Raw genomic sequence first — 57,671 nt, forward strand, 5'->3', positions numbered from 1 at the left:
GCTGTCACCCGCTTGAGTTGTTGCCATAATCGCGAGACTTAAAGCCTCCATCGTGCCATGAGTCAGCACAATATCATCTGCTGAAAGAAACATACCTAACTGTAAGCTTCGTCTAGCAATTTGAGTACGTAAACGTATAGAACCGGGCGGCAAGGTATAGCTTTTAAAAATATCTGATTGAGAGCGCAACACCTGAGCAGTTAAGCGTTTTAAGCGTTCAATTGGATAGAAATTTTCCCCAGAAGGGCAAGCTAGGGCCAAATTGACATAGTCAGGGTCCATCTGCTTTTTAACAATTTGTGCTAGAAAACAGCTAATTCCTGAAAGAGATACTTTTTCTTCACTGACATAACGCTCTTCGAGTTCTAATAAGTTTGAAGGCGCATGACAAACATAGTAGCCAGACTGTGGGCGAACTGAAATTAAACCTTGATCTTCAAGCTGGCGATAAGCTTCTTTTACGGTATTAATACTGACCTGATAATGCTGGGCACAATCTCGAATTGATGGCAACCGAGAACCAATAGGCTGCCTGCCATTTTGAATTTGCAGGGTGAGGTCATCACTCACTTTTTTATATTTGTACATATCCATTCATTAAAAAGCCAAAGCAATGGATACACTTTATAGCGATCCCTGATTTATCTCAAATATTGTTATGCATTTAGATTAATCCATTTAATAGGGATATAGTTTTAATAACTGTGTCTATTATTTTTCATATTAACTGATACTGTGACCATTAAAAATAAATCAGTAAGATCAAGAAATGGTGAGGACTTAAAAACCATATTTTAAATTACAAAATCAGTAGGAGAGGTCTATGTCTGTTGTTGCATTTAAACAAGTTGATGTTTTTACTTCACAAGCATTTAAAGGAAATCCTGTTGCGGTCATTATGGACGCCAGCACCTTAACGTCTGAGCAGATGCAAGCCATTGCGAACTGGACCAATCTTTCTGAAACCACATTTGTACTCCCTGCGACCGATTCACAAGCTGACTATCAGGTTCGAATCTTTACTCCGCAAAGTGAGTTGCCATTTGCAGGCCATCCTACAATTGGTACTGCCTATGCTTTACTTGAGGCGGGTCTAATTAAAGCGAAAGAAGGTAAGCTGGTACAGCAGTGCGGTGCTGGTTTGGTGACTCTGACCGTGAGTGAATCAAGTCATATTTCATTTGAACTACCTAAGCCTAAAATTACTCCACTAGATGCTATGCATACTGAGAAATTAGCAGAAATTTTAAAATGTGAAATTAATACTCGATGGAATGCTGCATTGGTTGATGTAGGGGCGCGCTGGATTGTATTGCAAGCTGTTAATGCTGAGGCTGTTCTAGATAGCCAACCAGACTTTGCCGCTTTAAAAGAACATGATTTAGAAATGAAAGTTACGGGTGCGACAGTTTTTGGTTTTCATGAAAATAATGATGAACAAAAACACATAGAAGTTCGTTCATTTGCCCCTTCATGTGGAATAAATGAAGATCCTGTTTGTGGTAGTGGTAATGGTAGTGTAGCTTCATTTATTCGTTATTATGGGATTCTTCCTGCACAAAATGATGTCGTACTTTCTTCACAAGGTGGGGCGGTAGGTCGAGATGGACAACTTCAACTTGAATTGTATCAAGATAAAATTTTAGTGGGTGGAACCGCTGTCATCTGTATCGATGGCACAATTAAATTGTAAAACAAACATAAAAAAACCGAGGACTTTGCCTCGGTTTTTTTATGTCTAGAAAAAATTATTTTTCTACGAACGCACGTTCAATGACGTAGTCGCCCATTTCACCCATACGAGGTGATTCAACTAAACCGTGTTGGTCAAGTAATGCAGCCACGTCTTTTAGGAATGCAGGGCTACCGCAAAGCATTGCACGGTCAGTTTCACGGTTGAAGCGTGGTAAACCGATTTTTTCGAATAAAGCGCCAGTTTCAATTGCAGTTGTTACACGGCCTTGAGTGTGGAAAGGTTCACGAGTAACAGTAGGGTAGTAAACAAGCTTGTCTTTAATACCTAACTCTTCAAAGAATTCGTGGTTTGGTAATTCGTTCAAGATAAGGTCTTGATAAGCTAATTCAGAAATATAGCGTGTACCATGAACAACGATGACTTTTTCAAAGCGTTCGTAAGTTTCTGGATCACGAATAATTGATAAGAATGGAGCAAGACCAGTACCAGAAGATAAAAGGTATAAGTTTTTACCTGGTAAAAGGTCATCATGAACCAAAGTACCTGTTGGTTTTTTAGAAACTAAGATTTCATCACCAACTTGTACTTTTTGCAAAATCGAAGTTAAAGGACCGTCTTGTACTTTAATTGAGAAGAATTCTAACTCTTCTTCGTAGTTTGCACTTGCAATCGAATACGCACGCATTAACGGTTTGCCATTCACTTCAAGTCCGATCATTACGAACTGACCATTTTTAAAACGTAAGCTGGTATCGCGTGTAGTTTTAAAACTGAAAAGAGTGTCATTCCAGTGGTGAACATGAGTAATGCGTTCAACGTTAAAAGCAGCCATTAAAGGTCTCGATCACGATTAAAAGAAAACAGATTGCTATTCTAATCTAATTTCATTCCCGATAAACTGAATATATTTAATTGTGTTTATAAGAAAAAGTGATGATCAATTCTGTCACCTTCCCCATCATTGGCTACATGTGCTCTCCCTATCGTGAAAAATTTGGTATTCCACGCCAGCCCAATTTGGTCAATATCGAGTCTTATATTGATATGGTAGAACCATATAACGACTTGTTAGCATTTGAGGGAATTGAGCAATTTAGTCATCTCTGGTTAGTTTGGCAGTTTCATGACAATAAAAATCAAGGCAGTGCAGATAAGTTCCGTCCGCAGGTTCGTCCACCACGTTTAGGTGGTAATGAAAAAATTGGAGTATTTGCTACACGAAGTATGTATAGACCTTCTCCAATCGGGCTTTCAGTCGTGAAACTTAATAAAGTGGAAAAAGTGGGGAAGTCTGTCCGTGTCTATGTCACAGGAAGTGATTTATTAAATGGCACCCCAATTTTAGATATCAAACCCTATATTCAATATTCTGATGCAATTGAGGAGGCTCAAAGTGGTTATGCACATGCAGAACCTGAACGAAAGGCAGTTATCTGGAATGAAACTGCGTTAACAGCTCAAAAATATTTTCTTCAAAATAAAGAAATAGATTCGCAATACATTGATGAGCTTGAGCAAGTATTAGCTTTAGATCCTCGGCCTGCCTATCAAGAAGACCCTGAAAGAATCTATAAAATGAAATTTTCAGACTTTGATATTCATTTTAAGGTCGATCAATTTGTAGTTACCGTCATTGATGTGGTGAAGACTTCTGCGCTTGCATAATAGATATTTTAAAACCAATGGATGTTGAGCCAAAGTAAAGTAATAAAAATAGCCATATGAATGAGCTGGGCGGGAACGAAAGCAAGGGCATAGCGTAGTCCGCCCGAAATTGCAGAGTTCACACTTTTAGCAAGAGCGTGAACTGCAAAACCTCCTAAAAAGGCAATTAATAAAGGTGTCATATGTGCGCTATCAGGTTCACCTTGCACAATGACCGCCGCTATAGCTGCATGTATTTCAAATAAAGAAGCAAGTAAGGTCCCCGCGATTAATCCCGCATCGCCTAAAGATATACTTAAACCATAAACACCTGCCTGAATAAGGGTAAGTGTACCCGCAATAATAATGGCTTCTTTTAAGCTGAACATTCTTGAGTCAAGCTCGGGCGAAGCCGTACTAGGTTCGGATTTACGTAATAAAATAAAGGCCCATACTGCTAAAACTAGTAAGGCAATAAGTGTAGGAAATATAATCAGCTTGAACCAAGCAAAGCTAATACCGATCACAATAATTAAGGTTTGAATCAGTGTTGAAACGCAAGACATCAATGCAGAACCTGCATTTGTTGTTGCGTTGGCTTTGCCAGAGCGTACTTCTAAACCTAAACTGGCAATAGTTGCTGTACTAGAAACAAATCCGGAAGCTAAAGAAGAAAGCAATAAAGCATTTTTAGATGACAAAAGTCGCTTTGCTATATGGGCAAGGGCTTGTACAAATAAAATTAAAGTCAGTAATTTTAAAATCACATGTGGATTTAAAACTGGTCCCCAAAAAGGTTTATTGGGGACTAAAGGCAGAGCAATTAACAGTAAGGCAAGTAGAAAAATACCATCACGTAATTCCGATTCAGTAATCCACTGACTGGCAATACCATGCATAGACTGCTTAGCTATTAAGATAGTTGTCATGATCACAGCTAGGCCGGCAGCGAGCGAAATATTCCAAATGCAAAGTGCCCCGATGAAGTAAGTCATAATAAAGGCGAGTTCGGTGGTCACGCCCGGGTCATTGGGTTGATTTTTGAGCGAAACAATACTAATAGCACCAATGAGTAAGGCACCCACAATTCCAATTTCAATGCCAAATAAAAAACAGATTGCTCCTAATAATGCACTAATGGCAAAAGATCGAAATCCCGCAAAGGTTTTATATTCATGTTTAAGCTTACTTCGTTCTCGTTCTAAGCCAATTAATAAGCCACAACCAAGCGCCGCAGCAATGACTGTAATGAATTCTTCAAATGATGCTGTTTGTAATGACATTGTCATTGGAAGTTCCATATTACTTCCTCTTTGCTTATTGTTATATGTAGATTTGAATCATTTTAAAATCATGTATTCATGTTCAGTTTATTCTTTTTATTATAGTGAGCATAGTGTCTTTTTTAGACAAAACTATGTAGAAAATATTTCTATAAATATGACCTGTGACACAAAAAAATATTAAGATGAGAATTGGTTTAATTAACTGATGTTAAAGGATATTTAAATATAAAACATCTCTGCTATATTATAAAAATATATTGGGGATAACGCATGAATGCACATGTAGAAATAGATACGTATTGGTGTCTAGAACAACTATTACAAGAAGGCCGTATAACAGAACGAGATAAATTACTGGTACAGACAAGTCACCGCCAAAAAGACCAGTTAAAGTGGCATCCATTACAGTGGATAGCACATTTTAATTTAAAAGATCAGCAACACACACATGCGCATTTGAGTTTAAACCGCTTATGTTTATGGTTTGCAGATCGGGTTCAGCTACCTCTATTTGTGATCGATCCTTTAAAGGCAGATGTCAGCGCTTTAACGCAGGTCATGTCACAAGAGTTTGCCATTCGTAACCATATTTTAGCTGTTGAAATTCATGCTGACCGAATCGTGATTGGAACAGATCAACCATTTCAAACAGATTGGCTTAATAACCTTGAACGTAGTCTAGCGCCTAAAAAAATTGAACGGGTACTGCTTAATCCCGAACAGTTACAACGCTATTTGCGCGAATATTATCAGGTGAGTCGCGCGGTAAACTCTGCTCAAAAAGATGCAGCTCATGACCGTGACAGTAAAAATGTTGAAGCACTTTTGCAGCTTGGCGATAGTCAAAACCCAGATGCTAATGATCAGCATATTGTGAAATTAGTCGACTGGATTTTACAGTTTGCATTTGAGCAGAGTGCCAGTGACATTCACATGGAACCGCGTAAAGATAATGGTAAAGTCAGGTTTAGGATTGATGGCGTTTTACACACTATTTATAACATGCCTTCAAATACACTGACCGCCGTGATTTCTCGGATTAAAATTTTAGGACGTTTGAATGTAGCGGAAAAACGTAAACCACAAGATGGCCGGTTAAAAACACGGACACCTAAAGGGCAAGAAACCGAATTACGTTTATCAACCTTACCAACAGCATTTGGTGAGAAACTGGTCATGCGAATTTTTGATCCTGATGTGCTGGTGCGTTCTTTTCAGCAATTGGGTTTTGAAGAGCGTTTATTACAACAGTGGCAACAATTAACAAAAAATAGCCACGGTATTATTTTAGTCACGGGTCCTACAGGCTCCGGTAAAACAACTACGCTATATTCATCTTTAAAGCAGCTTGCAACCGAGCAGGTCAATGTCTGTACCATTGAAGATCCGATTGAAATGCTAGAGCCTAGTTTTAATCAAATGCAGGTCAATAATGCAATTGAATTAGGCTTTGCAGACGGTGTACGTGCACTGATGCGTCAAGACCCTGACATTATTATGATTGGGGAAATTCGTGATCAAGATACAGCGAATATGGCTATTCAGGCAGCATTAACAGGTCATTTGGTTTTATCAACTTTACATACCAATGATGCACCGTCTAGTTTGACTCGTTTACATGATTTAGGTGTACAACCATTTTTAACTGCCGCGACTATTTTAGGTGTATTGGCACAGCGCTTAGTGCGTAAGCTTTGCCCAAACTGCAAACAACAAACTCATATTAATGAAGATGAATGGCAGCACCTAACATTTGACTACATTATGGAAATGCCAGAAAAAGTTTATCGGGCAGTAGGTTGTGAAGAGTGCCGGCATACGGGTTATAAAGGTCGAATCGGCATTTATGAGTTTATGCCAGTTAGTCTTGAGCTTAAGCATCTTATTAGCAGTCATGCGACATTAAATGAATTAAGAAGCCAAACTAAAAAAGAAAGTGTAGAGCCTTTAAGAATTGCAGGAGCTCGCAAAGTTATTGAAGGTTTGACCACCTTGGAAGAGGTGCTGCGGGTTGTTCCATTAAATTAAATTTTTCTTAAGATTCACCTCATCTATCGATGGTGTAATTGTTTTATTCCAAGGGTAAACCAAATAACAGAGGGTAATTTTATGAAAATGCTTAAAGTAATTTTGATGACTGCGGGTATGGCAACTGCGGGTGTGGTTGTAGCAAATACACCTGTGAATCAGGCAGCTATTGCTCCAGCGACAGTTACTACAGTGAAACAAGCTTTAGCATCAAAAGATAATACACCTGTAAAATTACATGGTCAGGTCGTGAAATCTTTAGGCGATGAAAAATATCAATTCCGCGATAAGAGCGGTAGCATTACAATTGATGTAGATGATGAGCTTTGGCAAGGACGTCCTGTTTCAGCCAATACAAATGTGACTTTAATTGGTGAAGTAGACATAGATTATAAGCCTTTAAAACGTGTAGAAATTGATGTAGATCAGGTCCAGTTCTAATAAATTAATTTCTACATTTATTCCTTTTAGCCGCATTTAAATCATGCGGCTTTGCTTTTTTTATAAAGACTTGGCAACATCCAATCAGGATATAACAGGAAAAACAGATGAGAATTTTGCTTGCAGAAGATGATCGCTCTCAAGCTGAAAGTATTCAATCATGGTTAGAATTAGACGGTTATCAAGTAGACTGGGTAGAACGTGGTGATTATGCCCTTACAGCAATTGAGCAGCATGATTATGACTGCATTTTGCTTGATCGGGGCTTGCCCCAACTGGCTGGTGAAAAAGTTTTAACAACCATCCGCCACAAACAAAAAAACGTTCCCGTGATTTTTATTACTGCACGTGACAGTATTCATGACCGCGTAGAAGGGCTTGATTTAGGTGCAAATGATTATTTGGTTAAACCATTTAGCCTAGAAGAATTATCTGCCCGAATTCGTGCCCAATTACGTAAACAAACTCTGAGTCAGCAATCGATTTTAACGTGGGGTGATTTGCAACTTGATACACAAGCGAAAGTTGTATTATCTGCTGGTAAGACTATCGATTTAACAGCAAAAGAATTTCAAATATTACGTAAACTTATGGTTCATCCTGAGCATATTATTACCCGTGATCAATTAGAAGAAGCACTTTATGCATGGGGCGAGGAAATCGAGAGTAACGCAATCGAAGTTTTTATTTATCAGCTTCGAAAGAAAATCGGAAGCAGCAGTATTAAAACCATACGGGGGCTCGGCTACCGTATGGGAGATTTAAAATGAAATCGAATCGATCATCCTTGCAGTCACAACTGGTTAAAACCACCATGTGGAGCAGTATTGTGGTGGGGCTACTGGCATTAAGTTTACTCACCATATTTTCGATTTATCACAACATGTCAGTACAAGATGAAATCATGGATGAAATTTCAGATACCTTACTGGTTTCTGACCTTTCTAAACACTCGATGAAGCAGTTTGACGAGCTGAGTGATGAATTTGATATTCAATATGAGTTATTAGATACAGGTCAGGTGCTTACCCATTCTCATACCTATCAGCATGAACTTTTTGAAAAAGGTAACTTATCAGAAGGTTTTTCATATTTTTGGTTTGATGGTCAGTTATGGCGTAGTCTGGCAGCACAACAAGAAGATTCTCAGCTACAAGTTGAAGTTTTTCAGCCCATTAGTACACGTATTGAAGAAGTATTAAAAGCACTTGCTGGATATAGTGGCCTTATGGTGCTGTTCTGGTTACTACAGTGGGTTATTGTAAGTTGGCGTACCGAGCAACAATTGGCTGCACTGAATTTACTTTCTAAACGTATTGCCCAAAAAACTGCCTCAAACTTAGAGCCAATTCAAGAACCAGATATTATTACAGAGATTCAGCCTGTGATTGATGCTTTAAATCAGCTACTTGCAAGGCTACAAAGGGCACTGGTTGCTGAACAGCGTTTTACTGCAGATGCTTCACATGAATTACGTTCACCTTTATCTGCCATACAAATGCGTCTTCAAGTTTTACAGCGTAAATACCAACATCTTCCAGAACTTCATCAAGATTTTGAACGCATACAAGAAGACGTTTCTAGAAGTACAAAAATACTTGAGAATTTACTTCTTCTGGCCCGCTTAGAACCTAATGAAGCTGAACAGCCTGAACTTCCTAAGACAGTTATCGATTTAAATTACTTACTGGCTAGAGTGATTGAAACTGTAGATTTAGACGCGAAAGCTAAACAGATGTTGATAGAGACCAATACTTTATCGACAGAAACTAAAACATATGCGAATGAAGAATTACTGTTTATTGCTTTTAGAAATTTATTTGATAACGCTATTCGTTATAGCCCGACACTAGGCTCTATTCATGTTGAGATTAGTCAATATGAACAGCAAATTAAGGTGTCTATTGAAGACACGGGAAATGGAGTAGATGATGAAGTGCTATTACGGTTAGGGCAGCGTTTTTTTCGGGTACTTGGTACTCAGCAGCAAGGTTCTGGCTTAGGAATTTCAATTACTCGAAAAATTATTGAATTGCATAATGGCAAGTTACGTTTTATGCATGCTGAACAAGGTGGGCTGAGAGCAGAGATTATTCTTCCTTCATAAAAAATAGCATGGTTACCCATGCTATCCATTTTTTGTTTTCCCACGAATATTATTGAAACGCGAGTATGTTTTTTATTTAGTTAAAATTAGGCGATTGTTGCGAGTGAGGCGTAAACGATATTCCTCGCCAGCATGCATAATGCGAATTTCACGGCCTAATGCAAAGAGGTTATTAGAATGTAACATTGGTAAGGCGTGAGCTGTGTCATTGTTACGGGTAAATAAGCTAAAAGGTGCGTTCATTTGTTGTGCTCCGTGGTATGTTCTTGAACGATTTAAATGATAATCATTATCGAATAGATCTGTCAATGAGATTTTTAAGATTTTATAAAATGATAAAATTTGCTTACACTTGAGAAAAGTTTTAGAGAGTAAAAAGATGCCCAAACCAATAGTCGATGTCGCTATAGCAATCTTGATCCATCGTGGAAAAATATTAGTTGGATGGCGCGAAGAGCAGCAACATCAAGGTGGAAAGCATGAGTTCCCTGGAGGGAAGGTTGAGCAGGGTGAAACACCAGAAGAAGCCTGCCGCCGTGAAATCTATGAAGAAGTGGGTATTGGTTTAAAAGATTGGCATCAGTTTGATTATATTCACCATGAATATGATGACATTATCGTCAACCTTCATTTGTTCCATAGTTATGTACCTGATGAGTTATTAAATCTTATTCACCAGCCATGGGCATGGTACACACGTGATCAGCTACTTCATTTAAACTTTCCAAAAGCCAATAAAAACATCATAAAACGACTCTATTGGCCTCATCTCATCAAAATTAGCAATACGCTTTCAACGGTAGAAAGTAGTGATGCTTTATTGTACTGGCGTATCGAAGAATTTGAGCCGCAGTATATAGAGCAATTAACTGCTTTAGATGAAGGGCAACGATCAAGTTTAATTATAAATGTCGATATTTGGCGGCAATTAAGCCCTGAATTACAAAAACAAATAAAGACCGTTCATTTAAAACAATCTCAACTCATGAATTTGCATAAAGGCGATTTAAGAGTGGGCGTACGTTATATTGCTGCTTGTCATGATGCTGTTTCTTTAAAGCAAGCTCAGCAGATTGGTTGCGATGCCATTTTTATTAGTCCTGTAAAACCAACAATGACTCATCCAGAAGCTGTGGCATTAGGTTGGGAACGTTTTAGTGATCTCGCTCAAAATAGCCAGATTCCAGTTTTTGCATTAGGAGGAGTACATCCGGATGATTTAGCCACTGCACAGCAGCATGGTGCATATGGCTTAGCGGGTATTCGTAATTTCTAATAAGAAAATAAAAAAGCATTAAAAGCTAGAGGGCTTTTAATGCTTGTTGTGCTTCTTGAACAGTTTTTTGATTGTTGCGTTGTTGCCCAGCTTTTAAGATGACTAACCATAGCTGCTTTTTCATTGGCTGACTTTGGGCAAAACTCAAACCACGTCTTGCTAAAGACTCAGCATTAGAATATTGCTGTTTATGATTTGCCGTAAGCGCAAGAAATAAATAAGTCTCAGCCGCTTGTGGCGCTAAACGCTGTGCTTGAAGCGCATAGCGCTCAGCCTCTGACCACTGCTGATTTTTATAAGCCTGCTGTGTTTTTTGCATTAAAACTTTAAATGCAGGTAACTGGCTACCATCATCACTAAAATGTTGAGGCTTTTTTTGCTGAGGAACAATCACCTGTAAATTTTTACGTTGAATTTCTGGGTGATCATAAGGTGTAATTTTTACACCTGATGGAGTTTCCGTCTTTTTGACTGGAGGAGTAGGTGTTTTCTCTTTGGAGTCAGAATGATCGGGCAGAGTTGTACAGCCGACCATAAGAACAGCACCAATATAAAAAACACCTTTCTTTAACATATCCTAATTTCCTGTTAACGCTTAGTTGTTATAACTACCACTTGAAATTACACGTGAGTTGTTTGACAGATCTTGTTCCATCTGGTTTTCACTTTCACGAATATAACTGTCGGTATTATCATCCTGAGAGTCAGGAATTGTGTTATCACTTTGTGGCGTATATGTTGGATCAACTTGATAATAAGGTGCTCCACATGGCGTAGCACGGTGCGGAACCGTATGCGTTAGCATCGGAATATACATTGCGCCATCACATGCCTGAGCAGATAAATCACCCGTTGCACGGTCAATCCACTGCCACTGTACTGTGTCTGGTTGACGTAGATTTACAGGCGTTTGACGTAATTGTTTCATCACATTAATCCATACTGGCAATGCACCCGATGAACCTGTTAATCCTGTTACTTTGTTGTCATCTAAACCTAACCAAACTACAGCAACGTGGTTACCTGAGTAGCCCGCAAACCATGAGTCACGTGTATCGTTAGTCGTACCTGATTTACCTGCCAATTTTAAAGCAGGAGACAAGCTATTATAAGCTGCGCGACCAGTACCCGAAGACATGACCTGTTGTAGACCATAATTCATGATATAACCAACAGATGGATCAATGGTTTGTTGAACATTCAGGCCATAACGGTCAAGCAGGCGACCATTTGCATCTACGACAGATCGAATCGCACGAGTCGGATATTTAAAGCCACCTGTAGCAAAGTTCTCATAAATTCCCAGAACCTCCATTGGTGACATATTGACTGCCCCAAGGAAAATAGATGGGTAGGCAGGAATGGTCGACTCAACACCAAACTTTCTTAAGTTGTTTGTAAATGTAGATAAACCAAACTCTTGACCCAAGCGCACAGCAGATAGGTTATATGAATTTGCCAAAGCTTCACTCAAGCTGACTACACCATGTCCGCCACCACTGTAGTTTTTAGGTGTCCAACTTTTGCCACCATCTACAGGGACACTAATCGGCGCATCTTCAATTTGGGTTGCCCAGTTGTAACGCCCAGATTCAATAGCACTTAAATAAATCACAGGTTTTAATAAAGAACCGACTTGACGTTTTGCATCTACAGCACGGTTAAAACCAGTAAAGTCTTGTGTAGAACCAACAGCAGCAACAAGCTCGCCGTTTTCTGGATGTGCAATCAGTACAGCACCCTGTAAGTTTTTCAAACGTGATGGATTGCTGTTTGCTAAGCGTTCTACTGAAGCTTTAAACGCATTTTGAACTTGAGTTTGAGTAATTGGGTCTAAAGTCGTAAAAATACGTAAGCCCTGATTAGTTAAATCACTTTCTTGATATTCTGTGCGTAATTGACGACGCACAATATCTAAAAAGTCCGGGAATTTTGCAGGGCCTAAACTTGGTTTATTTAACACATTTAAAGGACGTGCAATTTCATCTTCATATTCTGCTTGAGTTAAATAACCCATTACACGCATGTTATTTAACACCGTATCGCGGCGTTTTTTTGCACCTTCAGGATTTTTCCAAGGGTTATACAAAGAAGGGCCTTGCACTAAACCAACTAAATAAGCTTGCTGTGCGACACTTAGCTCACGTAACGGTAAACCAAAATAAAATTGAGAAGCCAAACCATAGCCATTAATTGAGTAGCTACCATTTTGGCCTAGATTTACTTCATTTAAGTAAGCTTCTAAAATTTCATCTTTGCTGTAATGCAGCTCAATGAGTAAAGCCATTAATGCTTCATTAACTTTACGTTTTAAGGTGCGTTCAGGTGTAAGGTAGAAGTTTTTAACTAATTGTTGAGTTAGGGTTGAACCACCTTGACGCTTTCCGCCTGTAATATTACTCACCAATGCACGAGCAGTACCACGAATTGAAACCCCGTGATGATGATAGAAATTACGGTCTTCTGTTGAAATTAAAGCTTCAATAAGAGGTTTAGGGACATTATTCAGTTTAATGAGAACACGGTCTTCATTATGTTGAGGGTAAATCCCTCCAATCAGAAGTGGCTCTAGTCGCGCAACACCCGTTGAAGAAGGTTTTGTACTTCGAACTTCAGCAACTTGATCATTTGCAAAACTTAACTCTAATACTTGTTCGGGTTCAACACTGTCGCCGTAATCAAAACCACGTGTATGGATATACATATTGCTACCCTGAGCAACATAGGTTCCAGACTTGTCATAATTACTTGAAGTTTTGTAACCCAAGAGTTTTAATTCTTGAGTGAAATTTGCTTGGGTAATAGGTGCGTTATTATAAATTTCCAAAGGTCGTGCGAACACTTTGGCGGGAATATCCCACCGTTGTCCTTCAAATTTTTCACGGATAATATTATCTAAACGAATCAGATAGATACTAAGAGCAATAAAAGCACCAATGACCAAAATGGAAAAGATTAGTGCAAAGAAACCGATACCACGTTCAAACTTCATAAAAATGAGATAAAACCCTAACAATGCCTGTAATGATGCGATAGCTTGTCATCAATTTGCAATGATAAAACTGTGAATAATTGGAAAACTTAGATTGAATTTTACAGCATCTTGTTGTTATGTTTTTTTAAATTAATCAGGTTAATGTTATTATAGGCAAGTATCGCAGCGGAGCTTACTCATTCGTGCAAATTTCACATAAGTCCTTCAGAAACGTCGGGTTAATCGGTCGACCAGATAAATCATCAGTAGTAGAAACACTATGTTTAATTCATGATCATTTGTTGAACCTAGGCTTAAACCCCATTTTTGATCAGGAAACTGCTGAATTAGTGCCTTATGACCATGCACAGGTAGTGAGTCGTCATTTATTGGGTGAAGTTGCTGATTTAGTCATAGTCGTTGGAGGTGATGGTTCTTTACTCCATGCTGCTAGAGCTTTAGTACGCTACAATACGCCTGTTATTGGTATCAACCGCGGGCGTTTAGGTTTTTTAACTGATATCAAACCTTCAGAAGCCATTTTCAAACTTGACCAAGTACTTCAAGGTCATTTCCAGCTTGACCGTCGTTTCTTACTTGAAATGGAAGTACGAACAAATGGTGAAGTCATTTATGACGCCATTGCTTTAAATGATGTGGTTTTGCACTCGGGTAAATCGGTACACATGATTGACTTCGAACTTAATATTGATGGTCAATATGTTTACCGCCAACATAGTGATGGTTTAATTGTTTCGACGCCAACCGGATCAACGGCTTATGCATTGTCAGGTGGTGGCCCAATTTTACATCCAAGTATGGATGCTATTGCATTAGTTCCAATGCATCCCCATACATTGTCATCACGTCCCATCGTAGTCGGTGGTCAAAGCGAAATTAAAATCGTTATTCGCGAAAATCGGGTGTTACCAATGGTGAGTGCAGATGGACAACATAGTGTCTCGCTCAATGTTGGAGACAGTTTACACATCCGTAAACACCCATTTAAACTAAGTTTATTGCATCCACCAGGTTATGATTTCTATATGGCCTGCCGTACCAAACTTGGTTGGAACCAAGATTTTGAATCTTTTCAAAGAGATGAATCATGAATATTGAACAAATGCTATCTGTTTTAAACCCTGAAATTGTAGAGCGTTTAAAAACAGCAGTAGAAATTGGTAAATGGCCAAACGGCGTTGTTTTAACTAAAGAGCAGCGTGAAACTTGTATGCAAGCTGTAATCGCTTGGGAGTTAAAGAACTTACCAGAAGATCAGCGTAGCGGTTATATTGACCGTGGTACAAAAGAAGAAGGCGAAGAGTGTGATGATGATCATCACAAGCATGAGCCAGAGTTTAAACCTATTCGTTTTGTTTAAAACTTAATAAGACAGAAAATTATTTCTGGTTATTCCATACAGCCTTATATAGCATGTTTTTCATAAGTTATAGCATATAGGCTTTTATTACTTTTGAAGGATCAAAAGTAACCAAAAATCCTTTGTATCACTGACGATACTTCCTGTATCGCAGTGATACGGTCGACATCCATGTCGACCTTCACGATAGCATTTGTTAACTACGAATTAAGATTGCTTAAATTTCGTGTATCCCATAACACTTTTGCTTTTTGCATCGCTTCTTCAAAACTAGCAACAACGCCCATCGTATATAGCGCGATTCCGATGGTTTCTGTTATGGCTATTTCTCCATATTCATGGTGCTGTTGACCAAGCCATACTGCTTTAAACGTTGCTAAATCTAATTCCTCTTCAATTGGGCTTCGTTCAGGTGTGAGCTTTGGCAACTCATGTTCATAGAGCTCACCATTTTTAATACCGCAAATGAGCGTTTTAGCATCTGGGTTTCGTTCAAATTCACCACCTTCGCCTTTAATAACGGCACTATTTTGATAGCCTAAGCGTAATGCGCTATGTTGGTGAGAAGTTCTGTAAGCAGGGTGGAATATTGCTTGTAAGGTAGCCTTAGCGTTAAAAGGATTAATTAAACGGGCCAAAGTATGAATGGGTGAACGCAATCCCATGACATTTCTTAGAGATATCAATTCGCTTAAAACTGGTGAAATCACATCTAACGGTAAGTAAGCAAAATTTTGCTCTGCTAATTGTGTACGAACTTCTTGTTCAGAATGACAAATTTGATAACCAAGATATTCTAAGACTTGCTCAGTATAAACACGATTAAGCGTGTGACCTGACGCACCATGCATAACAATTTTATGGCCATGCTGGGCAAGTGTAAGAGCGGCTAACAAAAACCATGGATAGTGTTTTCGCTTACCTGCATAAGATGACCAATCTAAATCAACATCTAAATGTTCAAAATGAAGCTGATCTTTGGTCGCTTGCACAAACCCTGCAAGTTCATCAATCGATTCTTCTTTAACCCGAAGTAGCATTAAAAATGCACCTAGCTGCACATCTAACACTTCACCTTTTAAAATCATGGTAAATGCTTGATAGGCTTCTTCATAGCTTAAAGAGCGAGATCCGGTTTTCCCCTTACCTAAAATACGGACATATTGAGCAAAGGGATGTTCAGCATCTTTATAGATATTGCGTTTAGTATTCATCGTAGTTCAAAACAATAAAAATGATGGGATGTAGGCAGCTCAAAATGAAATGTCCACAGGTATTTAATCAATATGACATAAAAAGCTGCTGAAAAAATATCAAAAGTGTTTCTTATACTAAAGTCTTAAGGCTACCTGAGTGTTTTTTATGCGTATTAGCTAAAAAATTAATCGAATCGTTATTTAATTCGAGTACACTTTCCCGTGCTTTTTTGAGCACTCATATCATAATTTTATGTGATTCTCCTATATCTTCAGCTTTTTATTGAAAAAGTAAGAGGTTATTTCGAGCTACTCAAAGTGGTTAGAAACTTCAGGTATTCTCCTGTTTTAGAAAACATTGATTTTGTTTTCATTGAGGTAGTAGGAAGGTTTTTTGTTCACAAAAAACCATTTCCCTTTTGCGGTGTTAATGTGAAAGGTTAGGGCTGTGTATTCGTAAAGAATAGACGTTTCATTTTGGTATTTCCAACGGACTTGGAAATATAGATTGAAGTAAAGTTATGGCTAAAAAACCGATTTATAAATCACTTTATTTTCAGGTGATTATTGCGATTATTGCGGGTATCTTGGTAGGGCATTTTTCCCCAAGCTCAACGCAAATTGTCAATGGTGTCGAACAGCATATTCCGGGGTTAGGTGAAAAACTCAAGCCATTAGGTGATGCCTTTATTCGTTTGATCAAGATGATCATTGCTCCAGTTATTTTCTGTACCGTGGTAAGCGGTATTGCTGGCATGGAAAGCATGAAGTCAGTCGGAAAAACTGGCGGCGTTGCGTTGTTATACTTTGAAATCGTTTCAACAATTGCACTTCTAATTGGCCTTGTTGTAATTAACATTGCTAAACCGGGTGTAGGGATGAATGTTGACCCTACCACTCTCGATACTTCGGGCATTCAAAAATACGTCAGTTCTGGTGAGTCACAATCTACCATTGATTTCTTAATGCACATCATCCCTGATACGGTGGTTGGTGCATTTGCAAATGGTGAAATCTTACAAGTCCTTCTTTTTGCAATCCTCTTTGGTTTTGCTTTACATAAGTTAGGTGATGCAGGACGTCCAGTTTTAAAATTTATTGATCAAGTTGCACATGTGTTCTTTAACATTGTGAATATGGTCATGAAATTGGCTCCGATTGGTGCATTCGGTGCAATGGCATTCACTATCGGTAAATATGGCGTTGGTTCACTCGTACAATTAGGGCAGCTCATTATCTGCTTCTATATTACGTGCTTACTCTTTATCTTCTTAATTTTGGGTACAATCAGCCGTATTAGTGGATTCAGTATTCTTAAGATGATTCGCCTGATTCGTGAAGAGTTATTAATTGTACTTGGTACATCTTCTTCTGAATCTGTTTTGCCTCGCATGTTACGTAAACTTGAAATTGCAGGTTGTGAAAAATCTGTAGTTGGTTTGGTTATCCCAACAGGTTATTCATTTAACCTTGATGGTACGTCAATTTATTTGACTATGGCTGCAATCTTTATTGCTCAGGCAACAAATACACAGCTTGATATTCAACATCAGATTACTTTGCTATTAGTACTCTTAATCTCATCTAAGGGTGCGGCGGGTGTAACAGGCTCTGGCTTTATTGTTATGGCTGCAACTTTGTCTGCTGTTGGACATATTCCAGTAGCAGGTTTGGCATTGATTTTAGGTATTGACCGTTTCATGTCAGAAGCACGTGCTTTAACTAACCTCGTTGGTAACTCATTAGCAACGATTGTTGTTGCAAAATGGGTCGGTGCTTTAGATAAAGATAAGCTAAATGATGCTTTAAACAATCCAGATGAAGTCGACAGAAAAATGATGGAGCAAAAAACTCCTCAAGTCGCTGAAGGTTTAGATTAATTCAAATAAACCTATATAAAAAAGGAAGCTTTGGCTTCCTTTTTTATTGGCTGACTGAAAAGTACAGTTTTAATGAGCAGCTATGTCATGACAGTAGCTTAAAAAATGATTAGCATGCACAACAATCAGATTAGATAAAACAATAAAGCCGAAGGAAAATATTATGTTGGCATACGATGCAGATTTAGAATTATTCCGTGATAATTTTAAACGTTTTATGAATGAGCATATTGCACCGCAATACGATCAATGGGAACGCGAAGGAATCATGCCACGTGCTGTCTGGAATCAACTGGGCGAAAATGGCTTTTTGTGTGTGGATGTTCCAGAAGAATACGGTGGTTACGGCGTACCAACCTATTATTCATTAATGTTGGTTGAAGAATCGGCACGTGCTGGATTCTGTGCATTATCAACAGCGATTTCTTGCCACTCTGAAATTGCTGCACCATATATTTTACACATCGGGACAGAAGAGCAAAAACAATATTGGTTGCCGAAAATGGTGACAGGTGAAGTGGTTGGTGCAATTGGTATGACTGAACCTGGAGCAGGCTCGGATTTACAATCAATGCGTACCAGTGCCATTTTGCAAGATGACCATTATTTATTAAATGGCTCAAAAACATTTATTTCAAATGGACAACATGCTGACCTTGTGGTGCTTGCAGTAAAAACTGATCCTCAAGCGCGTGCGAAAGGGGTGTCGTTATTATTGGCAGATACTCATCTGGAAGGCTTTAAGAAAGGTACCAACCTCGACAAAATCGGTCTACATTCTCAAGACACATCTGAGCTATTTTTTGACAATGTTAAAGTTCCTAAAAACCAGTTACTCGGTCAAGCTGGACAAGGCTTTGCTTATTTAATGCAAGAGTTACCACGTGAACGTACCGCTATTGCATCTACCGCAATTGGCGCTATTCGTGGTGCAATTGATTTGGCAACTGCTTATGTAAAAGAGCGTCATGCATTTGGTCAACCTATTTCACAGTTCCAAAATACGCGTTTTGTTTTAGCACAAGCAAAAATTGATGAGCTTGCTACAGCTGCTTTTTACGAGAGAAACGTTGCTCTATATCAAGAAGGTAAACTTGATGTTGAAACAGCAGCAGCGCTTAAAAGTTTCAGCACTGACATGCAAATGAAAGTCGCAGATAACTTGCTGCAACTCTTTGGTGGGTATGGCTATATGAGTGAATATCCAATTTCACGTTTCTTTGTAGATGCTCGTATTCAACGTATTTACGGTGGTACAAATGAAATTATGAAAGAAATCGTGGCGCGTGGATTAATCGGTAAAGCTTAATAATAGCTTCAAAAAAGCCTACCTTTGAGTAGGCTTTTTTATTATTTAGCTGTTTTCTGCGATGGTTCATCGAATAAAGATTTACAGCTTTCTAAATTTTGACATGAAGCAAACATAAGTGCTTTAGGCAAGCTCGCATACAAATTTGTAATGTGTTGTTCAGCAGGGTTATAAAAATGCCAATAACTAAATTGGTTTGAACGTTTATTTTCTAAAGCTTTAAAGAAATTTGCTTCATTTAATTTATTGTTAAGTTGAGTGCGAGGGCCACCTTGCTCATGTGTACCGACTGTGGTCATGAGTAAAGGGGAATGATTTGGTTTCTGACTTTGCCAATGATTTAACTGCTGAAATAACATGCCTTGGTCAAACCAGAGAGAAGGGCTTGCAGCAAAGTAACGCTGAAATGCATTTGGCTTTTGAAAAAAATGATAAAGCACAAATAAACCTCCAAAAGAATGTCCATAAAGACTTTGCTGTTGGCTATTAATCGGAAATTGTTTTGCAATTGTAGGCTTGAGTTCGCTATTTAAAAAAGCAATAAACTGATCAGCACCCCCATATTTATATTTACCTTGTGCTTGAAATTGGGCAGAAGGTTTTGGAGTGTAATCATAAGCACGCTTTTGCACATCAAAGGTTTTTTGCTGAGGGTAACCAACCGCTACTATCATGAGTGGATCTAGTCCTAATTTGGTAGAACCAGCGCCAATCGACTGAGCAATATTGGCAGCACTTGGAAATGTAGCATTTCCATCTAATATATAAAGTACTGGATACCCATGTTGGGGCGGGGCGACAGGTGGTTTATAAATTTGAATAAGATAATCATGGCCTGTATTTTTAGATTTAATTTGAAATTGTGCCTGATTATTTTGAAAAAAGATTTTTGGTTGATTTTGTATAGGCGTTTGGGCGAGGGCAGAACAGCTTATTAAAGTATTTAATAAAAAACTAGTAGATAAAAGGAAAAATGATCTTTGCATAATGGGCGATAATAAAATTTATTATACAAATAATAAATGAAAATCATTATCAAATAAAGTAATCAAGAAATGGAAGTAAAAAGGTTAATGAAAAAAGCCCTTACAGCTATATTGCCTAACAAATCAAAGCAGACTATTGTTATACTCTCGTTTAAAAGATGATTTTACTGAGGCTGCATTCTAATGATCAACGATGATCAAAACAAAACGACTTCTCTTAGTTTAGAACAAATTCGTGAAGATATTGATAGTGTAGATCAACAGATTCAAGAATTATTAAATCGCCGCGCAAGCCTTGCTGAAGCTGTTGCTAAAGCTAAATTTGCTTCCGAAGAGAATCCTTTGTTTTATCGTCCTGAACGTGAAGCGCAGGTCTTACGTAAAGTTATGGAGCGTAACCAAGGTCCTTTGTCTGATGTCACCATGGCGCGTTTGTTCCGTGAAATTATGTCTGCTTGCCTTGCTTTAGAAGCGCCACAAAGTATTGCATTTTTAGGACCAGAAGGTACTTTTACTCAATCTGCTGTGCTTAAGCATTTTGGTAAAGATGCAGTTGTTCGTCCACTACCAACAATTGATGAAGTGTTCCGTGAAGTGGAAGCGGGTAGCGCACATTACGGTGTAGTTCCGGTTGAAAATTCATCTGAAGGTATTGTGAACCATACTTTAGACTGCTTTAAAACATCGAATTTAAATGTAATTGGTGAAGTTGAATTGCGTATTCATCATCAATTCCTAGTATCTGAAAATACACGTAAAGACAGTATTAAACAGATTTATGCTCATCAGCAAACTTTGGCTCAATGCCGTCAGTGGTTAGACGCACATTATCCGGGTGTTGAACGTGTTGCTTTAAACTCAAATGCGGAAGCTGCACGCCGTATTCGCAACGAATGGCACTCAGCAGCAATTGCATCTGATATTGCAGCAGGTATGTATAACCTTGAAATTTTACATAGCAATATTGAAGATAATCCGGAAAATACCACTCGTTTCTTAGTCATTGGCCGTGAAAAAATTCCACAAAGTGGCAATGACAAAACATCGTTATTAATTTCAGCACATGACCGTGCTGGTGCTTTATTAGAAATTTTAGCGCCGTTTGCAAAACATAATATTAGCTTAACGAGTATTGAGACCCGTCCAGCATTACCTGAAAAATGGGCATATGTATTCTTTATCGATTTAGAAGGCCATATCGATCAAGAAAATGTTGCTGCTGCAATCAATGATATTCGTCCAATGGTGAAAGAGCTTCGTATTTTAGGTTCATATCCTGCTGCCGTTCTCTAATTACTCATGTTGGAATAATGACATGCATCAAGATGGTCATGTCATTATGCTTAAAAACAAATTGCTCAAAGGTTTAAATCACTTTGAGCAAAAGCAAAGTTGAAGTTATGTCACAACCCCTATTTAAAAAAGTTGCATTTATTGGTTTAGGACTCATCGGGTCGAGTTTGGCACGGGTTATTGTTGCCGAAAAGTTGGCGACAACTATTGTGGCATCTACACGCTCACAAAAAACTTTAGAAGATGCAAAATCACTTGGCTTAATACAAGAAGGATTTTCTGATCCTGTTGAAGCCGTGAAAGGGGCAGATTTAGTTGTTTTAGCCTTGCCAGTACGTGCAACACAAAAAGTGCTTGAGCAAATTAAACCTTATTTGTCAGAAACCACAATTGTAACTGATGTGGGAAGTACAAAGGGTAATGTCGTAGATGCAGCAAAAGCTGTATTTGGTGAAGATTTACCAGCAGGTTTTGTTCCCGGGCATCCTATTGCGGGAAGTGAACACACGGGTGTTCACGCAGGTAAGGTCGATCTCTTTGCAAATCACAAAGTGATTTTGACTCCATTACCAACAAGTGCAGAATGGGCAGTTGAGAAACTGATTCAACTTTGGTCAGCTGCTAAAGCTGAAGTGATATGTATGGCTGTTGCCAAGCATGATGAAGTTTTGGCGCATACCAGTCATTTACCGCACTTGATGGCATTTAATTTGGTTGAGCAACTTGCAAACCGTGAAGATAATCTTGATATTTTCCGTTATGCAGCAGGTGGTTTCCGTGATTTCTCACGGATTGCGGCTAGTGATCCCCAAATGTGGCATGACATTTTCTTTGCCAATAAAACAGCCATATTAAATGCTGTAGATGGCTTCGAAAAGCAACTTACCGTACTTAGAAAATTGATTGAAAACGAAGACTCTCATGCATTAATGGGTTTACTCGGCCATGCTCAGGCAGCCCGTCAGCATTTCAATCATATGTTAGCCAAAAAACCTTTAATGGAGAAAAATAAGGTGACACAGCAATTCAGTATCTTACCGGGAAATAAGGCATTTAAAGGTAAATTTACCGTACCGGGTGACAAATCTGTGTCACATCGCTCTATTATGTTTGGTGCTATTGCCGAAGGCACGACTCATGTCACTGGTTTCCTTGAAGGTGAAGATGCTTTGGCAACTTTGCAAGCTTTCCGTGATATGGGTGTAAGCATTGAAGGCCCTAAGAATGGGGAAGTGACCATTCATGGCGTGGGCATGCATGGTTTAAAAGCACCAGCGAGTGCCTTGTATATGGGTAACTCTGGAACCAGCATGCGTTTGCTTTCAGGCATGTTATCAGCACAAAAATTTGATTCAGTGATGACAGGTGATGCATCACTTTCTAAACGTCCAATGGAGCGTATTGCTAAGCCATTACGTTTAATGGGTGCGCAAATCCAGACAACAGGTGAGAAAGGTACACCACCTGTAAGCATTACGGGTAGCCAGCAATTAAAAGGCATTCAATACGACTTGCCAATGGCATCTGCTCAGGTGAAGTCGGGTATTTTACTTGCGGGTCTATGGGCTGAAGGTGAAACTTCGGTAACTGAGCCAGAACCAACTCGTGACCACACAGAGCGCATGCTTCGTGCATTTGGTTATGATGTTAAAACTGAAGGCAATAAGATCTCTCTTGTTGGTGGCGGAAAATTAGTAGGTACTGATATTCAGGTTCCATCTGATATTTCATCTGCTGCTTTCTTTATGGTGGGTGCTGCAATTACTGAAGGTTCCGATGTTGTTCTGGAAGCTGTAGGTATTAATCCAACACGTACTGGCGTAATTGAAATTTTAAAACAGATGGGTGCTGACCTGACTGTTGAAAATGAACGTATTGCCGGTGGCGAGCCTATTGCTGATATTCATATTAAAGGTTCACGCACACTTAAAGGCATTCATATGCCGGAAGACCAAGTTCCTTTAGCAATTGATGAATTCCCAGCTTTATTTATTGCAGCAGCTTGTGCCGAAGGCCAAACAGTATTAACTGGTGCGGCAGAACTTCGTGTGAAAGAGTCTGACCGTATTCAGGTTATGGCTGATGGCTTAAAAATCATGGGTATTGACTGTACGCCAACTGATGATGGCATCATTATCGAAGGTAAAGGCAAGTCTGGCGATTGGTCACCAATCTTTGCTGGCGGTGAAATCGAGTCACATCATGACCACCGTATTGCTATGAGTTTTAGTATGGCAGGTCTTCGTAATTCTGGTCCGATTACAATTCATGGTACTGAAACTGTGGCGACAAGCTTCCCGACTTTCACTGAGTTGGCGAATCGTGCAGGCTTAACAATCGAAGTTAGCCAATAACTTTTGACCTGACACATTTTATAATTGCTAACACAATAGCAACGGCAGCAGCGGGCTAAAGGCTTGGCTGCTGTTTGTTTATTGCTTATGCTAAGCGCAGATAATGATAAAAGTGTTAGGACAAAGGATGAAAAAATTACAATTTATTGCCAGTTGCCCACAGCATGGGGTGCTTGATCATCCGCCAAATGAATGCCATATCACTCAAGAATATGTAGCGGCTTTACTGTTTAAACAATTGGGGCATTATGGCTTTGATGCACAGCATATTGTGCATGAGCATGAAAAGGTAGAAGTGAGTATTGATAATCATCTTTTACCTTTGTCTATTACTTGCCAGAAAACAGACCATGAAGGGCATTTGATGTGTGAAATCTCTGCCAATCCTGATGAAGAACAAGATTGGTTTGAGAAAATCGAAACACAAAGCATTATTCGTCAGCTTGCGCAGGCCGTTGAAAATAGTTTGAAAGCTGATCATAGCTTTTCAGCATTTGAATGGAAAAACTAAGCGCACGGCTGTTAAGAGTTATTCATGAAGTACGGCTTTTAGAAAAGTCGTACAATCTCTTTAGATTAAATATAAAAATACAAAATCTTTCCCGAAATCCCTACCTATCTTTAATGCATTGTGTATATTGAAATTATTAAGATATTTACATAATTAGAGTGTGGTTTTCATGACACAAGTTGATATTGCAGCGTTATCTCCTCAAGTGGTTTGGCAGCATTTTCAAACACTTTGCACTATTCCTCGCCCATCGAAGCATGAACAGCAACTTCGTGAGTTTTTAAGAAACTGGGCCGAAAGTCGAAATTTAGAAACTTACGTAGATGAAGTTGGTAATTTAATTATCCGTAAGATTGCGACTGCAGGTAAAGAACATGTGTCTGGCGTTATTCTGCAAGGTCATCTAGATATGGTCACGCAGGCTAACACAGGCACAGTACATGACTTCTTTAAAGACCCGATCCGCCCAGTTCTTGAGGATGGCTGGTTAATTGCCAAAGACACTACTTTAGGTGCTGATAATGGCATTGGGGTGGCTTTGGCTTTAGCTGTTTTAGATTCAAATGATATTGTTCATGGGCCAATTGAAGTTCTTTTAACAGTTGATGAAGAAGCAGGTATGAGTGGTGCACGGCTTTTACAGGCAGGTGTACTGAAAGGGAAGTGGCTATTTAATATTGATACAGAAGAGTGGGGCGAGTTGTATCTCGGATGTGCTGGTAGTATTGATGTTGAAGTTGAGCAACCGCTTAATTATGAACCAATTCCTAAAAATTTGAATATTGTTAATATTCAGGTGGCTGGTCTTAAAGGTGGCCACTCTGGCGTAGATATCCATTTAGGACGTGGTAATGCCAACGTTATTCTGGCCCGTTTTTTAAATCAGCATTTAGCGAAACTTGGTGGACGGCTTGTTGAGTTTATAGGTGGTACAGCTCGTAATGCCTTACCTCGCGAAGCTGTAGCAACCATTGCCATTTCATCTAGCCAATTGCCTGAATTAGAACAATTACTCGCTGAATATCAAACAGCATGGAAAAAACAGCTACAAGGTATTGATGACAATCTGCAATTAACTATTCAGCCTAATAGTGCTGAAGTGACCGAAGTGATTGCTCAACAACAGCAAAATGAATGGTTGCAAGCTTTAGCAACAAGTCCTTATGGTGTTGCAAGTATGAGTCAAGTTCTACCAGATGTAGTTGAAACCTCAAACAATATTGGGGTGGTAAAGCTAAATCGAGAAGGTGGAAAAGCTGTCTTAATGGTTCGTTCAATGGTGAACCAAGAAGCTCAAGACTTTGCAGAAAAAATTCAAACGCATTTTAGTCAATTTAATATTACTTCTTCACTCACACCCTTAGTATCGGGTTGGACACCAAACCCTGACTCGGCGGCTTTAAAGTGTTTACAACAAGCCTATCAAAATGCATTTAACATTGAGCCAAATCTAAAAGTGATTCATGCGGGTTTAGAGTGTGGGATTATTGCTGAACATTACCCACATTTACAAATGGTTTCTTTTGGACCTGATATTCAGGGAGCACATGCACCGGGTGAGCGAGTGAAAGTTGATACTGTAGAGAAATGCTGGAAGCTGTTGGTAACAGCTTTAGCATCTGTAGAGTAGTTTGTACAAATAAGAAGCTCAATTGTGAGCTTCTTAAACTTTAACTTTTACATGAAAATGATGTGGATTTAACTCGACAAATTCGATTTCACAATCAATAAATTTTTCAATCATGGCTGCTTGAGTACGAGTGTGTTCGCTAATATATTGTGCGGTGAATTCACCACCTTGACCTAGAGCTAAAGGTAGAAGCAATTGATCTGCCAAATACTCATCTACAACAGCCTGCGAAGATAAATATAGATTTACATCTTTTGCTAAATGATCAGCTATTTGCTCTGCACTTTTGCGCATCTCACCTAAAGCTGTAAACAGTTGAGTGTGATATTGATGAGTAACTTTCACATAGACTGTATTGCCTTGACTAATTCCATTTAAATGAAATTGTTGCTGAGAGCTTAAGTTTAGTTCTTTACTTAATGTAGTTAATTCACGTTGTGCTATCTGTGCTTCTTCTGAAAGATTTAATACTGCTGCAAAAGCTTCATTGCATTGCAAAGCACCACGATCTAATAACTTTAAGCTGTTTCGATGTTGCCATGGCTGAATGGTAACTTGAATTTCACCCGCACCAATTGGAAAAAAGCCAGCTTTATTTAATCTAAAATCGACGTTAATTCCAATCTTTGTTAGAGCAGGTAAAAAGCAGTGTTCAATAAAATCTGCTGTTGGTGCAAGTGGGTTATGTGTACCCCCTGAAATGGTGAGTTCGGTAGCTTCATTTTGTAATAACAAAACAGGTAGAAGCGTTTGTAAAACCAGTGTTGTACTACCCGCTGAACCGATTTGAAATTGATATTTACCACTTTGAACATGCTGAGGTGTGAAATATAAACGTTGGCTATGTAATTCAGCACCCTCTACATAAGCTTGGCTAATTTGTTGAGATGCTTGTACACAAACCAAATGTTGACGCATTAAACCTGGTTTTTTACGCCCAGCACGTATATTAATTAATTCAAACGGCTGGCCTGTAATCATTGAAAGGGCAAGGGCGGTTCTTAAAATCTGTCCACCACCTTCACCTTGTGAGCCATCAATTTGAATGGCTTTTGGCATATTTGCCAAAACTGTCTTCACTTATATTTTCCTTATTTTCTAATTTAATGAACATACTGTCAGTACATGGTAATGCGAAGTAACGCGTGACTTTGCTTTTGATAAAGGTTTACTAGGTGCATAGTGCTGAGCCTGATAAGTGAATATCGATGCACGGCTCACATGCTGCCATAGCCGCCTGAATTATTTTCAATCCCTCAGATCGGAGTAATGCAGGATCTTGTACTCGCCCAGTATGCCCAAACTTTGATTGTGAAAATGATTTCACAAAATCTATTGTTTAATTGATTAGATCAATTTGCCAATTAGCAGCCTGAATTTTTATGTTTAAGTCACGGAGTTCCGCACTGATATCATCCGCCTGTTTTTGTAAGCTAGAAACCGGAATGACTTTCTTCCACTTAATTTCACGTGAGCTATAACGATCAGGTTCTCGATGCGTATTGGCAATCGCATCGATTAAAATCTTATGCTGTTCAGCATAACTATCGCGCAAGCTTAATAGGGACAACAATACTTTGCCATCTTCCAGTTTTGCTTGTGCATTGGTCAAATGAATACGACAAATCAATTGATTGCTTTCCTGAGTTAAAGCAAATACTTGTTTGATGAGTTCATTTGGATCTTCACTAAGTTCATCACCTTCTTGTACCAATACATTGGCATTAATTCGTTGTTTTAACGAAGCAAGCTTTTTTTGTTGATCGCTTCGAAGTAAAAGTGCTTCTGCGAGTTTCATTTTTATTCCTTTAGTACCAGAAATACCCATGCATAATAGGTTTAAGCCAATCAAAGTAATCTGTATCTTTTATTGATTTAATTAAATGTTCATCTTGGCCGGGAAAACGCATATCCAAGTTCCCCTTTTCAAGTTCTACCTCTATAGAAATCCATCTTGGAAGAGTTTTATAAAGTTCAGTATTATCAACACTTTCACTTTCAACTATAAAAAACTCATAAATGGTCGGATAGTTTTTGATAAAAACACTAGTCGCAACTAGAAAAAGTTCAATTATATCTACATAATTTTCTGCTTCAGTATAGTTGGGTGCTTCATAATCATGTTCTAGTTTATTTCTGATGTAATTTAAACGCCTAATTATTTGAGGGGTGAAGAATCCACATTTCTCTAAGAAATCTAACTTACTAGGAAAATTATTTCTTTTAGCAATATAAGTTTCATATCCTGCTAATGAACATAAAATATCTACCCTTCTATGAAGGGCACGTTTAGCATTTGATACAGCATTATAAATAGCATGTAAGTTCTGTGAGGTGCTTAAGTCATTTCTTGCAAACTCTATAAAAGTTGCGCAATGCGGAGTATCTTCAAGTTTATGAGTCGTACAAGTAGTAACTCCTTCATAATATTTTAAATATTCAGGTTTAAGTATTTTGTGAAACATTTTTTTCTTACCCTTTAACACACACTACTTGTCTTAATGTATAAACCACTTCAACCAAATCACTTTGTGCTTTCATAACATCTTCAATTGGTTTATATGCCGATGGAATTTCATCAATAACAGCAGCATCTTTACGGCATTCCACACCTTCAGTTTGTGCAATCTGATCTTCAACAGTAAAACGTCTTTTTGCTTCAGTACGGCTCATAACACGACCTGCACCATGCGAACATGAACAGAAAGATTCCTGATTTCCAAGCCCACGGACAATAAACGACTTCGCTCCCATTGAGCCTGGAATAATTCCATATTCACCTAAACGCGCACGAACTGCACCTTTACGAGTGACCATCACTTCTTCACCGTAGTGTTCTTCCTTTTCCACATAGTTATGGTGACAGTTCACTGCTTCCAAACGTGCCTGAAAAGGCTTTGGTACAATAGTCGCCAAGGCTTTAATCGCAGATTGCATCATGATTTCTCGGTTCTTCATTGCAAAGCGTTGAGCCCAACCTACAGCAAACCAGTAATCATCAAAGTGTTCAGTTCCTTCTACTAGGTATGCTAAATCTTTATTTGGCAAATTAATGAAATGCTTCTCCATGTCTTTACGGGCAAGTTCGATAAAATGATTACCGATAGCATTTCCTACACCACGAGAACCTGAGTGCAACATAATCCAAACATGATCATGCTCATCTAAACAGATTTCGACAAAGTGGTTTCCCGTACCTAAAGTTCCCAAATGTTTGCGGTTGTTGGTGTTTTTTAAACGTGGATGTTTTGTACAAATGTATTCAAAATCTGCCACTAGATCGGACCAAGCTTGATCTACCATTTCTGGTGGAGTTTCCCATGAGCCACGATCACGTCCGCGCTTAGTCATTCCATGTGGGATTAAACGTTCAAGTTCAGTACGTAGTGCATGTAAGTTATCTGGTAAATCCGAAGCAGTTAAGCTTGTACGAGTTGCCATCATTCCACAACCAATATCTACACCCACAGCAGCAGGAATAATTGCCCCTTTAGTTGGAATCACGCTACCAATAGTTGCTCCTAAACCGAAGTGTACATCTGGCATAACAGCCATCCATTTATAAATAAAAGGCATTTGAGCTGTTTGTAATAATTGTTGTTTTGAGTTGTCATCAACAAGCACGCCTTTAGTCCACATTTTGACTGGCATACTTTTTTCATTTTGCAGAACTTCATAAGAACGTTGTTGCTGCTTTTGTTCAAACTGAGCTTGTTGGTTAATTTCTTCAATGACAGACATTTTCTTTTCCTTTCAAAGCCTGCCTGCCAAGCGTTTGCAGGCAGGTGTTATTCACAAGATCCCAATGATGTTGTGTGCTTTGTACTATTGCACTGAGTGTGCCAACTTTTTAAAAAAGCATTTAATTTAAGTATAAATTATTGAAAATAATAAATAAAAATAATTTTATCTTCTGTCGGATAAATTTTATTGGCGGTTTTTAATATTAAAAATATATCTAAAAATATATTTAAATATCTTTTTGGATATATGTGTTTAATTGGGCTTCCCGTTTTTATCGACTTTTAAAAGCTGTCCAGCTTCATTTAAAGTAAATTCATCAAAATCATTTGCTAAATAAAAATGACCTTTATAAAACTGGCGAACTTCTTCAGTAATAGCTTGCTGCCCAGCTTTATCCTGATGTCTAGGGCTAAAATGCGTCAGAATTAAATTACTTAAAGATTGCTGTTCTGCAAATTCAGCCACCATTTTTGCTGAGCTATGCATTGGACCTTTGCCGACTTTATCTAAAACCGTTTGCAAGTAAGTCGATTCGTGAATAAGGAGTTGAGCATCTTTGCAAGCATCAGCTAATAGTTCAGGTTGGTCATTATCACCACCTATAATTGCATGAACTTGTTGATTTTGAACTTTGATAAAGTCATGAGCTTTTAAAGTTTGCCCCTCAAATTCAACATTGTAGCCTCGTTTTAAATGGCCCCACATATCGCCTTGAGGTACGCCAAGCTGAGTTAGAGCTTGGGTATCTAACTTCTTCTGAATAGATTTGATATAAATGCTAAAAGCAAAACTTGGAACACGATGGCTTAGAGGGTGTGCTTGAACAATGAATTCGTCAGTGATCTGTTGTGGCTGTGTTGCTTCATTTACATCAATAAATTGAAGGGAATAGGGCAAATGTAAGTCTGTAAGCTGGGCAGTGATTTCAAACCATTGCTGAATTTCTTTCGGTGCAATCACGATTAAGGGCTTGCTACGGGCATTCATGCCTGCACTTGCCAATAAACCAACTAGACCATAACAATGATCGCCGTGAACATGTGTAATACAAATGGCAACTAGATTTTGTAGTGAAAGTTTAGCTTGTTGAATGCGGTGCTGTGTACCTTCGCCAGCATCAATTAAAATCCAGTCCTTATTTTTGCTGTTGCGAACTGCTAATCCTGAAACATTACGTGTTAGGGTTGGTACACCTGAAGATGTGCCTAAAAAAGTAAAATGAAGCATATTCTTGGAATTTTTTGGTCAAATGCGTATTGTATATTATAGACACTTATAAAATTTTATAGAAATTATGGCGGATGCAAAGAAAACAGTCGTTATTGGCTTTGTCGGTTCTACGCTTGATCAGGGGAGAAGGCCGGATCGATGGCAACGTTGGCGTCCTACGATTAGCCTGTTAATGCATGAAGATTTGCTTGTAGATGAATTGGTACTTTTACATGATCGACAACATCATAATTTAGTTAAATCTATAGCAGCAGATGCTAAAGAGATTTCTCCACAAACACAGGTTTCTGGACATAAGGTCAGTATAAAAGATCCTTGGGATTTTGCTGAAGTTTATGGGGCACTTTATGATTTTGTAAAAACCTATCCGTTTGATGTCGAAAAAAATAACTATTTATTGCATATCACAACGGGAACACATGTTGCCCAAATTTGTTGGTATTTATTGGTAGATGCACATTATTTACCTGCTCAGCTTATCCAAAGCTCACCTAATCAACCAAAGACCCCAAAAGGTGAATATAGAATTATTGATCTGGACCTGTCTCGATACGATGTTTTAAAACAGCGCTTCGATGATGAACAAAAACAAAATTGGCAACAACTTAAAGCAAATATTTCTACTCATAATAAAGCGTTTAATCAGCTTATTGAGGAAGTTGAATTAGTTGCAACCCGCTCTAGTGCACCTATTTTGATTATGGGGGCAACAGGGGTTGGTAAGTCTCATTTAGCAAAACAAATTTTTCAGTTAAAGAAAGATAAATTTCAATTAAGCGGTCGTTTTATTGATGTTAACTGTGCAACCTTGCGTGGTGATAGTGCCATGTCAACTTTATTTGGTCATATAAAAGGTGCATTTACAGGAGCAGCAGCTTCTCGTGCTGGTTTATTAAAAAGTGCTGACCAAGGCATTTTATTTTTAGATGAAATTGGTGAATTAGGACTTGATGAACAAGCTATGCTGCTAAAAGCGCTAGAAGACAAAAGTTTTTTTCCTGTTGGAAGTGATAAGGAAATTCAGGCCGATTTTCAGCTAATCGCAGGTACTAACCGTGATTTACGCAATGAGGTTCAAGCTGGTCGTTTTCGTGAAGATTTATGGGCTCGTTTGAATACGTGGACGTTCTTCTTACCAAATTTAAAAGACCGTGTAGAAGATATTGCACCCAATATTGATTTTGAGCTACAGCGTTTTGCTGCAATTCATCAAAGACAATTACGTTTTCAACGTGATGCTTTAGAAACATATTTAAAGTTTGCTAAATCATTAGATGCATCATGGCAAGGAAATTTTAGAGATTTAGCAGCGAGCGTAACTCGTTTGGCAACTTTATCGCAAGGTGAGTTAATTCGCCGTGAAGCTGTAGAAAAAGAAATTCAACGTCTAAAGCAGCTTTGGCTTATTCAGGATGAATCTTACAATGATAAAAATACAGATATTTTGTTGAACTATTTAAGTCCTGAGCAGCTAGAACAAATAGATGAATTTGATCAGATTCAATTACGAGGTGTGCTCAAAATCTGCGAAAATTCAAAATCCATGGCAGAGGCGGGAAGACAACTCTTTTCAGTATCTCGACAACAACGTAATACAACAAATGATAGTGACCGAGTGAAAAAATATTTAGCCCGTTTTGGGTTAAGTTGGAATAATTTTCAATAATGACACGGCTTATAAAATGATGGGCATACTCTCAAGTTATGCCCATCAAGTTACCGTTTATTTCATGATAATAAAACGTGTAATGATTTGGCGAAGCTGCTTTAAATAGCCTGTAAAGAAGTGGTTAGCACCCGGTAAAATTGTGATTGGATGTTTTTGTGGTTTTGCCCACTCAATTGCATCTGAAAGTAAAGTAATATCATCTTGCTCACCATGAATGAGTAGAATATCACCTTGAATTTCAGGAGTTTTATAGTGGCGTAAACCTACTACAGTAGCTGTTGGTAAACCACATAAAATTAACTGTACAGGTCGTAATTCAGGTTCAAGCTGTGCAAAGCATTTTGCTAAAACATGTGAGCCAAAGCTAAAACCGCCTGCATAAAAGGGTAGGCCTTCATGAAGCTTACGAACGTGCTCAATTACAGCTAAGATATCTTCAGTTTCACCATGGCCTTCATCATGAATGCCTTCACTGCCGCCTAAACCACGGAAACTAGGACGGTAAACAATACAACCATATTCATTAAAAATTTGGGTTAAAAGGGCAGGGACTTTATGCTGAGGGGTTCCACCTTGCAATGGGTGCGGATGGCAAACAACCGCAAAGCCTTTGATTTCACCTTCAGGGCGGTCAACGAAAAGTTCAATTTTACCTACTGGACCCTGGATGAAAGTTTGCTCAGACATATAAGAACCGCTAAATAACAATACGTAGTGCTATTTTACCGATAGTCGTCATTGAAAACACGAGTTAGCATTAAAAAATATCTACTGTTATAGTTGGTATTAAGAATAATTTTTTCAGGTTGTCTATGCTTGCTTTAATTTCTCCTGCAAAAACTTTAGATTATGAAACAGCGTTACCTACAGATGAGTTTACTCAGCCTCGCTTGTTAGAAAACTCAGCACAATTAATTGATGTTTGCCGCAAACTTTCTGCTTCGGAAATTGCGAGTTTAATGAGTGTAAGTGAAAAAATTGCCACACTAAATGCAGATCGATTTAGAGACTGGAATCCCGAATTTAATTTCTCAAATGCTCGCCAAGCAATTTATGCATTTAAAGGGGATGTGTATACCGGTTTAGATGCGTACCATTTAAAAGATAAAGATATTGACTTTGCACAGCAGCACTTGCGTATGCTCTCTGGTCTATATGGTTTATTGCGTCCTTTAGATTTAATGATGCCTTATCGTTTAGAGATGGGTACTAAATTAAAAAATACTCGCGGTCATAATTTGTATGAATTCTGGGGTGATATCATCACTAACCAAATTAATGAAGACTTGGCCGCAATTAAATCTGAATTGCTGGTAAATCTAGCTTCAGATGAATATTACAAGTCTGTCAATGAAAAGAAAATTAAGGCTGAAATTGTGAAGCCTGTTTTTCTTGACCAGAAAAATGGCAAATATAAAGTCATTAGTTTCTATGCGAAAAAAGCACGTGGTTTAATGGCTCGTTTTATTATTGAAAACCAATTAAATAAAGCTGAGGATATTAAAACGTTCGACACCGATGGGTACTACTTTGATGCTGAGAATTCATCAGCAAAAGAGTTGGTATTTAAACGTGATGAGCAACAGGCTTAATCTTACTCAACTTAAACTCTCATAAGCGATGATTCTCGTGAAGTGGCATGGATGCCACCGTTTCGCTGTATTACATGGATGTAATATCAGCGAAACAAAAGATTTTTGTTACTTTTTATCTTTGAAAAGTAAAATGCCTATACAAGTTGCATTAAAGTAAAATGGCAATTAAAGGCTGTGTTCTTGCAAGAAATAGATTATTTAAAGAAATAACCCGTTTCTGGCGAGCTTGCATTTGCCATACGCTTACGTGGCATACGACCTGCTAAAAATGCTTCACGTCCTGCTTCAATAGCTTTTTTCATTGCAGAAGCCATCAAAATAGGGTTTTGCGCAGCTGCAATCGCTGTATTCATCAATACACCATCACAACCGAGTTCCATCGCAATAGCAGCATCACTTGCTGTGCCAACACCTGCATCAACTAAAACTGGAACTTTCGCATTTTCTTTGATAATTGAAATGGTGTGTGGGTTTAAAATACCTAAACCTGAACCAATCAAACTACCTAAAGGCATAATCGCAACACAGCCCATACTTTCAAGTTCTTGTGCAATGATCGGATCATCAGAGGTATAGACCATAATTTCAAAACCATCATCAATCAAAGTACGGGCCGCTTTTAAGGTCTCGGTTACATTTGGATATAAGGTTTTTTCATCGCCCAAAACTTCAAGTTTTACTAGGTTGTGACCATCAAGTAACTCACGCGCTAACATGCAGGTACGTACTGCGCTATCAGCATCAAAACAACCTGCGGTATTTGGCAAAATTGTATATTTTTCTGGCGGAATGACAGACAGTAAATTCGGTTGATCTGGATTTTGTCCAATATTCACACGGCGGATTGCGACAGTTACGATTTCTGCACCACTGGCTTGAATAGCTAAATCCGTTTCATTTAAGTCTTTATATTTGCCAGTTCCGACCAATAAGCGAGATTGAAAAGAACGTGAACCAATAATGAGAGGGGTGTCTTGCATGGATAACTCCGACTTAGCCGCCGCCAACAGCGTGAATAATTTCGATACGGTCATGTTGAGCAATAGAAATTTGCTCTAATTTGCTTTTAGAAACGATTTGCTGATTGTGCTCGACAGCAAAACGTTTTCCTTCAAGTGCCAACTCCTGAATGAGTTGCAACAGGTTTTGGCTAGGCGTGTCCGTTAATTCGCCATTTAAATAAATTTGCATGATCACATTCCGATTATTTTGCGTATTTGAAAGCATTCCAAGCCAAGATTAGCCATCCCGCAATCATTAAGGCTCCACCAATTGGCGTAATTGCGCCTAATATTCGTGGTAAACCTAATGCCATGATATAAAGCGAACCACAAAAGAATAGAATACCAATCTGGATAAGCAAGAAAGATAACTTGATTGGAAAATGAGGAAGAACCTTACTTAAAATACCAAGAGCTAATAGGCCAAGCGCATGATAAAAAAAGTAGTCGGTTGCAGTCTGCCACCAAGCAAGTTGCTCAGGACCCGCGTGAGCTTTAAGACCATGTGCTCCAAAAGCACCCAACATGACTGCAAAAGCAAGATTAAGGGCTGAAATGGCGATCCACATAACAAAAAACGCAACTGAATAATGAAAGGCAACGTTAACATAGATTGGGTTGGCTAAACATAGCCAGATAAAACAAAAGGGCGATTCGCCCTTTTATTTTTAAATTTATTTTAGCTTGCTGACATGGCAGTTTTGATTTTTTCCATCGCATTCTTTTCAAGCTGACGAATACGTTCTGCTGAAACATTATATTCAGCTGCTAACTCGTGAAGAGTAGATTTATCATCATCTAACCAGCGGCGTTGTAAAATATTACGCGAACGGTCATCTAACTGGTCCATCGCATCATGCAAGGCTGAAGTACTTTGCTCTTCCCAGTCTTCGTTTTCGACTAAACGGGCAGGGTCGTAGCGGTTATCTTCAAGATATAACGCAGGTGCTGTGTGTGGAGTATCGTCGTCGTCATCGCCTTGTGCTTCAAAAGCAGCATCATAAGCAGTTAAACGACCTTCCATTTCCAGAACTTGTTCTGGAGTTACATTTAAGTCATTCGCAATCGATTGAGCTTCTTCGAGCGTCAGTTTTTTACTCGATTTTTTTAGACTACGTAAATTGAAAAATAATTTACGCTGAGCTTTTGTCGTTGCAATTTTGACGATACGCCAGTTGCGAATAACGTATTCATGAATTTCTGCCTTAATCCAGTGGACGGCAAAAGATACTAGACGCACGCCCATATTTGGGTCGAAACGTTTCACGGCTTTCATTAAGCCTAAATTACCTTCTTGAATAAGGTCGCCTTGTGGTAGGCCATAACCTGCATAGCTGCGCGCAATATGAACGACAAAACGTAAATGCGACATTACCAGCATTTTTGCGGCATCAAGATCTTGGTCATAATAATAACGTTCAGCAAGTTCTTTTTCTTGCTCGGCCGTTAAAATAGGAATCTGATTGACAGTACTGATATATGCACCAAGGTTTACACCGGGCGCAGACAATGACAGGGGCATCAATTGATTGCTGCTGTCACTCATGAGTTCTCCTTATAGGATCGAATGGAATAACCAATAAATTCATCTTAATTTGAATCAGCTTCATAATTAAGGAAAATTGGGTAGAGAAATGTAAAATTTTATGCAATTTCTAATCTTTTAGTTTAGCAAAGAATTATTGAGTTTCAATTAAATAGTGAAATTCTCTTTCTGATATGTGTGTAGTTTGACACGTAAAATGATGTAAACCACAGTAACGAGTTACATCAATTTCACTATGAGGATCTGAAGATTTTAATAAAAATTGTTGTTTGCCTGACGCTTTTTTAAGTTCACGTTTTAGCATTAACAATGGCATTGGGCAGGGTTGCCCAAGGGCATTAATTTCAATGGGTGCTGTATTAGAAGAAGTATTGCTCATTCATCATCAAAACAACTAAAAAAAATATTCTAACAAATTTTTAATAAATACAGCATATTTTATGAAAGAAGATGCAGGAATTTCTATAAAAAATATTGTAATAAGCTGTTTAAAAAAAGAACTAAAAATAGGGGAAATATTTGAAAAAAATTCTATTAATTGTCATAAACCCGTGTTAAGCTCGAACCGTTTTAGGATTTACCACACAATCAAATTGATTTAATAACCCTATAACAAATGGATGTAACCGGAAATTGTTGATAGTTTTACAGAATGATTACAAGCTTTAAGATTATAAATATTTTAAAACCTTGTTTGCTCTGCTGTTTGCAACACCGGAAGGTCCTTTTTTCAACATCTGAGGATTGACTTATGACAGCTCGTGAACAAGGCGTAGTAAAGTGGTTTAATGACACTAAAGGCTTTGGTTTTATTCAACGTAACGGCGGCGACGATGTATTCGTTCACTTCCGTGCAATCGTAGGTGACGGTCACCGTTCTCTACGTGATGGTCAACGCGTAGAGTTTAGCGTTGTACAAGGTCAAAAAGGTTTTCAAGCTGAAAACGTTCAGCCTTTAGACTAAGACTAATTCATCTTTTTGATGAATGATGGACGCTCCAATTTTTGAATTGGGGCGTTTTTGTTTATAATGATCTTCTCATTCGAGAGATTGTTTGTTAGAGCGCGTATTTATGACATCTGGTTTTGAAACCTTGAATTTACATCCGCAACTTAAAAAGGCGATTGATGCTTTAGGGTTTACTCAAATGACCCCAATTCAGCAAAAGGTTTTAAAATATACATTAGCCGGGCATGATGCAATTGGGCGAGCACAAACAGGAACAGGTAAGACAGCTGCCTTTCTGATTAGTGTAATTAATGATTTACTCAATAATCCGATTCAAGAGCAACGCTTCCGTGGCGAGCCTCGTGCTTTAATCTTGGCGCCTACTCGTGAGTTGGCATTGCAAATTGAAAGTGATGCGAAATTTCTCACAAAATTCTCTAATTTACATTTAGTGACCCTATTGGGTGGTGTTGATTTCGATAAGCAGAAGAAGCAACTTGATGCTAATTTTGTCGATATCATGGTAGCCACACCTGGGCGTTTAATCGATTTTGTAGAACAAAAAGAAGTCTGGCTCGATCAAATTGAATTTTTAGTTATTGATGAAGCTGACCGTTTATTAGACATGGGCTTTATTCCTTCGGTAAAACGTATTGTTCGTTATTCACCCCGTAAGGAACAACGTCAGACACTCATGTTCTCAGCGACGTTTAGTTATGACGTCTTGAATTTGGCAAGACAATGGTTATTTGAACCTGTAACTGTTGAAATTGAGCCTGAACAAAAGACCAATAACGATGTAGAGCAACGTGTTTATGTTGTAGCTAAACAAGATAAATATCGTTTACTGCAAGATATCTTGCGTGAAGAGCCAATCGATAAGGTCATGATTTTTGCTAATCGACGTGACCAAGTCCGCCGTCTTTATGATCATTTAAAGAAAGATGGATATAGAGTCGGTATGCTTTCAGGTGAGATTGCTCAAGATAAACGTTTAAAAATGTTAGAGCAATTTAAGCAAGGTAAACATAATATTATGATTGCGACGGATGTTGCTGGTCGTGGTATTCATGTGGATGGCGTGTCGCATGTCATCAACTTTACGTTACCTGAGCAGTCTGATGATTATGTACACCGTATTGGTCGAACAGGTCGTGCTGGCTCACAAGGGGTAAGTATTAGTTTCTTATCTGAAGATGATGCCTTTTATTTGCCCGAAATTGAAAAAGCAATTGGTAAAAAATTACCACTGACCAGATTAGATGGTTATTGCTAATAAAAAAATCCCAATCAAATGATTGGGATTTTTTTTATTAATTAATTTTACAATAGAAAGTAAGCGTTGTTTGGTAGTCATCATCTTTTGCTAAAGATGCATTTTTACCAGTTAATGTACCAATAACACCTGCTGCTGCTTCAACCATTTGACCGGTTTTTTCACTTACAACATCTTTTAATACACCGTTATATGTTGTTTTTTCATCTACAACGACTGGTGTAGTGTTTTTTGAGCAAGTTTTTTGAGCTGCAGTAATCGCATTATTTTTCGCAATTAAATTGGTTTTGCCAATACCTGTAACTTCAAACTGATTATTTTCTTTTTGAACTGCTAAAGTATTTTTAGGAGTAGTTGCACAAGCACCAAGTAATAAAACAACACCGCTCATTGCGCTCGCTAAAATTATTTTTTTCATAATGCACCTAAAGTTAATCGCTAAAAGACATAGCTATTTGAACATAAGTTTTCTAGTTGATTTTGAAGACGTTGTATGAGTTTTGATGTTTTGTATTAAAAAATGTCAAAGTGAGAGTTCGCTAATTTTATAAGCTAGATTCAATGGTGGATTAACGGTAGATTATGCTAATCTATTTTGAATTTTTGAGTTAGATCAATATTAATGACGGAATCAGCAATACAAATAATTCACCAAAATATTCATCAGCGTCAGTCTATTGGCCAATTAGTTGAGCCAGCTCCAAGTACAGAGCAATTAGAGTTAGCTTTCCAAGCAGCTTTGACTGCTCCAGATCACCATAGACTTAAGCCAACGCGTTTTGTGGTTGTTTCAGGCGAACAACGTGGTGCTTTTGGTGAAGTTTTAGCAAAAGCTCTAGCAGATTTAGGTGAAACTGATTCCGCTCAACTCGAACGTGTTAAACAACATCCTTTTCGCGCACCATTACTCATTTTGGCGCTTACACAACTACAAGATCATCCGAAAGTACCGCATTTCGAACAAATCTTAAGTACGGGTGCTGCAGTACAAAATCTTTTATTATCTCTGCAAGCTCAAGGTTTTTCGACCATGTGGCGTAGTGGTGCAGTTGTCGAATCAAATTGGTTAAAACAGCATTTAGGTCTGCAATCTCGTGATTTAATTTCAGGTATTATTTACGTCGGCACAGCAACTAAAGTAATTGCACCGCGTGCAGATATTGAAAGTAAAGAATTCGTAAAAGTTTGGCAGGCTTAAACGTCTGTAAAAGTAAGAAATAGGATAATAAAAGATGGCTGAATTTAAGTTTACAGATTTGGTGGAACCTGTTGCGGTTGATAAAAAAACTGCTTTACGTATTACCGTTCTAGGGGGAGGAAGCTTTGGAACGGCTATGGCAAATTTAGCTGCACGTAATGGTTGCGATACCATGATCTGGATTCGTGATGCCGAAACAGCTGAGGAAATTAATAAAACTCACATTAATAAACGTTATTTGCCAGATTTTATTTTAGAGTCATCATTACGCGCTGTGTCTGATCTTGAGCAAGCCGTGTGTGATCGAGATATTATTTTAGTCGCAATTCCAAGTCACTCATTCCGTGATGTCTTAAAACAAATTGCGCCTTATATTACTGCGCAGGCGGTTGTGTCTTTAACTAAAGGTGTTGAAGCTAAAACTTTCAGCTTCATGAGCGATATCATTCGTGAGGAATTACCAGAAGTTCCTTATGGTGTGCTATCAGGTCCAAACCTTGCAAAAGAAATTATGGCGGGCATGCCATCTGGTACTGTTATTGCCAGTGACTCTGAATTAGTTCGTTATGCTGTGCAACATGCCTTACATAGTGCTTTATTCCGTGTTTTTGGTAGTGATGATGTACACGGTGTGGAATTAGGTGGAGCGCTTAAAAATATTTATGCGGTTGCAATGGGAATTGGTGCTGCTTACAAGATTGGTGAAAACACCAAAAGTATGATTTTAACGCGTGCTTTGGCCGAGATGAGTCGTTTTGCAGTAAAACAAGGTGCAAACCCGCTTACATTCTTGGGATTGTCAGGTGTTGGTGATTTATTCGCGACTTGTAATAGCCCTTTAAGCCGTAATTATCAGATTGGTTATGCTTTAGGTTCGGGTAAAACGCTGGATCAGGCGAGTAAAGAGTTGGGGCAGACAGCAGAAGGCATCAATACAATTGTTCAGGTGCGTGGTAAAGCAGAAGAATTAGATGTTTATATGCCTATTACTAATGCTTTATATGAAGTTATTTTTGAAGGGGCGCCTCCTTTAAATATTGCATTATCTCTTATGAAAAACGGACACCGTAGTGATGTTGAATTTGTTTTACCTCATCACGAAGTCTGAAGAAGAAATGTCATAAATTGTGGTTATAATGCAAGAATTATTAACAAGGAAAATTTATGCAACTGACATTGGTTCGCCATGGGGAAGCCGCTCCACCTGTAAATGGTAACGACACTAAACGCCCTCTGACTGCTCGTGGACATGCTCAAGCAGAACAGACAGCAACATTTTTAAAAGATATTGTTAAGCCTGATATTTTTGTAGTTAGTCCTTTGTTACGTGCTCAAGAGACATTGGCACATATTCAAGCTTATTTTAAAGATGTGCCTGTGTTGTTGTGTGATAAAATTAAACCAGATGATAACGCCAAAGAGGCAGTCGAGTGGTTGTCTCAGATTCCTTATGAGTCAATTGTGGTCGTGTGTCATATGAATGTAGTAGGGCATATTGCTGAACTGCTGACCCATGAAAACTTTAATCCATTTGCGTTGGCGGAAGCTCGAATTTATGATCAGGCTGTGATTGCAACTGGTTTATCAACACAAAAAAATAGTTTTATACCCACAATATAAATAAAAAGGTTATTTAGCCCATTATGCTGTATTTATGGATGCCTGAAACCAATGGAATATGGCATTGGTCTAACGGAGAAAACTGGTTGCAGGCTGAAAGCCTCGATCAATTAATACAAGACCTACAATTGCACCAAGGAAAAGAGGCTGTTGTCTTTTTTCCTAGTCGTCATGCTCAGGTATTCCAACAACAAATAGCAAAGTCTCATTACAAGCAACTTGGGGCAGATGGTGTTAAATATTTGCTTGAAGAGTTTGTAACTTTGCCTATTGATCACATGAAAGTGGTTCATCATTTTCATGCTGATCAATTAACAATATTGGGCGTTGCAAAAACTACTGTGGAAACATGGCAACATGCGATGAATTTGTTGCCAATCAAACTGGTTGCTTTGTTGCCAGACTTTTTGATTTTGCCAGAACCGCAAGAGCACCAAGTTATCCTGTGTAATATTGACCAAAAATTACTGGCGCGCGAAAGTAAATGGGTGGGTAATTCACTAGATGATATGGGATTGTTTTTGGAATTCCAGCCAGTTGAAACAAACTATCAATATAGTGGATTAACGGCAGAACAGTTAGAAAGCTTAGAAGCAGCTTCTAGTATTGAGCAACGTTCAGAGTTTTTTTATCAATTTCAGGGTTTAGATAAACCTAAACAGCATCCTTTTAATGTTTTACCGAAAGCCAAAGGACAAGAGCAAACTGTCTCAGGTTACTGGAAAGCATGTGCTGTTATTCTTTTAGCAATAATTGTGGTTCAGTTTAGCTATGATTTGTTGCGTTGGGTAAAATTAAGAAATGTAGCGAATCAAACAGCTGAGCAGACGATTGAACAATATAAATATTGGTTTGGTCCATCTGGTCGAGTAACTGAACAAAATATAAGAAGTAGTTTTAAAAGTCATTTAGAAATGAGCAAGCAAGGTGATACGCAAGCACTTTCTTTATTGAGCCGTGTTGGACCTATTTTGATGCAAAGACAAATTTTAGCTCAGCAATTAAATTATGATGCTTCTACACTAACCATGGCCTTAAAAGCAAAATCGGGAGATGATTTGCAAGCTTTAACACAGCAGCTTAATCAGCAAGGATTTAAGGCGGAGTTAGGTAATGTTCAAGCCGATGGTGGTGGGGCAATTGGGGTGGTGAAAATACAATAATGAAAATGTTAGCTCAAGTGCAAAACCGCTTTGATCAGTGGATCGAACAAGTTAATCAATATTTAGACCGTTTAACTGTGCGTGAACGTATTATGGTGGTCTTTACTACAATTTTTGTTGTAGTAGCTATTATTGGAGCTTCACTTTGGAAAATGCATTCCTTAGCAGAACAACAGCAACAGCGTTTAAATGATTTAAAAGATTTGATGGTGTGGATGCAAAGTAATGCAGTTACTATGAAACCTGCGAGTGAACTTGAGTTAGGGCAAGCAGAGAAAATACAACGTGTAGCTCAACAGCAAGGTTTAACGGTTACTTCTCAACAAAATGGTGAGCAGTTACAAATTATTGTTACTCATCAGAATTACGCAATTTTAGCGAACTTTTTAACCCAACTGGCGCAAATGGGCTTAAGTATTGAAAAAATGGAAATGATTTCAAGTGAAGGTCAGATTAAATTAACAGCGACGGTTCAATAACATATTAAAATATGCTGGTCTTAAGCATGGTGTTTTGTGCTCCCTGTGCCTATAATATGCCTACCTAAAATCAGTAGATTGTGATTGGTATGTTATATTCACTTGCTCGCCCGATGTTGTTTAGTTTAGCACCAGAGCGTGCCCATGAATTAACATTATCTATGCTTGATAAAGCACATAAGTTTGGCCTACTCCGTCAGAGCGTAGAGGCGAAACCGACGACTTGTATGGGAATTGAATTCCCAAATCCAGTAGGTTTGGCAGCTGGTCTTGATAAAAATGGTGCACACATTGATGCTTTAGCTGGGTTAGGGTTCGGTTTTATTGAAATTGGAACCATTACACCTCGTCCTCAATTGGGTAATCCGCAGCCGCGCTTATTCCGTATTCCTGAAGCTCAAGCCATTATTAACCGTATGGGGTTTAATAATGATGGTGTTGATAAGCTGATTGAAAATGTCAAAGCTTCAAAGTTTAAAGGAATTTTAGGCATTAATATTGGTAAGAATGCTGATACTCCTGTAGAAAAAGCTGTTGATGACTACCTGATTTGCCTTGAGAAAGTGTATAACTACGCTTCTTATATTACCGTTAATATTTCATCTCCAAATACTAAGAACTTAAGAAGTTTACAAAGTGGCGATGCATTAACTGAACTATTGCAAACCTTAAAAGAAAGACAACTTGAGCTAGCTGAACAAAATAATCACTATGTTCCTTTGGTTCTGAAAGTTGCACCTGATTTAACAGCGGAAGATGTTGAATTTATTGCAGCGCAGTTAGTGCAGTTTAAAATTGATGGCTTGATCGTTACTAATACGACCTTATCAAGAGAAGGTGTAGAAAATCTTCCTTATGGTAATGAGTCGGGCGGTTTATCAGGCGCACCTGTTTTTGAAAAAAGTACAGAATGCTTACGTTTGTTTGCCCAAACATTAAAAGGACAAATCCCGTTAATTGGCGTGGGTGGAATTTTGTCGGGTGAACAAGCAGCAGTCAAACAGCAAGCTGGAGCAACATTAGTACAGATCTATAGTGGGCTAATTTATACAGGTCCTATTTTAGTGAAACAATGTGTTGCAGCTATGTCTTAAGTGAATATGAACACAATTGATATCATTATTCTGATACTTTTGCTCATTGGGGGGCTAAACGGTTTGCGACAAGGATTTATTAAAGCCTTTGCGAACTTGGTAGGATGGGTCATTGCATTAATTATGGGTGCAAAATATGCTGTCCTTCTTGCTCCGTCTATGTCGGGTTTAAGTCATGATCCAGTTGTTCAAAAAATTGCAGCTTTTGCATTTATAGCGCTTTTGATCATTGTTTTAACATGGATCGTCTCTGCATTTTTAAATGGCCTCTTGAAAAGTCTGAAATTGGGGCCATTAAATCGTTTAGCAGGTGGTGCTTTTGGTTCTTTAAAGGGCTTGTTGGTTGTACTAATTACAATGCAGGGTGTAGGACCTTGGGTTGAAAGTTCACCGCACTGGAAACAGTCCAAATTTATACAGTTTTTATTGCCTTATGCGCCTTTAGCTACCGAGTTGTCTAAAGATGCTGCAAGTGAGGCATTTCATCAAATAACATCTGGAGGTAGTGCATCAGGCACTACTTCAAAACCAATGGACGAATCGGAAGATTTAGAAAACCGATCCGACCATTCAACAAAGAATCCTTTTTATTAATTCCTAGCTTGTCTGCGAGGTTGCTATGTGTGGAGTTGTTGGTATAGCCGGTAAATCGCCAGTGAACCAAATGTTGTTTGATGCTTTAACGATGTTGCAACATCGTGGGCAAGATGCAGCTGGAATAGTAACCTGCCATGAAGGCCGTCTTTTCCTTCGTAAGGATAACGGTATGGTGCGTGATGTCTTTCATACTCGTCATATGAGAGCATTACTTGGTAATTATGGTATTGGCCATGTACGTTACCCAACTGCTGGTTCTGCGAGCAGTGCTGAAGCACAACCATTTTATGTAAACTCACCTTACGGTATTACGCTTGCACATAATGGTAACTTGACCAATGCTGAAGAAATTCATGATGATCTGTTTAAAACAGATTTACGTCATATGAATACAGATTCTGACTCAGAAGTTCTTTTAAACGTATTCGCACATGAATTACAGAAAAAAGGCACTTTAAATCCTACCCCTGACGATATTTTTCACACGGTTTCTCGTGTGCATGAGCGTTGCCAAGGTGCATATGGTGTAGTAGCGATGATTACTGGTCATGGTTTGGTTGGTTTCCGTGATCCGAATGGTATTCGCCCACTTATTTATGGTTCACGTGTGACTGAACAAGGTGAGATGGAATACATCATTGCTTCTGAATCGGTGGCTATTACTGCTCTTGGTTTCAAAATTGAGCGTGATATTGAACCGGGTGAAGCAATTTTCATCAATGCAAATGGCGAGTTGTTCTCTAAACAATGTGCTGCTAATCCTAAATACCGCCCATGTATTTTTGAATACGTTTATTTTGCTCGTCCTGATGCGATTATTGATGGAATCTCGGTTTATAAAGCGCGTTTAAAAATGGGTGAAAAGCTTGCTCATAAAATTTTACGTGACTGGGGCGAGGACCACGATATTGATGTGGTGATTCCAATTCCAGATACGAGTCGTACTTCAGCTTTAGAACTTGCAAATATTCTAGGTGTGAAGTTCCGTGAAGGTTTTATGAAAAACCGTTATATCGGCCGTACCTTTATTATGCCGGGTCAACAGCAACGTAAAAAATCTGTACGTCAGAAATTAAACCCTGTTGAGTTAGAATTCAAAGGTAAGAACGTTCTATTGGTGGATGACTCTATTGTACGTGGTACAACGTGTAATGAGATTATTCAGATGGCACGTGATTCTGGTGCAAAAAAAGTATACTTTGCTTCAGCAGCACCAAAAGTAATGTATCCAAACGTTTACGGTATTGATATGCCTGCTAAAGCTGAGCTTATTGCTTCAGAACGTAGCGTGGAAGAAATCCAAGAAATTATTGGTGCTGATCGTTTGATTTTCCAAGAATTGGAAGACTTGAAAAATGCTGTACGTACCAGCAAAGTGCCTGACTTAACTGAGTTCGATTGCTCAGTATTTGATGGAATCTACGTAACAGGTGATATTGATGGTAACTATCTAAATAATTTGGAGCAGAAGCGTAATGACTCTGCTAAGAAGAAAAAAGATGGTTATATTGACGTTAATGTCGATGCTGCTTCTGTAGATTTAACAGGCATCAAAGAAGAATAGAAATAGCCGAAAAAAGCGGGTATTTCCCGCTTTTTTCTTTTATGATGAAACCTAACAATGTAATTGGGAATATTTACATTGAAAGAAGTAAGCCACTATCTCATCGAAAATAAAAATATGGCATGGTCCATCACTATGTGTTTGGTTGCTGTGCTGCTTACTATTTTTATCTTAAATTTAATTTTAGGTTTACTCGTTCATTTTTTTGATTATAGCCAGCCAATTTGGTGGCATACCTTAAGTCCTTACTTCGTTGCATTATTACTTTTTATTATGGTTTGGTCGGTAGTTACCGAACTTTATATCCTGCGTAAAGGTGGGCACTCTTTAGCAAAACAACTTAAAGCACGTCGTTTGGTGAAAGAGGAGAGTACTCCCGAAGAACTCGCAGCATTAAAAATTACAGAACACTTAGCTCAAAATTTTTCACTTAAAGTTCCAACTGTATATGTATTACCTGATGAAGTTGGTGTAAATGCACTTACGGCAGGTTTTCATCCCAAAGATATCGTAATTATTCTGACATGGGGTGCTTTACAGAATCTGGATAAGCTTGAGTTATATGGTTTGTTGGGCCATGAGTTTAATCAGATTTTATCGGGTGAGGCTGTTGAGAATACAAAATTAAAGATTTTATATAGTGGCTTAACAACTTTTAGTCAGTGGGGCAGTAAATTAGCCAAGCAAGGTTTTAAGCGCTATAGCCCGGGCTATAAACATAAATTTGAAACAGTTTTTGTTGCAGTAGGTGGAGTCATTTGGTTGGCTGGAAGCCTAGGTGTACTGATTACTCGTTTTATCAAATATTTGACTTTGAGTGGGCGTACCTTTCGTAATGACCAAAAAACAGTACGACTATTAAAAAATAATGCAAATACCCAAACCTTGTTGCGTATTTATGTTCACCATTCTGGTTCGCAAATTCATAGTGCTTATTCTGAATCAATCGCACATATGTGTTTTGCTAACTCCCTTAGCCCACAAAGCTGGATGAATATTCACCCGAGTATTCGTGAACGTATTTATGAGTTAAACCCCACTTTGCTACAAGATTTACAATTAGAAAATTTAAAGAAACTTCGCAACCGCCCGTTGTTTAGCTTATTTCATTTTTTAGAAGAATCTGAGAAAGAAATTTATGTTCCGTGGTCATCTCCACAGCCTCTACCTTTATTAAGGTTATCACCAATTAGTTTTGCATTAAATGATGCTATTAAGCCCCTAAGTAGTGATGTACGTCGAAATAAAAAGCGTCCTGAATTAATTCAACGAGCACTACAAACTGCGACTGGTTCACGTGAAGTGATGGTTGCTATTTTGATGATTCGCCAATATCGGGAATTCATTCCAAAAGATGCACCTGTGAGTCATGCCATTATCGATGCATTATTGAATTTGGATGGGCGTATCCATATTCAAATATTTCATGATGCTTGTAAAAATATTGGGCATATACCCGCAAGTATTGCTCGGCAATTTCTTACTAAGCTAGCGCTTATTATCCAAGAAGATGGTGAAATTGGGTTGTTAGATGCACTACTATTGGAGCGAGTTAAACATGAATTGAATTTGATGCCATTACATTTGCCAACTGCATTTGAAGAAGTGAAACCTCAAATTGTTCGTTTGATTGATGCTTTGCTTCATGTTCAGCAAATTAATAGCCCAAATCAAATAGAAGTACGTGAGCGTATTTTACGTTCGCTGCTCAATCCCGATGAAATGTATATCTATGATGAAATTTCAGATGAGCCATTAGATCTGGCTGAAATTTTAAATGATATTGCTGGTTTATTATTACGTGACCGTCTAAGTATTCTAGCTATTGCAGAAATGTGTTTGTGGAGCGACCGTATTATCACGCAAGATGAACTGGATGTGCTTGAATTGCTTTATTGGCGTTTTGGCTTTGAGACAGAAGAAATTGTGGATCAAATGCAAAAGAGAAATAGTGTGATGATTATTTAAAAGACATCTACGATTATAAAAACATCTGAATGAAATAAAACACTGAAAAAAAAACTCAAGCCCGTTAGAATGTAGATAGAGTAGAGGTATTGATTTACAGATGATTGGGCAGCAAAGAAATATATTGGCAACTTTGGGGATTGATGTATGGATTCCTAAGACACAGGTGTGCCAAAAAAATAATGCTCAAAGTCTCTGGCGAGATCAAGCTGCACCAGAAGGTGAACCAATTATATTGCCTTCTAAGAACAATCCAGTTGTTGAGCAACCGACAAAACCACAAGTCAACGAAGTTCCAAAAGTTGAACCTGAAATTGCGGTACCACTTCCAGTAGAAGTTCCGCCTGTTGTAGTACCTCGTAATGAAGTACAAGCTCCAGTGGTTACGATTGCTTCATTTGATTTGCAAGCTTTTGCGCTTGAAAAATGCGTTATTTTTTTAGATGTTACTAATTTAAGTGAAGAAGAAAAGCAGCTTTGGAATAACATCCAAAAAGCAAAAATAGGGCATTATGCTGAACTAAAATGGCCGTTTCCTTTAGCTAACTATCAAGACCAACGTGGTGCAGGTTCATATATTCAAGGATTTTTAGATGCTGTCGCAGCAGACAAGAAGATCTTGTGCCTTGGTGAATGTTCTTATATTCAGCATGCCAATATTATTCATTTGGCGAGTTTAAAAGAGATGTTGGAGAAACCACTCCTTAAAAAAAGGTTATGGCAATTAATGCAAGATAACAACGAGTAGTAGGGATTTACATGAAAAAAGTTGTAGTTTTTAGCCAAATTGATGAAGAAATTTTGTCTCGATTACAACAGGATTATCATGTTGTGGTTCTTAATCCAAAACTGGGTGATATTAATGAGCAAATTCGCCAACAAGTTGTAGATGCTGATGGGATGATTGGTGCTGGTCGACTTCTTAATGAAAGTAATCTTGCGCCTGCTCAAAAACTCAAAATTATTTCATCTGTAACAGTTGGCTATGACAATTATGATGTGGCTTATCTAAACCAAAGAAAAATCTGGTTATCAAATACCCCTCATGTTTTAACTGAAACAACGGCTGATCTTGCTTTTACATTATTACTAAGCGCTGCTAGAAAAGTTCCTTTTCTTGATCATTGGACTAAACAAGGTGAATGGAAAAGAACTGTTGGGCCTCAGCAGTTTGGTTTAGATGTTTTTGGAAAGACCCTAGGAATTATTGGGCTTGGTAATATTGGTGCTGCAATTGCACGCCGTGGTTTTTATGGATTTAACATGAATATTGTTTACCATAACCGCCGTGAAAAACCTGAATTGGCAGAGCCTTTAAAAGCACAATATCTTGGTTTAGATGAGTTATTGCAAGAGTCTGATTTTGTAGTAACCGCAGTTGATTTAAATAATGAATCGAAAGCTTTGATGGGGAAAGCTCAATTTGAGCTTATGCAAAAGCACGCCATTTTTATTAATATTGCGCGTGGTTCAGTGGTTGATGAGCAAGCATTGATTGAGGCTTTACAAAGCGGGGAAATCTTTGGAGCTGGTTTGGATGTATATGAAAAAGAACCTTTACAAGATTCGGAGCTTTTTAAACTGCCAAATGTAGTTACTTTGCCTCATGTAGGATCTGCGACTGCAGAGACCCGTAAAAAAATGGCAAATCTTGCTTATAAAAATCTAGTTGAAGCTTTGGAGGATAAAACTCCTAGATATTTGGTAAACCCAAACTTTGCATAAGTGATTAATAACACTTCATTGCAAAACTAAGCGATCTCGAGTGATATATTAAAAGTCTATTGATTGAACATAATTTTTTATGTTTTATATCAGTAGACTTTTTTGATGGTTTAATTTTACTAGAGAAAAACTTTTGAGATTTTTGCCAATTATTTTAAGTACGGCTTTTATAACAAATGCTTCGTACGCGCAGCCTTTCGACCCTCAGCCTTCTGCAAATCAAGTAGAAATTCCAAATATTGGAAGTGGGATAGGTTTGCTTGATCAACAAAAAGAAAAATTTATTGGTGAAAAAGTTTTTCGTGAAGTTCACAAACAAATGCCCGTTATTCAAGATGTCTGGCTAGAAGATCAATTTTTTCAGGTATTTTCGAGTATTTTAAGTGAAACTCAGCTTGGACAGCCGATTGGTCTAGTCGTGATTAAAGACCCACAAATTAATGCTTTCGCTGTTCCAGGTGGCTTATTTGCGCTCAATACAGGGCTTATTGCCTCAGCACGAAATATTGATGAAATTGCTGGTGTTATGGCGCATGAAATTGCGCATGTATCGCAAAGGCATTTTAGTCGCTCTGAAGAAGCCTTTAAAGGTCAAACATTGCTAAGTCTAGCAGGACTTTTAGCAGGGGTGGCTATAGCTGCGCAGGGTGGTGGCGATGCGGGTGCAGCAGTGATGCTTGGAACCCAAGCTGCACTCATGGATAAGCAATTAACATATAGTCGAAATCAAGAGCGTGAAGCAGACCGTATTGGTATGCAATATATGTATGCGGCAGGTTATAACCCTCAAAGTATGGCTGATTACTTTGAAACAATGCATAGAGCTACAAGTCGAGTAAGTTTTTTACCGGATTTCTGGTTGACTCATCCATTGACGACTGAGCGTATGAGTGAAGCTAGGCTCCGTGCAAACCAGCTGCCTAGAGTTAAAAATCGTATATATGATGCAGATTTTGAGATTCTAAAATGGTACACCATGGTGGTTGCAAATCAGGCAACTGAACACCAACTACAAAGTTTAGCGTCCCAAAAAAATATTGCTGGTTTGATTGCTTTAGCAGCATTTTACACAAGACAAGGTGATTATGTACAAGCGCAGTCTACTCTAGATCAAGCGAAATCTAGTGGAAAGCCTCTTGTCACATTGTTGCAGACAGATATTTATCTTGGCCAAAACAAGTTGGATCAAGCTTATACTACAATTGCTTCTATGCAGATGACGATACCTGAAAATAAAGCTTTTAGTTATAAGTTGGCTGAGGTGCTGCTACGCCAAGGTAAGTTTGCGCAAGTTCAAACTTTGGTTCAAAGATTTATTAATAAGAATCCAAGAGATATACAAGGTTGGCAATTTTTACAGCAAGCTGCGAATTTGGATAAGAATGGACCTTTAAGAGCGGTTAACGTTCTACGCTATCGGGCTGAAGCAGAATATTGGTCAGGTAGTGAGGAAAATGCAATTAAATCAATGTTGCATGCTCAGCGATTGGCAAAAGATAATCAAGCAATGTCGGCAAGAATAGACAGTCGTTTGAAACAAATGCAAGATGAGCGACGAATGAAAATTTAAGGTCTAGGATGACTTAGGAATTTTCACAGGCATAAATATATTTAAACTTACGAGAAAGTTTAATTTAAGGGTATATAAGAAGAGAGGGAATTAAGCTAATTTAGCTTTAATTTTTGCTGAAACTTGAGCAGGATCGGCACGCCCGGCTATGATCGGACGTAGAGAATTCATCACCTTACCCATATCTTTCATGCTAGTTGCTTCTTGAGCAGCAATCGTTTGCTCAATGATAGAATCAAGCTCTTCCTCAGTCATAGCTTCTGGTAGAAACTGAGAGATAATCTCAGCTTCGGCTTGTTCTTTACTAGCTAAATCATTACGACCAGCACCTTCAAAGGCTTTGATCGATTCTTTACGTTGTTTAATTTGCTTTTCAATGACCGCAAGAACCTGAGCGTCGTCAAGCTCTTTGCGCTCATCGACTTCGATTTGCTTAATTGCCGCTTGTAGACTACGCAAAACCGTCACTGTTGCCATATCTTTGGCACGCATAGAAGTTTTTAATGCATCAGTAATTTGGTTTTTTAAAGTAGTCATAATTCAGCAGTCAATCACAAATTAATTAGTAAAGGCGAGTAGTACGTACAGATTCGCGAGCCAATTTCTTTTGGTAGCGTTTAACTGCTGCAGCTTTTTTGCGCTTACGTTCTTGAGTTGGTTTTTCGTAGAATTCGCGTTTACGAACGTCAGCTAAAACACCAGCTTTTTCGCATGAACGTTTGAAACGACGGATAGCTACGTCAACTGGTTCGCCTTCTTTCAACTTAACTTGTGGCATGTAAAATCCTCTAGATTATGGATAAGATCAGGCACACCATTGCGCCGGATCACAAGTGAAGGTCAGTATTTTACTCATTTACAACTCATATCACAAGTCTATAATAGCGATTGCAATATTTTGACTCATATAAAAGGCAGTTTTGATGATTGTTTTAGGCTTGGAAACTTCTTGTGATGAAACAGGGTTGGCACTTTATGATAGCGAACTCGGCTTACGGGGACAGGTTCTTTATAGCCAGATTAAACTTCATGCTGAATATGGTGGCGTAGTACCTGAACTTGCTTCTCGTGACCATGTTCGTAAATTAATTCCTTTAATGAATCAATTGCTTGAACAAAGTGGTGTAACAAAACAAGAGATTAATGCGGTTGCTTATACGCGCGGTCCTGGCTTAATGGGAGCATTAATGACAGGTGCACTGTTTGGCAGAACTTTAGCTTTTTCTTTAAATAAGCCTGCAATTGGTGTTCACCATATGGAAGGTCATATGTTGGCCCCATTACTTTCAAGTCAACCACCTGAATTTCCGTTTGTAGCATTGTTAGTTTCAGGTGGGCATACACAATTGATGGCGGCCCACGCTATTGGTCAATATGAACTATTGGGTGAGTCTATTGATGATGCTGCGGGCGAAGCTTTTGATAAAGTTGCCAAAATGATGAGCTTGCCATATCCAGGTGGGCCAAATATCGCAAAACTTGCATTGTCTGGAGATCCATTAGCTTTTGAGTTTCCAAGACCTATGCTTCATCAAGGCTTGGATTTTTCTTTTAGTGGTTTAAAAACAGCTGTTTCTGTTCAATTGAAAAAATTGAATGGCGAAAATCGTGACGCTGATATTGCTGCTTCATTCCAAGAAGCAATTGTAGATACCTTGGTAAAAAAATCAGTAAAAGCTTTAAAGCAAACTGGACTTAAACGTTTAGTGATTGCAGGTGGAGTTAGCGCAAATTTAAGACTACGCGAGCAATTAGAAACCTCTTTGGCGAAAATTAAAGCGCAAGTTTATTATGCAGAGCCTGCTTTATGTACTGATAATGGGGCAATGATTGCTTTTGCTGGATATCAACGTTTAAAAGCAGGTCAGCATGATGGTTTAGCGGTAACGACCACGCCGCGCTGGCCGATGACTGAACTCACTATTCCTGAGTAAAATTATTCATCTTCAAAAGCATGTTGGTTTTCGATATTAATATATTCGATGTAACCACGGCCTTGAACTTCATTACCAAAATAATGACCTGTAAATATATAGCTACTCGCATAACCTCGCCCATGACCATAGCGGAATGGGCAGTCAATTTCTGCCTGAATGTTTAAGATAATTTGCTTTGCCTCATTTCTAGCGATCCAAGAAAAATATTTTGGAAGTCGCATTTTTTGCCCACTAGGTGAAACAAAGTCATCAACTTGATGCGAAATAATATCAAAGCTTACATCTGTATAAATTTCAGCTGGCTGGTCCAGATGTCTAATATGTAGGGTATATGCAGCTGTTTGTCCTGCAATATCGGCTTTGGTAAGAAGAAGCTGAGTGGTTTCATTTAAATTGATGATTTGATAAGTGAAAAAATCAAGTGGTAGTTTATATACATCAGGAATAAGTTTATTTGTGATGGAGTGAGGACCAACTGCTCGAGCATATTCGTAAGTACAAAGTCCTTGGGTTTCAATGCGTTCTGCTTGATAGTTTAGAAAACCTTTAAACTTTGCCAATAAGCTAAAATGACCATAGATTGGTGTTTTTATAAACCATGAAACATGTGAAGTGATATCGATATCAAAGTCGAAATCAAACCCGTCATAATCTCCATTAATATGGATGTGCGGAAATTTGCCTTGAATTGAAATTTCCTGACCTAGTTCTATTAAGGTCCCATCTTTATTAATTTTTGTATCTTCGGGAATGATATAGGCCTTCAGTAAAGCTTGTTCCAGAGCAGCTGTACTTGAAAAGAAAGTAGCTGTTTTTCTAGGATTTCCAGTGATGATATCATCATGGTCAAAAGCAAGTGCACCGGGCGTACCGATTAAAATCATAATATTTAAGTAACGATGCGGCTCTGGTAAAAGCGGGAAAAAGATACCGTAATGTGTCCAGCTATAATATTTTTCGTCAACTCGTGGACGGATAATATGAGCTTGAGTAAAAGGAAGAGTTGAATATTTTTTTGCTTGGTCTAAAACGCCTTGTGCAAGTAATAAACTTTTACCAAGCGTTTTACTTGTTGGAGAAATTTTTGGCAATTGCTTTTTCATATATAAACCTAAAGAAGGGCTATCTTTGTTTTAGGTTATGAAAAACAACTGCCAAAGCTAAGCGGTTTATAGGCCAAAGCTAAGGCTTTGCGGGACATTTTATTTAATTGTTAGACAAATCTTTTAAGGCGTTTAAACCAATCCAATGCTTAGAAAACTGATAAGCAGCTCGACCAGAGCGCTGACCCCGCATCTGACACCAACGTAGACTTTCTGCACGAACTTCATCATTGAAAGGCATGTTTGCTTTATCAAGATAATGCTCAACGATTTCTAAATATAGGTTTTGATCCATTGGATAAAAAGATAGCCATAGACCAAACCGATCCGACAAAGAGATCTTTTCCTCAATCGCTTCTTGTGGATGTAGTTCAGTATATTGGGGAACATCGACCTTAGTTACAGGTGTATTTTCATGCATGAATTCTGGTAACAGGTGGCGACGGTTACTGGTTGCATAAATAATAAAATTACTTGAACCTGACTGTAATGAACCATCTAATACACTTTTTAGACTACGGTAATTTTCATCTTCGGCATTAAAAGCCAAGTCATCACAATAGACGATATATTTTTCAGGGCGATTTTGAATGAGTTTTTGAATTTTGGGTAAGTCTGATAAATCATCACGTTCAATTTCAATTAAACGTAATCCTTGAGGGGCATACTCAGTTAATAAAGCACGAACAATAGATGATTTTCCTGTACCACGTGAGCCTGTTAACAGCACATCATTCGCTGGTAGGTCATTTAAAAATTGCAAAGTATTTTGAATAATTTTTTCTTTTTGACGCTCAATGCCTTTTAAGTCATCAAGATAAATATTTTTTGGCGTATAGATGGCATTAAGTTGCTGATTTTCCCATCTAAAAGCAGGTGCAGTAAAATCTGTTTCTTGTCGAGGCTCAGGCAAGACTTGCTGTAACTGATTTAATACAAGTGATAATGTTTGAACTAAATTGTCCGGTAAATCAATGGTAGCCATGGTAAGTCAATCATGTTAAACAGTGTTTGATAGGATACTAACACCGAAATTAACAGGCTGACAAAAAACTTATTACCTATCCACTTTATCGGTTTTGCAATTGATTGAAATGTTCAGACCGAGCATAGTGTTGTGATGTCTATTCAGTAAAATCATCTGGGAAGATGAGGACGAAATATGTTTGAAAAAATACGAAGTGATATGAATCCACATCAGGCTTACCGTATCAAAAAATTACAACGTCAATTAGACATGGCTGAATCTTATGAGGAATGGAAGTCTTTTGCATTAAAACTAGATGAAGAAACAGGTGTGCAAGAGTGGAAGTTTGATAATAGTTCACCTTACTTCGATGCCGAACTGATTTCTTATCGATACACTTTGCTCAAAAGATATCGCCAGCAACATCGCACATTAGACCTCATCTATTTACTTAAAGAAGGTCTAACCTACGATATTGCAAATATTGGTCATCCAATGCTTTTTGCCGCAACACATGTCGGTACAAAAAAGTTAATTGAAGACTATATTGAAGAAGTTAGCCAAAGCTTGGCTTACATCGCTTCAAGTGAATGCATTACGTTTCAAAGAAAAGAAAAAATAGAGTTTTTTGAAAACTGTGAAAAGGCATATGGACAACCTGCACTTATGTTTTCGGGTGGGGCGACTTTAGGACTTTTTCATACGGGAGTATGTAAGGCTTTAATTGAACAAGACTTAATGCCTAAAGTGCTCTCTGGCTCAAGTGCAGGGGCAATTATGACAGGTATGCTTGGAACCTCTGCTAGTGAAGATATCCAAAACTTATTAAATGGTGAGCAATTTTTTAGTGATGCTTTTCATTTTAGAAAATTCCGTGAACTCATTAAAGGCAATGGTGGAATTGCCGATGTTCAATATTTGAAAAAATTCCTCATTGAGAATTTAGGTGATCTTACGTTTGAAGAGGCTTTCAAAAAATCTGGTTTAAACATTAATGTGGCGGTAGCGCCGTATGATGCAACAGAAAACCCAAGAATTATGAACGCCATTATGACACCGAATGTTTTGGTTTGGAGTGCTGTATTGGCTTCATGTGCCGTGCCAATTTTATTCCCACCGGTACGTTTAACCAGTAAACGTTATGACGGTGAACATACACCTTATATGGCAAATACAAAGTGGGTGGATGGAAGTGTAAGAAGCGATTTCCCGCAAGAAAGAATGGCGCGGCTTTATAACTTAAACTACACGATTGCGAGTCAGGTTAACCCACATATTGTCCCATTTATGCAAAATGATGCGGATCGCTTCCGTAAAGACGTTTTAAGTTGGCCTGAAAGAATTTTAAGACGCCAAGGTAAAGTACTATCAATGGGCATTATGGACTTTACGCGTCAACGACTTGGTTCTATATCTCCAGTTAGAAGATTGTTAGATCATGGATATGGCGTAATGGGACAGCGTTATTATGGTGATGTAAATATCATTGCTAAATATAGCCTAAGTCACTATACCTACACTTTGCAAAACCCGCGTCCGCATTTGTTTAAGCGTTTGCAAAGAGAAGGGGAACGTGCAACTTGGCCAAAAATTTCTTCAATTGAGACCCATGCTCGTATTGGTAAGACGATTCAGCATTGTTTAGAAGTTTTGCGCTTTGAAGAAAAGAAACAACAGCCTGAGT

57 protein-coding genes (2 of these 57 cut by a window edge) are annotated in these 57,671 nt (G+C 38.4%); 33 read left to right on the forward strand and 24 right to left on the reverse strand.

Going from position 1 to position 57,671, the window contains the following annotated elements:
* A protein-coding gene (locus J536_RS10145; RefSeq protein WP_080776755.1) for a PLP-dependent aminotransferase family protein crosses the window boundary here: on the reverse strand, positions 1-594 show its beginning. Its footprint begins 873 nt before the window's first position; 594 of the gene's 1,467 nt are visible here — the first part of the coding sequence; the start codon lies at positions 592-594; the stop codon falls past the left edge of the window.
* 229 nt (positions 595-823) lie between these two features.
* Between J536_RS10145 and J536_RS10150 the strand changes: the two genes are divergently transcribed.
* Positions 824-1,693, forward strand: a complete 870-nt coding sequence (locus tag J536_RS10150) for a PhzF family phenazine biosynthesis protein (RefSeq protein WP_032062829.1) — start codon at positions 824-826, stop codon at positions 1,691-1,693.
* Between the two features lie 55 nt (positions 1,694-1,748).
* On the opposite strand, the gene J536_RS10155 is transcribed toward J536_RS10150, so the two are convergent.
* Positions 1,749-2,528, reverse strand: a complete 780-nt coding sequence (locus tag J536_RS10155) for a ferredoxin--NADP reductase (RefSeq protein ID WP_002118187.1) — start codon at positions 2,526-2,528, stop codon at positions 1,749-1,751.
* Positions 2,529-2,629: 101 nt separating this feature from the next.
* Here J536_RS10155 and tsaA point away from each other — a divergent pair, with 101 nt between their 5' ends.
* Positions 2,630-3,361 carry a tRNA (N6-threonylcarbamoyladenosine(37)-N6)-methyltransferase TrmO gene (gene tsaA, locus J536_RS10160; RefSeq protein ID WP_017480766.1) on the forward strand — a complete coding sequence of 244 codons (732 nt, stop codon included), beginning with the start codon at positions 2,630-2,632 and terminating at the stop codon, positions 3,359-3,361.
* A gap of 8 nt (positions 3,362-3,369) precedes the next feature.
* Here tsaA and J536_RS10165 read toward each other — a convergent pair whose 3' ends face one another.
* The gene (locus J536_RS10165; protein ID WP_032062830.1) at positions 3,370-4,641 is read right to left on the reverse strand and encodes an MgtC/SapB family protein; all 1,272 of its coding nucleotides are present in this window, start codon (positions 4,639-4,641) and stop codon (positions 3,370-3,372) included.
* A 255-nt stretch (positions 4,642-4,896) separates the two neighbouring features.
* Here J536_RS10165 and J536_RS10170 point away from each other — a divergent pair, with 255 nt between their 5' ends.
* From J536_RS10170 to J536_RS10185, 4 genes are all read left to right on the forward strand, one after another.
* Positions 4,897-6,654, forward strand: coding sequence for a GspE/PulE family protein (locus tag J536_RS10170; protein WP_032055452.1), 1,758 nt, complete (start codon positions 4,897-4,899; stop codon positions 6,652-6,654).
* Between the two features lie 81 nt (positions 6,655-6,735).
* Positions 6,736-7,095, forward strand: a complete 360-nt coding sequence (locus tag J536_RS10175; RefSeq protein ID WP_000783090.1) for a NirD/YgiW/YdeI family stress tolerance protein — start codon at positions 6,736-6,738, stop codon at positions 7,093-7,095.
* Positions 7,096-7,202: 107 nt separating this feature from the next.
* Positions 7,203-7,865 (forward strand): response regulator transcription factor, encoded by a 663-nt coding sequence (locus J536_RS10180; protein WP_001221450.1) that lies wholly within the window; start codon positions 7,203-7,205, stop codon positions 7,863-7,865.
* Positions 7,862-9,202: a sensor histidine kinase gene (locus J536_RS10185; RefSeq protein WP_032055460.1), complete on the forward strand. Its 1,341-nt coding sequence runs from the start codon at positions 7,862-7,864 to the stop codon at positions 9,200-9,202. The genes J536_RS10180 and J536_RS10185 overlap by 4 nt, the downstream gene beginning before the upstream one ends.
* 72 nt (positions 9,203-9,274) lie before the next feature.
* On the opposite strand, the gene hemP is transcribed toward J536_RS10185, so the two are convergent.
* Positions 9,275-9,445, reverse strand: coding sequence for a hemin uptake protein HemP (hemP, locus tag J536_RS10190; RefSeq protein WP_002118129.1), 171 nt, complete (start codon positions 9,443-9,445; stop codon positions 9,275-9,277).
* A 136-nt stretch (positions 9,446-9,581) separates the two neighbouring features.
* On the opposite strand from hemP, the gene J536_RS10195 reads away from it, so the two are divergent.
* The gene (locus tag J536_RS10195; protein ID WP_032055461.1) at positions 9,582-10,478 is read left to right on the forward strand and encodes an NUDIX domain-containing protein; all 897 of its coding nucleotides are present in this window, start codon (positions 9,582-9,584) and stop codon (positions 10,476-10,478) included.
* A gap of 25 nt (positions 10,479-10,503) precedes the next feature.
* Here the strand turns inward: J536_RS10195 and J536_RS10200 are convergent, their stop codons facing one another.
* Together J536_RS10200 and mrcB are read right to left on the reverse strand one after the other, a co-directional pair.
* Positions 10,504-11,052: a tetratricopeptide repeat protein gene (locus tag J536_RS10200; protein ID WP_002118198.1), complete on the reverse strand. Its 549-nt coding sequence runs from the start codon at positions 11,050-11,052 to the stop codon at positions 10,504-10,506.
* 21 nt (positions 11,053-11,073) lie between these two features.
* Positions 11,074-13,470 carry a penicillin-binding protein 1B gene (gene mrcB, locus J536_RS10205; RefSeq protein ID WP_017398585.1) on the reverse strand — a complete coding sequence of 799 codons (2,397 nt, stop codon included), beginning with the start codon at positions 13,468-13,470 and terminating at the stop codon, positions 11,074-11,076.
* 185 nt (positions 13,471-13,655) lie between these two features.
* Between mrcB and J536_RS10210 the strand changes: the two genes are divergently transcribed.
* Positions 13,656-14,564, forward strand: a complete 909-nt coding sequence (locus tag J536_RS10210) for an NAD(+) kinase (RefSeq protein ID WP_016145893.1) — start codon at positions 13,656-13,658, stop codon at positions 14,562-14,564.
* Positions 14,561-14,833, forward strand: a complete 273-nt coding sequence (locus J536_RS10215) for a YeaC family protein (RefSeq protein WP_002118245.1) — start codon at positions 14,561-14,563, stop codon at positions 14,831-14,833. The genes J536_RS10210 and J536_RS10215 overlap by 4 nt, the downstream gene beginning before the upstream one ends.
* Positions 14,834-15,033: 200 nt before the next feature.
* Here J536_RS10215 and J536_RS10220 read toward each other — a convergent pair whose 3' ends face one another.
* A complete protein-coding gene (locus tag J536_RS10220) occupies positions 15,034-16,047 on the reverse strand; it encodes a glycosyl transferase family protein (RefSeq protein WP_017398584.1) in 1,014 nt (337 codons plus the stop codon).
* Between the two features lie 503 nt (positions 16,048-16,550).
* On the opposite strand from J536_RS10220, the gene J536_RS10225 reads away from it, so the two are divergent.
* Together J536_RS10225 and J536_RS10230 are read left to right on the forward strand one after the other, a co-directional pair.
* On the forward strand, positions 16,551-17,909 hold the full coding sequence (locus J536_RS10225) for a dicarboxylate/amino acid:cation symporter (protein WP_002118145.1): 1,359 nt from the start codon (positions 16,551-16,553) through the stop codon (positions 17,907-17,909).
* A 163-nt stretch (positions 17,910-18,072) separates the two neighbouring features.
* Positions 18,073-19,218, forward strand: coding sequence for an acyl-CoA dehydrogenase family protein (locus J536_RS10230; RefSeq protein ID WP_032055463.1), 1,146 nt, complete (start codon positions 18,073-18,075; stop codon positions 19,216-19,218).
* A 41-nt stretch (positions 19,219-19,259) separates the two neighbouring features.
* Here J536_RS10230 and J536_RS10235 read toward each other — a convergent pair whose 3' ends face one another.
* Entirely contained in the window at positions 19,260-20,204 is a 945-nt protein-coding gene (locus J536_RS10235) for an alpha/beta hydrolase (RefSeq protein ID WP_032055465.1), read from the reverse strand.
* A 183-nt stretch (positions 20,205-20,387) separates the two neighbouring features.
* On the opposite strand from J536_RS10235, the gene pheA reads away from it, so the two are divergent.
* The 4 genes from pheA (at position 20,388) to J536_RS10255 (ending at position 25,992) form a co-directional block, all read left to right on the forward strand.
* The gene (gene pheA / locus J536_RS10240; protein ID WP_002049199.1) at positions 20,388-21,497 is read left to right on the forward strand and encodes a prephenate dehydratase; all 1,110 of its coding nucleotides are present in this window, start codon (positions 20,388-20,390) and stop codon (positions 21,495-21,497) included.
* Between the two features lie 107 nt (positions 21,498-21,604).
* The gene (locus J536_RS10245) at positions 21,605-23,851 is read left to right on the forward strand and encodes a bifunctional prephenate dehydrogenase/3-phosphoshikimate 1-carboxyvinyltransferase (RefSeq protein ID WP_032062831.1); all 2,247 of its coding nucleotides are present in this window, start codon (positions 21,605-21,607) and stop codon (positions 23,849-23,851) included.
* Between the two features lie 127 nt (positions 23,852-23,978).
* Positions 23,979-24,362, forward strand: coding sequence for a hypothetical protein (locus J536_RS10250; RefSeq protein ID WP_005068294.1), 384 nt, complete (start codon positions 23,979-23,981; stop codon positions 24,360-24,362).
* A 169-nt stretch (positions 24,363-24,531) separates the two neighbouring features.
* Positions 24,532-25,992: an aminoacyl-histidine dipeptidase gene (locus J536_RS10255; protein ID WP_032055471.1), complete on the forward strand. Its 1,461-nt coding sequence runs from the start codon at positions 24,532-24,534 to the stop codon at positions 25,990-25,992.
* 33 nt (positions 25,993-26,025) lie between these two features.
* On the opposite strand, the gene rtcA is transcribed toward J536_RS10255, so the two are convergent.
* The 5 genes from rtcA to J536_RS10280 form a co-directional block, all read right to left on the reverse strand.
* Complete coding sequence (gene rtcA, locus J536_RS10260) at positions 26,026-27,072, reverse strand: RNA 3'-terminal phosphate cyclase (RefSeq protein ID WP_032055473.1); 1,047 nt, start codon at positions 27,070-27,072, stop codon at positions 26,026-26,028.
* 259 nt (positions 27,073-27,331) lie between these two features.
* Complete coding sequence (locus tag J536_RS10265; protein ID WP_032055476.1) at positions 27,332-27,790, reverse strand: DIP1984 family protein; 459 nt, start codon at positions 27,788-27,790, stop codon at positions 27,332-27,334.
* Between the two features lie 10 nt (positions 27,791-27,800).
* On the reverse strand, positions 27,801-28,457 hold the full coding sequence (locus J536_RS10270) for a hypothetical protein (RefSeq protein ID WP_032055478.1): 657 nt from the start codon (positions 28,455-28,457) through the stop codon (positions 27,801-27,803).
* A 7-nt stretch (positions 28,458-28,464) separates the two neighbouring features.
* On the reverse strand, positions 28,465-29,733 hold the full coding sequence (locus tag J536_RS10275; RefSeq protein ID WP_032055480.1) for an RtcB family protein: 1,269 nt from the start codon (positions 29,731-29,733) through the stop codon (positions 28,465-28,467).
* Positions 29,734-29,988: 255 nt separating this feature from the next.
* Complete coding sequence (locus tag J536_RS10280) at positions 29,989-30,963, reverse strand: ribonuclease Z (RefSeq protein ID WP_032062832.1); 975 nt, start codon at positions 30,961-30,963, stop codon at positions 29,989-29,991.
* Positions 30,964-31,030: 67 nt separating this feature from the next.
* Between J536_RS10280 and rtcR the strand changes: the two genes are divergently transcribed.
* The gene (gene rtcR / locus J536_RS10285) at positions 31,031-32,632 is read left to right on the forward strand and encodes an RNA repair transcriptional activator RtcR (RefSeq protein WP_032062833.1); all 1,602 of its coding nucleotides are present in this window, start codon (positions 31,031-31,033) and stop codon (positions 32,630-32,632) included.
* A gap of 57 nt (positions 32,633-32,689) precedes the next feature.
* Here the strand turns inward: rtcR and J536_RS10290 are convergent, their stop codons facing one another.
* The gene (locus J536_RS10290; protein ID WP_002115250.1) at positions 32,690-33,322 is read right to left on the reverse strand and encodes an alpha/beta hydrolase; all 633 of its coding nucleotides are present in this window, start codon (positions 33,320-33,322) and stop codon (positions 32,690-32,692) included.
* Positions 33,323-33,447: 125 nt separating this feature from the next.
* On the opposite strand from J536_RS10290, the gene yaaA reads away from it, so the two are divergent.
* Positions 33,448-34,227 (forward strand): peroxide stress protein YaaA, encoded by a 780-nt coding sequence (gene yaaA / locus J536_RS10295; protein ID WP_032062834.1) that lies wholly within the window; start codon positions 33,448-33,450, stop codon positions 34,225-34,227.
* Between the two features lie 197 nt (positions 34,228-34,424).
* On the opposite strand, the gene J536_RS10300 is transcribed toward yaaA, so the two are convergent.
* The 5 genes from J536_RS10300 to J536_RS0104330 form a co-directional block, all read right to left on the reverse strand.
* Entirely contained in the window at positions 34,425-35,210 is a 786-nt protein-coding gene (locus J536_RS10300; protein ID WP_002049185.1) for a thiazole synthase, read from the reverse strand.
* Between the two features lie 13 nt (positions 35,211-35,223).
* Complete coding sequence (gene thiS / locus J536_RS10305) at positions 35,224-35,421, reverse strand: sulfur carrier protein ThiS (protein WP_002115323.1); 198 nt, start codon at positions 35,419-35,421, stop codon at positions 35,224-35,226.
* Positions 35,422-35,434: 13 nt separating this feature from the next.
* A complete protein-coding gene (locus J536_RS10310) occupies positions 35,435-35,800 on the reverse strand; it encodes a DUF423 domain-containing protein (RefSeq protein WP_005068311.1) in 366 nt (121 codons plus the stop codon).
* Between the two features lie 110 nt (positions 35,801-35,910).
* Positions 35,911-36,777 (reverse strand): RNA polymerase sigma factor RpoH, encoded by an 867-nt coding sequence (gene rpoH, locus J536_RS10315; protein WP_002115267.1) that lies wholly within the window; start codon positions 36,775-36,777, stop codon positions 35,911-35,913.
* Positions 36,778-36,910: 133 nt separating this feature from the next.
* The gene (locus J536_RS0104330; RefSeq protein WP_005068314.1) at positions 36,911-37,156 is read right to left on the reverse strand and encodes a sulfurtransferase TusA family protein; all 246 of its coding nucleotides are present in this window, start codon (positions 37,154-37,156) and stop codon (positions 36,911-36,913) included.
* A gap of 372 nt (positions 37,157-37,528) precedes the next feature.
* On the opposite strand from J536_RS0104330, the gene J536_RS10320 reads away from it, so the two are divergent.
* Complete coding sequence (locus tag J536_RS10320; RefSeq protein WP_000126912.1) at positions 37,529-37,741, forward strand: cold-shock protein; 213 nt, start codon at positions 37,529-37,531, stop codon at positions 37,739-37,741.
* 109 nt (positions 37,742-37,850) lie between these two features.
* Positions 37,851-39,002, forward strand: a complete 1,152-nt coding sequence (gene rhlB, locus J536_RS10325; RefSeq protein WP_002115257.1) for an ATP-dependent RNA helicase RhlB — start codon at positions 37,851-37,853, stop codon at positions 39,000-39,002.
* Positions 39,003-39,039: 37 nt separating this feature from the next.
* Here the strand turns inward: rhlB and J536_RS10330 are convergent, their stop codons facing one another.
* Positions 39,040-39,420: a hypothetical protein gene (locus tag J536_RS10330; protein ID WP_005073503.1), complete on the reverse strand. Its 381-nt coding sequence runs from the start codon at positions 39,418-39,420 to the stop codon at positions 39,040-39,042.
* A 204-nt stretch (positions 39,421-39,624) separates the two neighbouring features.
* Between J536_RS10330 and J536_RS10335 the strand changes: the two genes are divergently transcribed.
* From J536_RS10335 to J536_RS10390, 12 genes are all read left to right on the forward strand, one after another.
* Positions 39,625-40,200 (forward strand): nitroreductase, encoded by a 576-nt coding sequence (locus tag J536_RS10335; protein ID WP_032062835.1) that lies wholly within the window; start codon positions 39,625-39,627, stop codon positions 40,198-40,200.
* Positions 40,201-40,234: 34 nt separating this feature from the next.
* Complete coding sequence (locus tag J536_RS10340) at positions 40,235-41,308, forward strand: NAD(P)H-dependent glycerol-3-phosphate dehydrogenase (RefSeq protein WP_002115297.1); 1,074 nt, start codon at positions 40,235-40,237, stop codon at positions 41,306-41,308.
* A 56-nt stretch (positions 41,309-41,364) separates the two neighbouring features.
* A complete protein-coding gene (locus J536_RS10345; RefSeq protein WP_005068324.1) occupies positions 41,365-41,820 on the forward strand; it encodes a SixA phosphatase family protein in 456 nt (151 codons plus the stop codon).
* A gap of 23 nt (positions 41,821-41,843) precedes the next feature.
* Complete coding sequence (gene gspL / locus J536_RS10350; protein WP_032062838.1) at positions 41,844-42,983, forward strand: type II secretion system protein GspL; 1,140 nt, start codon at positions 41,844-41,846, stop codon at positions 42,981-42,983.
* The gene (gene gspM / locus J536_RS10355) at positions 42,983-43,462 is read left to right on the forward strand and encodes a type II secretion system protein GspM (protein WP_032062839.1); all 480 of its coding nucleotides are present in this window, start codon (positions 42,983-42,985) and stop codon (positions 43,460-43,462) included. The genes gspL and gspM overlap by 1 nt, the downstream gene beginning before the upstream one ends.
* An 89-nt stretch (positions 43,463-43,551) precedes the next feature.
* A complete protein-coding gene (locus J536_RS10360; protein ID WP_005073508.1) occupies positions 43,552-44,556 on the forward strand; it encodes a quinone-dependent dihydroorotate dehydrogenase in 1,005 nt (334 codons plus the stop codon).
* Between the two features lie 6 nt (positions 44,557-44,562).
* A complete protein-coding gene (locus J536_RS10365) occupies positions 44,563-45,150 on the forward strand; it encodes a CvpA family protein (RefSeq protein WP_032062840.1) in 588 nt (195 codons plus the stop codon).
* A gap of 25 nt (positions 45,151-45,175) precedes the next feature.
* Positions 45,176-46,717: an amidophosphoribosyltransferase gene (gene purF / locus J536_RS10370; protein WP_005068333.1), complete on the forward strand. Its 1,542-nt coding sequence runs from the start codon at positions 45,176-45,178 to the stop codon at positions 46,715-46,717.
* A 78-nt stretch (positions 46,718-46,795) separates the two neighbouring features.
* Complete coding sequence (locus J536_RS10375) at positions 46,796-48,685, forward strand: M48 family metalloprotease (protein WP_032062841.1); 1,890 nt, start codon at positions 46,796-46,798, stop codon at positions 48,683-48,685.
* 100 nt (positions 48,686-48,785) lie between these two features.
* Positions 48,786-49,433 carry a hypothetical protein gene (locus J536_RS10380; RefSeq protein WP_032062842.1) on the forward strand — a complete coding sequence of 216 codons (648 nt, stop codon included), beginning with the start codon at positions 48,786-48,788 and terminating at the stop codon, positions 49,431-49,433.
* A gap of 11 nt (positions 49,434-49,444) precedes the next feature.
* On the forward strand, positions 49,445-50,410 hold the full coding sequence (locus J536_RS10385; RefSeq protein WP_005068339.1) for a 2-hydroxyacid dehydrogenase: 966 nt from the start codon (positions 49,445-49,447) through the stop codon (positions 50,408-50,410).
* A 142-nt stretch (positions 50,411-50,552) separates the two neighbouring features.
* Entirely contained in the window at positions 50,553-51,980 is a 1,428-nt protein-coding gene (locus tag J536_RS10390; protein WP_079380935.1) for a M48 family metalloprotease, read from the forward strand.
* Between the two features lie 90 nt (positions 51,981-52,070).
* On the opposite strand, the gene J536_RS10395 is transcribed toward J536_RS10390, so the two are convergent.
* Positions 52,071-52,517 carry a GatB/YqeY domain-containing protein gene (locus tag J536_RS10395; RefSeq protein WP_002115302.1) on the reverse strand — a complete coding sequence of 149 codons (447 nt, stop codon included), beginning with the start codon at positions 52,515-52,517 and terminating at the stop codon, positions 52,071-52,073.
* A gap of 25 nt (positions 52,518-52,542) precedes the next feature.
* On the reverse strand, positions 52,543-52,758 hold the full coding sequence (gene rpsU / locus J536_RS10400) for a 30S ribosomal protein S21 (RefSeq protein WP_001136722.1): 216 nt from the start codon (positions 52,756-52,758) through the stop codon (positions 52,543-52,545).
* 145 nt (positions 52,759-52,903) lie between these two features.
* On the opposite strand from rpsU, the gene tsaD reads away from it, so the two are divergent.
* On the forward strand, positions 52,904-53,914 hold the full coding sequence (gene tsaD / locus J536_RS10405; RefSeq protein WP_032062843.1) for a tRNA (adenosine(37)-N6)-threonylcarbamoyltransferase complex transferase subunit TsaD: 1,011 nt from the start codon (positions 52,904-52,906) through the stop codon (positions 53,912-53,914).
* A 2-nt stretch (positions 53,915-53,916) separates the two neighbouring features.
* Here the strand turns inward: tsaD and J536_RS10410 are convergent, their stop codons facing one another.
* Together J536_RS10410 and J536_RS10415 are read right to left on the reverse strand one after the other, a co-directional pair.
* Positions 53,917-55,020, reverse strand: coding sequence for a DUF6670 family protein (locus J536_RS10410; protein ID WP_032062845.1), 1,104 nt, complete (start codon positions 55,018-55,020; stop codon positions 53,917-53,919).
* 103 nt (positions 55,021-55,123) lie between these two features.
* Positions 55,124-56,005, reverse strand: coding sequence for an ATP-binding protein (locus J536_RS10415; RefSeq protein ID WP_032062847.1), 882 nt, complete (start codon positions 56,003-56,005; stop codon positions 55,124-55,126).
* A 177-nt stretch (positions 56,006-56,182) separates the two neighbouring features.
* Here J536_RS10415 and J536_RS10420 point away from each other — a divergent pair, with 177 nt between their 5' ends.
* Positions 56,183-57,671, forward strand: partial view of a DUF3336 domain-containing protein gene (locus tag J536_RS10420; protein ID WP_032055530.1) — the 5' portion only. The gene runs 20 nt beyond the window's last position; only the first 1,489 of its 1,509 coding nucleotides appear in the window; its start codon is at positions 56,183-56,185; the stop codon falls past the right edge of the window.

It is taken from the genome of Acinetobacter sp. 809848 (assembly GCF_000581275.1).
GTDB classification, from domain to species: Bacteria; Pseudomonadota; Gammaproteobacteria; order Pseudomonadales; family Moraxellaceae; genus Acinetobacter; species Acinetobacter pittii.

Excerpts from the sequence above, each read along its gene's own strand:
- J536_RS10150 (WP_032062829.1), top strand. The coding sequence starts at position 824 with ATGTCTGTTGTTGCATTTAAACAAGTTGATGTTTTTACTTCACAAGCA.
- J536_RS10155 (WP_002118187.1), bottom strand. The coding sequence starts at position 2,528 with ATGGCTGCTTTTAACGTTGAACGCATTACTCATGTTCACCACTGGAAT.
- tsaA (WP_017480766.1), top strand. The coding sequence starts at position 2,630 with ATGATCAATTCTGTCACCTTCCCCATCATTGGCTACATGTGCTCTCCC.
- J536_RS10165 (WP_032062830.1), bottom strand. The coding sequence starts at position 4,641 with ATGGAACTTCCAATGACAATGTCATTACAAACAGCATCATTTGAAGAA.
- J536_RS10170 (WP_032055452.1), top strand. The coding sequence starts at position 4,897 with ATGAATGCACATGTAGAAATAGATACGTATTGGTGTCTAGAACAACTA.
- J536_RS10175 (WP_000783090.1), top strand. The coding sequence starts at position 6,736 with ATGAAAATGCTTAAAGTAATTTTGATGACTGCGGGTATGGCAACTGCG.
- J536_RS10180 (WP_001221450.1), top strand. The coding sequence starts at position 7,203 with ATGAGAATTTTGCTTGCAGAAGATGATCGCTCTCAAGCTGAAAGTATT.
- J536_RS10185 (WP_032055460.1), top strand. The coding sequence starts at position 7,862 with ATGAAATCGAATCGATCATCCTTGCAGTCACAACTGGTTAAAACCACC.
- hemP (WP_002118129.1), bottom strand. The coding sequence starts at position 9,445 with ATGAACGCACCTTTTAGCTTATTTACCCGTAACAATGACACAGCTCAC.
- J536_RS10195 (WP_032055461.1), top strand. The coding sequence starts at position 9,582 with ATGCCCAAACCAATAGTCGATGTCGCTATAGCAATCTTGATCCATCGT.
- J536_RS10200 (WP_002118198.1), bottom strand. The coding sequence starts at position 11,052 with ATGTTAAAGAAAGGTGTTTTTTATATTGGTGCTGTTCTTATGGTCGGC.
- mrcB (WP_017398585.1), bottom strand. The coding sequence starts at position 13,470 with ATGAAGTTTGAACGTGGTATCGGTTTCTTTGCACTAATCTTTTCCATT.
- J536_RS10215 (WP_002118245.1), top strand. The coding sequence starts at position 14,561 with ATGAATATTGAACAAATGCTATCTGTTTTAAACCCTGAAATTGTAGAG.
- J536_RS10220 (WP_017398584.1), bottom strand. The coding sequence starts at position 16,047 with ATGAATACTAAACGCAATATCTATAAAGATGCTGAACATCCCTTTGCT.
- J536_RS10225 (WP_002118145.1), top strand. The coding sequence starts at position 16,551 with ATGGCTAAAAAACCGATTTATAAATCACTTTATTTTCAGGTGATTATT.
- J536_RS10230 (WP_032055463.1), top strand. The coding sequence starts at position 18,073 with ATGTTGGCATACGATGCAGATTTAGAATTATTCCGTGATAATTTTAAA.
- J536_RS10235 (WP_032055465.1), bottom strand. The coding sequence starts at position 20,204 with ATGCAAAGATCATTTTTCCTTTTATCTACTAGTTTTTTATTAAATACT.
- pheA (WP_002049199.1), top strand. The coding sequence starts at position 20,388 with ATGATCAACGATGATCAAAACAAAACGACTTCTCTTAGTTTAGAACAA.
- J536_RS10245 (WP_032062831.1), top strand. The coding sequence starts at position 21,605 with ATGTCACAACCCCTATTTAAAAAAGTTGCATTTATTGGTTTAGGACTC.
- J536_RS10250 (WP_005068294.1), top strand. The coding sequence starts at position 23,979 with ATGAAAAAATTACAATTTATTGCCAGTTGCCCACAGCATGGGGTGCTT.
- J536_RS10255 (WP_032055471.1), top strand. The coding sequence starts at position 24,532 with ATGACACAAGTTGATATTGCAGCGTTATCTCCTCAAGTGGTTTGGCAG.
- J536_RS10265 (WP_032055476.1), bottom strand. The coding sequence starts at position 27,790 with ATGAAACTCGCAGAAGCACTTTTACTTCGAAGCGATCAACAAAAAAAG.
- J536_RS10270 (WP_032055478.1), bottom strand. The coding sequence starts at position 28,457 with ATGTTTCACAAAATACTTAAACCTGAATATTTAAAATATTATGAAGGA.
- J536_RS10275 (WP_032055480.1), bottom strand. The coding sequence starts at position 29,733 with ATGTCTGTCATTGAAGAAATTAACCAACAAGCTCAGTTTGAACAAAAG.
- J536_RS10280 (WP_032062832.1), bottom strand. The coding sequence starts at position 30,963 with ATGCTTCATTTTACTTTTTTAGGCACATCTTCAGGTGTACCAACCCTA.
- rtcR (WP_032062833.1), top strand. The coding sequence starts at position 31,031 with ATGGCGGATGCAAAGAAAACAGTCGTTATTGGCTTTGTCGGTTCTACG.
- J536_RS10290 (WP_002115250.1), bottom strand. The coding sequence starts at position 33,322 with ATGTCTGAGCAAACTTTCATCCAGGGTCCAGTAGGTAAAATTGAACTT.
- yaaA (WP_032062834.1), top strand. The coding sequence starts at position 33,448 with ATGCTTGCTTTAATTTCTCCTGCAAAAACTTTAGATTATGAAACAGCG.
- J536_RS10300 (WP_002049185.1), bottom strand. The coding sequence starts at position 35,210 with ATGCAAGACACCCCTCTCATTATTGGTTCACGTTCTTTTCAATCTCGC.
- thiS (WP_002115323.1), bottom strand. The coding sequence starts at position 35,421 with ATGCAAATTTATTTAAATGGCGAATTAACGGACACGCCTAGCCAAAAC.
- J536_RS10310 (WP_005068311.1), bottom strand. The coding sequence starts at position 35,800 with ATGTGGATCGCCATTTCAGCCCTTAATCTTGCTTTTGCAGTCATGTTG.
- rpoH (WP_002115267.1), bottom strand. The coding sequence starts at position 36,777 with ATGAGTGACAGCAGCAATCAATTGATGCCCCTGTCATTGTCTGCGCCC.
- J536_RS0104330 (WP_005068314.1), bottom strand. The coding sequence starts at position 37,156 with ATGAGCAATACTTCTTCTAATACAGCACCCATTGAAATTAATGCCCTT.
- J536_RS10320 (WP_000126912.1), top strand. The coding sequence starts at position 37,529 with ATGACAGCTCGTGAACAAGGCGTAGTAAAGTGGTTTAATGACACTAAA.
- rhlB (WP_002115257.1), top strand. The coding sequence starts at position 37,851 with ATGACATCTGGTTTTGAAACCTTGAATTTACATCCGCAACTTAAAAAG.
- J536_RS10330 (WP_005073503.1), bottom strand. The coding sequence starts at position 39,420 with ATGAAAAAAATAATTTTAGCGAGCGCAATGAGCGGTGTTGTTTTATTA.
- J536_RS10335 (WP_032062835.1), top strand. The coding sequence starts at position 39,625 with ATGACGGAATCAGCAATACAAATAATTCACCAAAATATTCATCAGCGT.
- J536_RS10340 (WP_002115297.1), top strand. The coding sequence starts at position 40,235 with ATGGCTGAATTTAAGTTTACAGATTTGGTGGAACCTGTTGCGGTTGAT.
- J536_RS10345 (WP_005068324.1), top strand. The coding sequence starts at position 41,365 with ATGCAACTGACATTGGTTCGCCATGGGGAAGCCGCTCCACCTGTAAAT.
- gspL (WP_032062838.1), top strand. The coding sequence starts at position 41,844 with ATGCTGTATTTATGGATGCCTGAAACCAATGGAATATGGCATTGGTCT.
- gspM (WP_032062839.1), top strand. The coding sequence starts at position 42,983 with ATGAAAATGTTAGCTCAAGTGCAAAACCGCTTTGATCAGTGGATCGAA.
- J536_RS10360 (WP_005073508.1), top strand. The coding sequence starts at position 43,552 with ATGTTATATTCACTTGCTCGCCCGATGTTGTTTAGTTTAGCACCAGAG.
- J536_RS10365 (WP_032062840.1), top strand. The coding sequence starts at position 44,563 with ATGAACACAATTGATATCATTATTCTGATACTTTTGCTCATTGGGGGG.
- purF (WP_005068333.1), top strand. The coding sequence starts at position 45,176 with ATGTGTGGAGTTGTTGGTATAGCCGGTAAATCGCCAGTGAACCAAATG.
- J536_RS10380 (WP_032062842.1), top strand. The coding sequence starts at position 48,786 with ATGATTGGGCAGCAAAGAAATATATTGGCAACTTTGGGGATTGATGTA.
- J536_RS10385 (WP_005068339.1), top strand. The coding sequence starts at position 49,445 with ATGAAAAAAGTTGTAGTTTTTAGCCAAATTGATGAAGAAATTTTGTCT.
- J536_RS10395 (WP_002115302.1), bottom strand. The coding sequence starts at position 52,517 with ATGACTACTTTAAAAAACCAAATTACTGATGCATTAAAAACTTCTATG.
- rpsU (WP_001136722.1), bottom strand. The coding sequence starts at position 52,758 with ATGCCACAAGTTAAGTTGAAAGAAGGCGAACCAGTTGACGTAGCTATC.
- tsaD (WP_032062843.1), top strand. The coding sequence starts at position 52,904 with ATGATTGTTTTAGGCTTGGAAACTTCTTGTGATGAAACAGGGTTGGCA.
- J536_RS10410 (WP_032062845.1), bottom strand. The coding sequence starts at position 55,020 with ATGAAAAAGCAATTGCCAAAAATTTCTCCAACAAGTAAAACGCTTGGT.
- J536_RS10415 (WP_032062847.1), bottom strand. The coding sequence starts at position 56,005 with ATGGCTACCATTGATTTACCGGACAATTTAGTTCAAACATTATCACTT.